The 57,671-nt window shown below is 33.4% G+C and carries 51 protein-coding genes and 2 pseudogenes (1 of these 53 running past the window's edge); 38 read left to right on the forward strand and 15 right to left on the reverse strand.

Annotated elements, in window-relative coordinates; translation table 11 throughout:
• Positions 1-83 precede the first annotated feature (83 nt).
• From BLW23_RS16995 to BLW23_RS17030, 7 genes and pseudogenes are all read left to right on the forward strand, one after another.
• Positions 84-524, forward strand: a pseudogene (locus BLW23_RS16995) (tyrosine-type recombinase/integrase); the annotation flags it as partial.
• Positions 521-1,402, forward strand: coding sequence for a tyrosine-type recombinase/integrase (locus tag BLW23_RS17000; RefSeq protein WP_093672122.1), 882 nt, complete (start codon positions 521-523; stop codon positions 1,400-1,402). The pseudogene BLW23_RS16995 and the gene BLW23_RS17000, both read left to right, overlap by 4 nt.
• A gap of 116 nt (positions 1,403-1,518) precedes the next feature.
• On the forward strand, positions 1,519-1,671 hold the full coding sequence (locus BLW23_RS17005) for an addiction module protein (protein ID WP_255362823.1): 153 nt from the start codon (positions 1,519-1,521) through the stop codon (positions 1,669-1,671).
• Positions 1,672-2,743: 1,072 nt separating this feature from the next.
• On the forward strand, positions 2,744-3,028 hold the full coding sequence (locus BLW23_RS17015; RefSeq protein WP_255362844.1) for an RHS repeat domain-containing protein: 285 nt from the start codon (positions 2,744-2,746) through the stop codon (positions 3,026-3,028).
• Positions 3,029-3,054: 26 nt separating this feature from the next.
• Positions 3,055-3,351, forward strand: coding sequence for a LysM peptidoglycan-binding domain-containing protein (locus BLW23_RS17020; RefSeq protein WP_093672126.1), 297 nt, complete (start codon positions 3,055-3,057; stop codon positions 3,349-3,351).
• A 249-nt stretch (positions 3,352-3,600) separates the two neighbouring features.
• Positions 3,601-3,864, forward strand: a complete 264-nt coding sequence (locus BLW23_RS17025) for a hypothetical protein (RefSeq protein ID WP_093672128.1) — start codon at positions 3,601-3,603, stop codon at positions 3,862-3,864.
• Between the two features lie 99 nt (positions 3,865-3,963).
• Entirely contained in the window at positions 3,964-4,236 is a 273-nt protein-coding gene (locus BLW23_RS17030) for a hypothetical protein (RefSeq protein WP_093672130.1), read from the forward strand.
• A 256-nt stretch (positions 4,237-4,492) separates the two neighbouring features.
• On the opposite strand, the gene BLW23_RS17035 is transcribed toward BLW23_RS17030, so the two are convergent.
• Positions 4,493-4,825 (reverse strand): helix-turn-helix domain-containing protein, encoded by a 333-nt coding sequence (locus BLW23_RS17035; protein ID WP_093672132.1) that lies wholly within the window; start codon positions 4,823-4,825, stop codon positions 4,493-4,495.
• Positions 4,826-4,961: 136 nt separating this feature from the next.
• Here BLW23_RS17035 and BLW23_RS23520 point away from each other — a divergent pair, with 136 nt between their 5' ends.
• The 8 genes from BLW23_RS23520 to BLW23_RS17070 all read left to right on the forward strand — a co-directional run bounded on the left by BLW23_RS23520 (position 4,962) and on the right by BLW23_RS17070 (position 11,374).
• Positions 4,962-5,876 carry a hypothetical protein gene (locus BLW23_RS23520; protein WP_218134063.1) on the forward strand — a complete coding sequence of 305 codons (915 nt, stop codon included), beginning with the start codon at positions 4,962-4,964 and terminating at the stop codon, positions 5,874-5,876.
• 113 nt (positions 5,877-5,989) lie between these two features.
• Complete coding sequence (locus tag BLW23_RS23525; RefSeq protein WP_218134064.1) at positions 5,990-6,517, forward strand: hypothetical protein; 528 nt, start codon at positions 5,990-5,992, stop codon at positions 6,515-6,517.
• Positions 6,518-6,681: 164 nt separating this feature from the next.
• On the forward strand, positions 6,682-7,683 hold the full coding sequence (locus tag BLW23_RS17045) for a tyrosine-type recombinase/integrase (RefSeq protein ID WP_093672134.1): 1,002 nt from the start codon (positions 6,682-6,684) through the stop codon (positions 7,681-7,683).
• The gene (locus tag BLW23_RS17050) at positions 7,604-8,485 is read left to right on the forward strand and encodes a tyrosine-type recombinase/integrase (protein ID WP_093672122.1); all 882 of its coding nucleotides are present in this window, start codon (positions 7,604-7,606) and stop codon (positions 8,483-8,485) included. The genes BLW23_RS17045 and BLW23_RS17050 overlap by 80 nt, the downstream gene beginning before the upstream one ends.
• Before the next feature lie 51 nt (positions 8,486-8,536).
• Entirely contained in the window at positions 8,537-8,755 is a 219-nt protein-coding gene (locus BLW23_RS17055) for an addiction module protein (RefSeq protein ID WP_093672136.1), read from the forward strand.
• Positions 8,756-9,061, forward strand: a complete 306-nt coding sequence (locus BLW23_RS17060) for a type II toxin-antitoxin system RelE/ParE family toxin (RefSeq protein ID WP_093672138.1) — start codon at positions 8,756-8,758, stop codon at positions 9,059-9,061.
• Positions 9,062-9,831: 770 nt separating this feature from the next.
• Positions 9,832-10,962: an RHS repeat-associated core domain-containing protein gene (locus BLW23_RS17065; protein ID WP_255362845.1), complete on the forward strand. Its 1,131-nt coding sequence runs from the start codon at positions 9,832-9,834 to the stop codon at positions 10,960-10,962.
• Positions 10,934-11,374 (forward strand): hypothetical protein, encoded by a 441-nt coding sequence (locus tag BLW23_RS17070; RefSeq protein ID WP_093672142.1) that lies wholly within the window; start codon positions 10,934-10,936, stop codon positions 11,372-11,374. Before BLW23_RS17065 ends, BLW23_RS17070 begins: the two co-directional genes overlap by 29 nt.
• 256 nt (positions 11,375-11,630) lie before the next feature.
• Here the strand turns inward: BLW23_RS17070 and BLW23_RS17075 are convergent, their stop codons facing one another.
• Positions 11,631-11,963: a helix-turn-helix domain-containing protein gene (locus BLW23_RS17075; protein ID WP_093672132.1), complete on the reverse strand. Its 333-nt coding sequence runs from the start codon at positions 11,961-11,963 to the stop codon at positions 11,631-11,633.
• A 141-nt stretch (positions 11,964-12,104) separates the two neighbouring features.
• On the opposite strand from BLW23_RS17075, the gene BLW23_RS17080 reads away from it, so the two are divergent.
• The 21 genes from BLW23_RS17080 to BLW23_RS17180 all read left to right on the forward strand — a co-directional run bounded on the left by BLW23_RS17080 (position 12,105) and on the right by BLW23_RS17180 (position 46,081).
• The gene (locus tag BLW23_RS17080) at positions 12,105-13,661 is read left to right on the forward strand and encodes a hypothetical protein (protein ID WP_093672144.1); all 1,557 of its coding nucleotides are present in this window, start codon (positions 12,105-12,107) and stop codon (positions 13,659-13,661) included.
• 164 nt (positions 13,662-13,825) lie between these two features.
• Positions 13,826-14,827 carry a tyrosine-type recombinase/integrase gene (locus BLW23_RS17085; protein ID WP_093672134.1) on the forward strand — a complete coding sequence of 334 codons (1,002 nt, stop codon included), beginning with the start codon at positions 13,826-13,828 and terminating at the stop codon, positions 14,825-14,827.
• Positions 14,748-15,629, forward strand: a complete 882-nt coding sequence (locus tag BLW23_RS17090; RefSeq protein ID WP_093672122.1) for a tyrosine-type recombinase/integrase — start codon at positions 14,748-14,750, stop codon at positions 15,627-15,629. The genes BLW23_RS17085 and BLW23_RS17090 overlap by 80 nt, the downstream gene beginning before the upstream one ends.
• Before the next feature lie 51 nt (positions 15,630-15,680).
• Positions 15,681-15,899 (forward strand): addiction module protein, encoded by a 219-nt coding sequence (locus tag BLW23_RS17095; protein WP_093672136.1) that lies wholly within the window; start codon positions 15,681-15,683, stop codon positions 15,897-15,899.
• Positions 15,900-16,205: a type II toxin-antitoxin system RelE/ParE family toxin gene (locus BLW23_RS17100; protein ID WP_093672138.1), complete on the forward strand. Its 306-nt coding sequence runs from the start codon at positions 15,900-15,902 to the stop codon at positions 16,203-16,205.
• A gap of 770 nt (positions 16,206-16,975) precedes the next feature.
• Entirely contained in the window at positions 16,976-18,100 is a 1,125-nt protein-coding gene (locus BLW23_RS17105) for an RHS repeat domain-containing protein (RefSeq protein WP_255362846.1), read from the forward strand.
• A 109-nt stretch (positions 18,101-18,209) separates the two neighbouring features.
• Entirely contained in the window at positions 18,210-18,632 is a 423-nt protein-coding gene (locus tag BLW23_RS17110; RefSeq protein ID WP_143032215.1) for a hypothetical protein, read from the forward strand.
• A gap of 36 nt (positions 18,633-18,668) precedes the next feature.
• Positions 18,669-19,757 carry a hypothetical protein gene (locus BLW23_RS17115; protein ID WP_093672150.1) on the forward strand — a complete coding sequence of 363 codons (1,089 nt, stop codon included), beginning with the start codon at positions 18,669-18,671 and terminating at the stop codon, positions 19,755-19,757.
• Position 19,758: 1 nt separating this feature from the next.
• On the forward strand, positions 19,759-20,316 hold the full coding sequence (locus tag BLW23_RS17120) for a hypothetical protein (protein ID WP_143032216.1): 558 nt from the start codon (positions 19,759-19,761) through the stop codon (positions 20,314-20,316).
• Between the two features lie 1,331 nt (positions 20,317-21,647).
• Complete coding sequence (locus tag BLW23_RS17125) at positions 21,648-24,827, forward strand: glycosidase (protein WP_093672154.1); 3,180 nt, start codon at positions 21,648-21,650, stop codon at positions 24,825-24,827.
• Positions 24,828-24,837: 10 nt separating this feature from the next.
• Positions 24,838-26,232 carry an Ig-like domain-containing protein gene (locus tag BLW23_RS17130; protein WP_255362824.1) on the forward strand — a complete coding sequence of 465 codons (1,395 nt, stop codon included), beginning with the start codon at positions 24,838-24,840 and terminating at the stop codon, positions 26,230-26,232.
• A 25-nt stretch (positions 26,233-26,257) separates the two neighbouring features.
• The gene (locus tag BLW23_RS17135) at positions 26,258-27,085 is read left to right on the forward strand and encodes a glycoside hydrolase family 16 protein (protein ID WP_093672158.1); all 828 of its coding nucleotides are present in this window, start codon (positions 26,258-26,260) and stop codon (positions 27,083-27,085) included.
• Between the two features lie 21 nt (positions 27,086-27,106).
• Positions 27,107-29,116, forward strand: a complete 2,010-nt coding sequence (locus BLW23_RS23065; RefSeq protein WP_143032217.1) for an immunoglobulin-like domain-containing protein — start codon at positions 27,107-27,109, stop codon at positions 29,114-29,116.
• 273 nt (positions 29,117-29,389) lie between these two features.
• Positions 29,390-32,830 (forward strand): hypothetical protein, encoded by a 3,441-nt coding sequence (locus tag BLW23_RS17145; protein ID WP_093672160.1) that lies wholly within the window; start codon positions 29,390-29,392, stop codon positions 32,828-32,830.
• 97 nt (positions 32,831-32,927) lie between these two features.
• Positions 32,928-34,211, forward strand: a complete 1,284-nt coding sequence (locus BLW23_RS17150) for a glycosyl hydrolase family 17 protein (RefSeq protein WP_093673167.1) — start codon at positions 32,928-32,930, stop codon at positions 34,209-34,211.
• A gap of 62 nt (positions 34,212-34,273) precedes the next feature.
• Positions 34,274-35,713: a glycoside hydrolase family 30 protein gene (locus tag BLW23_RS17155; protein WP_093672162.1), complete on the forward strand. Its 1,440-nt coding sequence runs from the start codon at positions 34,274-34,276 to the stop codon at positions 35,711-35,713.
• Between the two features lie 11 nt (positions 35,714-35,724).
• Complete coding sequence (locus BLW23_RS17160) at positions 35,725-38,055, forward strand: MFS transporter (RefSeq protein WP_093672164.1); 2,331 nt, start codon at positions 35,725-35,727, stop codon at positions 38,053-38,055.
• 18 nt (positions 38,056-38,073) lie between these two features.
• Positions 38,074-38,991 (forward strand): glycoside hydrolase family 17 protein, encoded by a 918-nt coding sequence (locus BLW23_RS17165; RefSeq protein WP_093672166.1) that lies wholly within the window; start codon positions 38,074-38,076, stop codon positions 38,989-38,991.
• A gap of 760 nt (positions 38,992-39,751) precedes the next feature.
• The gene (locus BLW23_RS17170; RefSeq protein ID WP_093672168.1) at positions 39,752-40,177 is read left to right on the forward strand and encodes a hypothetical protein; all 426 of its coding nucleotides are present in this window, start codon (positions 39,752-39,754) and stop codon (positions 40,175-40,177) included.
• A gap of 10 nt (positions 40,178-40,187) precedes the next feature.
• Positions 40,188-45,173 carry a DUF4132 domain-containing protein gene (locus tag BLW23_RS17175; RefSeq protein ID WP_093672170.1) on the forward strand — a complete coding sequence of 1,662 codons (4,986 nt, stop codon included), beginning with the start codon at positions 40,188-40,190 and terminating at the stop codon, positions 45,171-45,173.
• A gap of 56 nt (positions 45,174-45,229) precedes the next feature.
• Complete coding sequence (locus BLW23_RS17180; protein ID WP_093672172.1) at positions 45,230-46,081, forward strand: DUF4349 domain-containing protein; 852 nt, start codon at positions 45,230-45,232, stop codon at positions 46,079-46,081.
• A 184-nt stretch (positions 46,082-46,265) separates the two neighbouring features.
• On the opposite strand, the gene BLW23_RS17185 is transcribed toward BLW23_RS17180, so the two are convergent.
• Genes BLW23_RS17185 through BLW23_RS17195 form a run of 3 tightly spaced genes read right to left on the reverse strand, consistent with a single transcriptional unit; the run spans position 46,266 to position 48,271 of the window.
• Positions 46,266-46,700: a carboxymuconolactone decarboxylase family protein gene (locus tag BLW23_RS17185; protein WP_093672174.1), complete on the reverse strand. Its 435-nt coding sequence runs from the start codon at positions 46,698-46,700 to the stop codon at positions 46,266-46,268.
• Between the two features lie 53 nt (positions 46,701-46,753).
• A complete protein-coding gene (locus tag BLW23_RS17190) occupies positions 46,754-47,338 on the reverse strand; it encodes a Crp/Fnr family transcriptional regulator (protein WP_093672176.1) in 585 nt (194 codons plus the stop codon).
• Positions 47,339-47,353: 15 nt separating this feature from the next.
• On the reverse strand, positions 47,354-48,271 hold the full coding sequence (locus tag BLW23_RS17195) for a PhzF family phenazine biosynthesis protein (protein ID WP_093672178.1): 918 nt from the start codon (positions 48,269-48,271) through the stop codon (positions 47,354-47,356).
• A 72-nt stretch (positions 48,272-48,343) separates the two neighbouring features.
• Between BLW23_RS17195 and BLW23_RS17200 the strand changes: the two genes are divergently transcribed.
• Complete coding sequence (locus BLW23_RS17200; RefSeq protein ID WP_093672180.1) at positions 48,344-48,550, forward strand: hypothetical protein; 207 nt, start codon at positions 48,344-48,346, stop codon at positions 48,548-48,550.
• Positions 48,551-48,566: 16 nt separating this feature from the next.
• Positions 48,567-49,082, forward strand: a complete 516-nt coding sequence (locus BLW23_RS17205; RefSeq protein WP_093672182.1) for a hypothetical protein — start codon at positions 48,567-48,569, stop codon at positions 49,080-49,082.
• A 95-nt stretch (positions 49,083-49,177) separates the two neighbouring features.
• On the opposite strand, the gene BLW23_RS17210 is transcribed toward BLW23_RS17205, so the two are convergent.
• From BLW23_RS17210 to BLW23_RS17255, 10 genes and pseudogenes are all read right to left on the reverse strand, one after another.
• Positions 49,178-49,819: a peroxiredoxin gene (locus tag BLW23_RS17210; protein WP_093672184.1), complete on the reverse strand. Its 642-nt coding sequence runs from the start codon at positions 49,817-49,819 to the stop codon at positions 49,178-49,180.
• A 208-nt stretch (positions 49,820-50,027) separates the two neighbouring features.
• Positions 50,028-51,602, reverse strand: coding sequence for a serine hydrolase domain-containing protein (locus BLW23_RS17215; protein WP_093672186.1), 1,575 nt, complete (start codon positions 51,600-51,602; stop codon positions 50,028-50,030).
• Between the two features lie 135 nt (positions 51,603-51,737).
• Entirely contained in the window at positions 51,738-52,337 is a 600-nt protein-coding gene (locus BLW23_RS17220; protein WP_093672188.1) for a hypothetical protein, read from the reverse strand.
• Positions 52,338-52,482: 145 nt separating this feature from the next.
• Positions 52,483-53,196 carry a DUF3667 domain-containing protein gene (locus BLW23_RS17225; protein WP_093672190.1) on the reverse strand — a complete coding sequence of 238 codons (714 nt, stop codon included), beginning with the start codon at positions 53,194-53,196 and terminating at the stop codon, positions 52,483-52,485.
• A 172-nt stretch (positions 53,197-53,368) separates the two neighbouring features.
• Entirely contained in the window at positions 53,369-54,049 is a 681-nt protein-coding gene (locus BLW23_RS17230; RefSeq protein WP_093672192.1) for a HupE/UreJ family protein, read from the reverse strand.
• Entirely contained in the window at positions 54,049-55,086 is a 1,038-nt protein-coding gene (locus tag BLW23_RS17235) for a DUF4198 domain-containing protein (protein WP_093672194.1), read from the reverse strand. Before BLW23_RS17235 ends, BLW23_RS17230 begins: the two co-directional genes overlap by 1 nt.
• Before the next feature lie 382 nt (positions 55,087-55,468).
• Positions 55,469-55,882, reverse strand: coding sequence for a GlcG/HbpS family heme-binding protein (locus tag BLW23_RS17240; protein ID WP_093672196.1), 414 nt, complete (start codon positions 55,880-55,882; stop codon positions 55,469-55,471).
• A 117-nt stretch (positions 55,883-55,999) separates the two neighbouring features.
• Positions 56,000-56,838, reverse strand: a pseudogene (locus BLW23_RS17245) (helix-turn-helix domain-containing protein).
• 237 nt (positions 56,839-57,075) lie between these two features.
• The gene (locus BLW23_RS17250) at positions 57,076-57,498 is read right to left on the reverse strand and encodes a VOC family protein (protein ID WP_093672198.1); all 423 of its coding nucleotides are present in this window, start codon (positions 57,496-57,498) and stop codon (positions 57,076-57,078) included.
• A 66-nt stretch (positions 57,499-57,564) separates the two neighbouring features.
• A protein-coding gene (locus BLW23_RS17255; protein ID WP_093672200.1) for a helix-turn-helix transcriptional regulator crosses the window boundary here: on the reverse strand, positions 57,565-57,671 show its 3' portion. 613 nt of this gene lie beyond the right edge of the window; only the last 107 of its 720 coding nucleotides appear in the window; its start codon lies off the right edge, out of view; its stop codon occupies positions 57,565-57,567.

Here is a 57,671-nt window from a genome sequence, read left to right on the forward strand (position 1 = left end):
CTATTTGCAGCAACAAAATTTAGTAATCCAGATGCAAAAATACGGTATAGAGATAAAGCCATTTAGTATGTTGTTACAGTTGTGGACTCCGAGAAAATGAGTTGATACATTTAGATGTAAAAGACATTCTTTTTGACAAACAGCGATTATTTGTAAGTAAAGGAAAGAACTATAAAGAAAGGTTCGTTCCGCTTAACAGGCACAGCTTGGAAATATTGGAACACTATGTGTTTGATTGGCGAACAGCGTTTTACAAATACAAGGAAACAGAAGCGTTGTTTATCAATTACCGAGGAGGGAGACTACAGGGTATGAGCTTTGCCAATCGTTTAAAGGCTATTATAAAAGCTACAGAAAACCACGATTTACAAGAGCGTACTATTACACTTCACAGCTTACGCCATAGTATAGCTACGCATTTACTAGAACAAGGCGCAGACATTGAACAAATCAGTACTTTTTTAGGGCACACATCATTAGATCTACCCAAATTTATACTCATTTTTAGAATATACAGGCGATGAACACGTACAAGAATTACTTAGAAAGCAAAGGTTACAACAACAAAACTATCCTAACATACCAAAGAAGCGTTACTAGATTTACTAGATGGTGTACCACTTACGGAACAACCCCCGAAAGTATAGAGTATAAAACGTTTTTAAAATACATCGAACATTTACGAAAAGGGAATGTAAAAGCAAGAACCTTAAAAACCTATATAGGTAATCTTAAAATTTACTTTGATTATTTGGTGTCAGAACATTACAGGCTACAGAATATCATAAAAGACCTACATATAAAAGGCGTTAAAAAATCCGTCAAAAAGAACTTTTTAGAGTTCGAAGAATTAGAAGATATTTATTACAGTTATCCAATAAGTAAAGGAAACGAACTTGCAAGAAAGCGTAATAAAATTATTGTAGGCTTATTGGTGTATCAAGGCTTAAATACACGAGATTTACAATTATTGGAGGTAGAACACATACAACTTTATAAAGGCAAAATCACCATCCCAGGAACACGAAAAAGCAATACAAGAGAACTAGAATTAAAACCGTGGCAGTTAATGGAGTTTATGGAATATATTAACGCTGTTAGACCAGAGATTTTAGAGCAAACCGATAAAGAAACCGAACAATTATTATTGCCTATGGGAAAAAGCAGTAACCTACACGGTGTATTAGCTAAAATAACCAAAGAGTTAAAAGCAATCAATAACAGTTTTACGGATATCAAACAATTAAGAACTAGTGTTATTATAAGTTGGTTACAGCACTACAGTTTACGAAAAGTACAATACTTAGCAGGACACAAATACATCAGTTCCACCGAGCGCTATGTACAAGACGATTTAGAAAGTTTACACGAAACTATTAACACCTATCATCCTTTTAGCTAATATCATATGGAACAGAAATTGTATATTTGTATACGTAAAAACACGAATGTTATGGATTTATCGTCAAGAAAATACCACTTTATACAAGAGCTAATTAATGTTGATAAGAAAACATTATGGATGCTTTAGAACGTGTTTTAAAAAGAGAAAAAGAAGCACATCAGGAAATCTCCACCGCACATAAAAAAGAGTTAGACAATCGTTTAGAAAGCTATAAAAACAACCCATCGGATTTATTAGATTGGGATACTGTAAAAAACGATTGGTAAATGAGTTATACAATTAAATTACTGCCTGTTGTATATAAAGACTTGCAAAGGCAAAAAAATGGTATATAACAATCAGCGAGAAGATTTAGGAGAAGAATTTAAACTAGAAGTTAACAAAGAGTTCGTTTATATAAAGAATATCCAGAACACTACCAACAGAATACAAAGAATTACGTCAATCTTTAGTTACTCGTTTTCCCTATGCTATATTTTACTTAGTTGAAGAAGACAAGAAACGAATCATTATTTTTGGTGTATTGCACACTCGAAGAAATCCAGAAATAGCAAGGAAACGAATACTATAAATCCAATCATAACGCAGAGATCCCCACAACATAAAACCCAGTTTTTTGCCGAAAAAAGCAAAAACCCTCTGTCTTTTATGTTGTTCCGCACGCCACCGCCCTGTAATTTTTGGCTTCCCACCGCAAAAACAGCACTTTGTTTTTTTACATCATCCACCGCTGATTCCACGTACAAAATGCGTTAACACAACATTTTTGTAAGCTCCATTACCCCAAGTCAAAAAACAAATAGCTGTTGCCCTCGCGCCAAGTCAAAAATCACCCCAAGCTATATTTACATAATAGAAGTTATAATAGCACCACTTTTGGTTGCCTTCGGCGTGTTTTATTATAGCGGGTGTAGTTATAACTGCTATTATGCAAAATAGCCGCAAGGCAGCCGCGTTGGTCTCCTTATCAGTCGGACGTTAATTTTTACTTCGTAAGCCACCGCTTCGAATTTGCCTAAAAAAGACTTCACAAAAAGCCGCCAAGTGAAAAAGCTTGCCTTACTTCTTTGCTTGTTTTTTTATACAACTCGTGCCGTCAGGATGAAAAACAAGCCATTCCACAAAGGTTGAAAATCCACGCACCACCAGCCACTTTTTAAACCCTTTGCGGAACGTTAACAAGGTAACAACTTGAAGAAAAGTTGTTACCTTATACTACTTATGGAAAGGCTAAAAAACAGTATATTCGCAGGTAAGTAAACGTTCTTTAAAATATTTTTTAGTAGCTGAGAAAGGTAAGTATGCGCAAAAAAAAAGTAATTTTTTGTAGAAAAGCGCATAGACTACTATCCCTTTGGTATGCTCGTACCTAATAGACATGGACAAGCAGATTCTTATAGATATGGCTTCCAAGGACAAGAGAAAGACGACGAGATAAAAGGAGAAGGAAACTCGGTTAACTACAAATTCCGTATGCACGACCCTCGTGTGGGTAGATTCTTTGCAGTGGATCCTTTGATGTCTAAATACCCACATTATTCACCTTATAGTTTAGTGGTAATAAAGTTATTGCTTTTGGAGAGTTGGAAGGTTTGGAAGAGTTTTCAAGAACCACTTCTATAGATTGGGTTTATCGTGGTTATCGAGTGATGAAAGGAGATAATCTATCAAATATTGCAAAAACAACAGGAGTAGCATTACAAGATATTTTAAAATTTAATCCTTCGATAGAGAAGAGATTTAGTTATGAGGGTCAGTCTTTACATTTAAAGAATGTTGCAGGATTTACTACTTCGATGTCTGGACTGTATGATAATAATGATAGCAACTGGTTAGAGTCTTTTGTTATTGAGGCAGTAACTACCAATGGTAATGGAGTTGCTATACAAAGTCAGGCCAAATTTGTTCTAGAAGCTGAAATGTATGCTGCTGGTCTTAGTGCTTAAGGAGGGGTTGCCAGCTTTATCACGATACTTAAGTAGAAAGGGAAGAGCAAAAGTACCTTAAGAGAGTACCAGAACCTTATGTTGATGTTAAATATTCTACGTATCGAGGCACTGGGAATGTGTATGGTTCTTATGATGATTTTTTGAAGGAGAGAACTGGTAATACAATAGTTCTAGACGAATTGGGTACTTTTAAACGACATACTCCTTATACGATTGTAAAAAAATCCGAGAGAATAGAGTTAAACTTTGGTAGAGAAAAATAATGATATTATTTTTGGGCAACCTAGAGGTAAATTTGCCAATGGTAGTGATTTACCTAATTGGCAAGGCAATTACAGTTTAGGTACCAAGATTGGTGCAGTTTCTTTAGGGGTTGGTACGGGTACCTTTGTATTATATAATCAGTTAGAAAAAGCAAAGAAAGAAATGCAGACATACAAAAAGAAAGATAATACTAATGTGAAAGCAAAAAATAAAGTAAATGTTGTATCTCCTAGATCGTTTAAATAAAAGATTAAAAAAGAAGAAGAGTCTTAAAGAATTAGATAAGGTTTATAAGAATTCAAATAAAAAGAGGTATGAATAAGACAGTATCAGCTGGGTAGCGATATGATAAAAAGTCCCAATGGGTTTGCTGTTTTCGTTATCGTTGGGTTTAATAAGGAGCATCAAGAGAATATTAAAAAGATTGATGTTTTTAATGACTTGATACGTATTGATACAGATGTTGAAAAGTATTTGTATTTATGTGAAAACAACGTTGAGAAGCTACAACAGGTACTGGCTCTTTTTAAAAAAGAAATCTTTGAAGTAGAAGAGGGAGAAAATTACTCTTTTTCAATAAAATCGTTTCTGCCCCGCTCCCGCGCGAATGAGCGATAAAGAGTGAGGCTACCCTCGTTCCCGCGCGAATGATCGATAAAGAGTAAGGCTACCGCGAGAATCCTTTCTCGTGGCGGTTATGAGTAAGCAAACCCCTGATGGCGCTAGTATGTCAAAGTAACGGCTACCCCTTGATGGTGCTAGAATGTTTGAGTGATGTTCCCGCTAGTTTGTAACTAGTGGCGGGTTATGAGTAAGCAATAACAATAAATATAAAAGCTACCTTACATTAAATTGTGAGGTAGTTTTTTGTTTTTTAGGAGTAAGCTTTTTTAGCGTTAAAGTCACGTATTAGTGCATCCATAACATTAAAAAGTTGTTGTTTTTCTTGTGCAGGCATTTTAGTAATATTTTCAATACGTTTTAAAATGGCTTTATCTTTAAAAATAATATTGTTATTGCCAACAAGATAGTCTAAAGAAACATCTAGAGCTATTGCTATTTTGTTAGCAATTTCTACAGAAGGAGTAATTTCATCACGTTCATACCTTCCTATAACTGCGCCTGAAGTTCCTGCCATTTTACCTAAATCTTCACGAGATAGTTTATTTTCTTTCCTTAAAAGAGTAATAGTTGCTCCTAAATTCATAATCAAAAAGTGATAAAAAGCCTTTAAAAGTAGGTTTTTTACAAATATACGCTACTTAAAGGTTAAAAAAAAACAAATTAATTGTTGTAGAATATGATTTATTGATTAAGTTTGTAACTGATAAGTGATATAAGTTATGAACAAACTCAATACAAGTAAGGCAAACGACTATGTATATAAAACAAAGGAATTAGAACTCCATGTTTTAGGCGGATTACAGCTCAATAAATTAGAAAGTTTACGAGTAACCTTAAGTATTGAGAAATTGCAAAAAGGAAAGAGTGTATTAAATGTACTACGTCAGAGTGTAGATTTATACAACGATAACCAAGTAGAAAAGCTCGTACGTAAATGTGCAGAACGTTTAGAGATAGGTACAAGTATAATTAGAAAAGCGTTACAAGAAGTAACCAAGACATTAGAGAGTCACAGGTTTTTACTAAATGAAAAGCAAACGGAAAACCAGAAACCCTATACCAAACAACTTACAGCTACCGAAGAAAAAGCAGCCATTAAATTTTTACAATCAAAAAACCTACTAGAAAAAACGAACGAGTATATCGGTAAAAGTGGTGTTATTGGTGAGCATGTTAACCGCTTGTTGATGTATCTTATATTTACATCAAGAAAAACGAACAATCCATTGCATTGTATAAGCTTGGGGAGTAGTGGTGTAGGAAAAACCCATTTACAAAGTAAAGTAGCAGAACTGATACCAGAGGAGGACAAAATAGAAATCACGGTACTAAGTGCCAATGCTTTTTATTACTTCAATCGTACAGAACTACAACACAAATTAATCCTTATAGAAGACTTAGACGGTGCAGAATCTGTACTCTACCCACTACGAGAATTACAAAGTAAAAAGAGAATTACCAAAACCGTAGTGCACAAAGACCGCAAAGGCACTACCAAAACGATCCATTTAACCGTTGAAGGTCCTGTAAGTGTAGCAGTTGTACCACCCAAGAAAGTATTTACGAGGATAACAGCAACAGGAGCTTCCTGCTCTATATTGATGAAAGCGAAGAACAGGACAAACGCATTATGAATTATCAGCGCGCCGTGTCGGCAGGACAGGTAAATGATGGAGTTCAAATAGAAGCTAGAGAAATTTTACAAACGTGCAACGAGTATTACAACCGATAAAAGTCATCAATCCGTATGCCTTACACTTATCGCTGCCATCGTCAGTATTTAAACCAAGAAGAACCAACAGTCATTATTTTACAGTTTATAGAAGCGATTACCTTTTATAAACAGTGGCAACGAGAGAAGCAATATGATAAAGACACAGGCGAAGAATATATAGAAACAGAAATCGAGGATATTGAGGAAGCCAACGAACTCATAACAGAAGTATTATTACGAAAAAGCGATACGATCACAGGAGCTTGCAGAAATCATTTAGAAAACTTAAAAAAGTACCTTCAAGAAAACAAGCAAACTACGTTTACCAATACCGAAATAAGAAAGAGATTACGAGTAAAAGAAAGTACACTTCGTAACTATAACAAACAATTATTAGCAGAAGGTTATATACGTAGAATAAAGAAAGCTAAAACCAAAAGCTACTGTTTTGAAATCATTGACATAGACGAATATAAAAACCTTAAAGAGCAGATAGATAATGCGTTAAATGACTGTATCACACAAATAGAAGTCGCAACCTCGCAAGTAACTCGCAACTAATCTTTTGCGGATTTAATTAGCTATAAATTAGGTAATTAAGTGCAACTCGCAAGTAAACCCTAAAAAACACCCACAGAATAAAAATTAATGAGATAGTATTTTATAAAAATGCGTAATCGAATTAATCCCGAACTCGATTCGGGAACTAATACCAAAGGTAAATTATGAAACAACTCCATTTAGATACGCACAGTTATAAGGTTTTAGTACAAGACTTTAAACAATGGTTAGATGTTTTAGGTTATGCAGAGAGTACGGTGTATAATTTGCCGATTCATTTACGAGAGTTCTTTCATTACTTGGAAAATAAAAATATAAATAAGCTTAACCATATACAAACCAAACACATCACGGATTATTACAATTACTTAAAATCACGTACGAATCAACGACGAGGGGGAGGTATTAGTAACGGACATTTAAACAAACATCAACAAGCGTTGTTTAAGTTCAGAGAATACCTAAAAGCACATAACCATAAAGGGATTAACATTCATCTAAAACGAGAAACGGGTAACGCCAGAGATATGTTAAGTGTGCTAACACAAGCAGAAATAAAAGAGCTATTTGCAGCAACAAAATTTAGTAATCCAGATGCAAAAATACGGTATAGAGATAAAGCCATTTTAGTATGTTGTTACAGTTGTGGACTCCGAAGAAATGAGTTGATACATTTAGATGTAAAAGACATTCTTTTTGACAAACAGCGATTATTTGTAAGTAAAGGAAAGAACTATAAAGAAAGGTTCGTTCCGCTTAACAGGCACAGCTTGGAAATATTGGAACACTATGTGTTTGATTGGCGAACAGCGTTTTACAAATACAAGGAAACAGAAGCGTTGTTTATCAATTACCGAGGAGGGAGACTACAGGGTATGAGCTTTGCCAATCGTTTAAAGGCTATTATAAAAGCTACAGAAAACCACGATTTACAAGAGCGTACTATTACACTTCACAGCTTACGCCATAGTATAGCTACGCATTTACTAGAACAAGGCGCAGACATTGAACAAATCAGTACTTTTTTAGGGCACACATCATTAGAATCTACCCAAATTTATACTCATTTTTTAGAATATACAGGCGATGAACACGTACAAGAATTACTTAGAAAGCAAAGGTTACAACAACAAAACTATCCTAACATACCAAAGAAGCGTTACTAGATTTACTAGATGGTGTACCACTTACGGAACAACCCCCGAAAGTATAGAGTATAAAACGTTTTTAAAATACATCGAACATTTACGAAAAGGGAATGTAAAAGCAAGAACCTTAAAAACCTATATAGGTAATCTTAAAATTTACTTTGATTATTTGGTGTCAGAACATTACAGGCTACAGAATATCATAAAAGACCTACATATAAAAGGCGTTAAAAAATCCGTCAAAAAGAACTTTTTAGAGTTCGAAGAATTAGAAGATATTTATTACAGTTATCCAATAAGTAAAGGAAACGAACTTGCAAGAAAGCGTAATAAAATTATTGTAGGCTTATTGGTGTATCAAGGCTTAAATACACGAGATTTACAATTATTGGAGGTAGAACACATACAACTTTATAAAGGCAAAATCACCATCCCAGGAACACGAAAAAGCAATACAAGAGAACTAGAATTAAAACCGTGGCAGTTAATGGAGTTTATGGAATATATTAACGCTGTTAGACCAGAGATTTTAGAGCAAACCGATAAAGAAACCGAACAATTATTATTGCCTATGGGAAAAAGCAGTAACCTACACGGTGTATTAGCTAAAATAACCAAAGAGTTAAAAGCAATCAATAACAGTTTTACGGATATCAAACAATTAAGAACTAGTGTTATTATAAGTTGGTTACAGCACTACAGTTTACGAAAAGTACAATACTTAGCAGGACACAAATACATCAGTTCCACCGAGCGCTATGTACAAGACGATTTAGAAAGTTTACACGAAACTATTAACACCTATCATCCTTTTAGCTAATATCATATGGAACAGAAATTGTATATTTGTATACGTAAAAACACGAATGTTATGGATTTATCGTCAAGAAAATACCACTTTATACAAGAGCTAATTAATGTTGATAAAGAAAACATTATGGATGCTTTAGAACGTGTTTTAAAAAGAGAAAAAGAAGCACATCAGGAAATCTCCACCGCACATAAAAAAGAGTTAGACAATCGTTTAGAAAGCTATAAAAACAACCCATCGGATTTATTAGATTGGGATACTGTAAAAAACGATTGGTAAATGAGTTATACAATTAAATTACTGCCTGTTGTATATAAAGACTTGCAAAAGGCAAAAAAATGGTATAACAATCAGCGAGAAGATTTAGGAGAAGAATTTAAACTAGAAGTTAACAAAGAGTTCGTTTATATAAAAGAATATCCAGAACACTACCAACAGAAATACAAAGAATTACGTCAATCTTTAGTTACTCGTTTTCCCTATGCTATATTTTACTTAGTTGAAGAAGACAAGAAACGAATCATTATTTTTGGTGTATTGCACACTCGAAGAAATCCAGAAATAGCAAGGAAACGAATACTATAAATCCAATCATAACGCAGAGATCCCCACAACATAAAACCCAGTTTTTTGCCGAAAAAAGCAAAAACCCTCTGTCTTTTATGTTGTTCCGCACGCCACCGCCCTGTAATTTTTGGCTTCCCACCGCAAAAACAGCACTTTGTTTTTTTACATCATCCACCGCTGATTCCACGTACAAAAATGCGTTAACACAACATTTTTGTAAGCTCCATTACCCCAAGTCAAAAAACAAATAGCTGTTGCCCTCGCGCCAAGTCAAAAATCACCCCAAGCTATATTTACATAATAGAAGTTATAATAGCACCACTTTTGGTTGCCTTCGGCGTGTTTTATTATAGCGGGTGTAGTTATAACTGCTATTATGCAAAATAGCCGCAAGGCAGCCGCGTTGGTCTCCTTATCAGTCGGACGTTAATTTTTACTTCGTAAGCCACCGCTTCGAATTTGCCTAAAAAAGACTTCACAAAAAGCCGCCAAGTGAAAAAGCTTGCCTTACTTCTTTGCTTGTTTTTTTATACAACTCGTGCCGTCAGGATGAAAAACAAGCCATTCCACAAAGGGTTGAAAATCCACGCACCACCAGCCACTTTTTAAACCCTTTGCGGAACGTTAACAAGGTAACAACTTGAAGAAAAGTTGTTACCTTATACTACTTATGGAAAGGCTAAAAAACAGTATATTCGCAGGTAAGTAAACGTTCTTTAAAATATTTTTTAGTAGCTGAGAAAGGTAAGGTATGCGCAAAAAAAAAGTAATTTTTTGTAGAAAAGCGCATAGACTACTATCCCTTTGGTATGCTCGTACCTAATAGACATGGACAAGCAGATTCTTATAGATATGGCTTCCAAGGACAAGAGAAAGACGACGAGATAAAAGGAGAAGGAAACTCGGTTAACTACAAATTCCGTATGCACGACCCTCGTGTGGGTAGATTCTTTGCAGTGGATCCTTTGATGTCTAAATACCCACATTATTCACCTTATAGTTTTAGTGGTAATAAAGTTATTGCTTTTGGAGAGTTGGAAGGTTTGGAAGAGTTTTCAAGAACCACTTCTATAGATTGGGTTTATCGTGGTTATCGAGTGATGAAAGGAGATAATCTATCAAATATTGCAAAAACAACAGGAGTAGCATTACAAGATATTTTAAAATTTAATCCTTCGATAGAGAACGCAGATTTAGTCTATGAGGGTCAGTCTTTACATTTAAAGAATGTTGCAGGATTTACTACTTCGATGTCTGGACTGTATGATAATAATGATAGCAACTGGTTAGAGTCTTTTGTTATTGAGGCAGTAACTACCAATGGTAATGGAGTTGCTATACAAAGTCAGGCCAAATTTGTTCTAGAAGCTGAAATGTATGCTGCTGGTCTTAGTGCCTTAAGAGGAGGGTTGCCAGCTTTATCACGATACTTAAGTAGAAAGGGAAGAGCAAAAGTACCTGTAAGTTCAGGAGTACCAGAACCTTATGTTGATGTTAAATATTCTACGTATCGAGGCACTGGGAATGTGTATGGTTCTTATGATGATTTTTTGAAGGAGAGAACTGGTAATACAATAGTTCTAGACGAATTGGGTACTTTTAAACGACATACTCCTTATACGATTGTAAAAAAATCCGAGAGAATAGAGTTAAACTTTGGTAGAGAAAATAATGATATTATTTTTGGGCAACCTAGAGGTAAATTTGCCAATGGTAGTGATTTACCTAATTGGCAAGGCAATTACAGTTTAGGTACCAAGATTGGTGCAGTTTCTTTAGGGGTTGGTACGGGTACCTTTGTATTATATAATCAGTTAGAAAAAGCAAAGAAAGAAATGCAGACATACAAAAAGAAAGATAATACTAATGTGAAAGCAAAAAATAAAGTAAATGTTGTATCTCCTAGATCGTTTAAATAAAAGATTAAAAAAGAAGAAGAGTCTTAAAGAATTAGATAAGGTTTATAAGAATTCAAATATTCCGTTTCTTTTATCGATTTTTGGTAGAGATGAATATATCCAAATGGAGGTGCTAAGACAGTATCAGCTGGGTAGCGATATGATAAAAAGTCCCAATGGGTTTGCTGTTTTCGTTATCGTTGGGTTTAATAAGGAGCATCAAGAGAATATTAAAAAGATTGATGTTTTTAATGACTTGATACGTATTGATACAGATGTTGAAAAGTATTTGTATTTATGTGAAAACAACGTTGAGAAGCTACAACAGGTACTGGCTCTTTTTAAAAAAGAAATCTTTGAAGTAGAAGAGGGAGAAAATTACTCTTTTTCAATAAAATCGTTTCTGCCCCGCTCCCGCGCGAATGAGCGATAAAGAGTGAGGCTACCCTCGTTCCCGCGCGAATGATCGATAAAGAGTAAGGCTACCGCGAGAATCCTTTCTCGTGGCGGTTATGAGTAAGCAAACCCCTGATGGCGCTAGTATGTCAAAGTAACGGCTACCCCTTGATGGTGCTAGAATGTTTGAGTGATGTTCCCGCTAGTTTGTAACTAGTGGCGGGTTATGAGTAAGCAATAACAATAAATATAAAAGCTACCTTACATTAAATTGTGAGGTAGTTTTTTGTTTTTTAGGAGTAAGCTTTTTTAGCGTTAAAGTCACGTATTAGTGCATCCATAACATTAAAAAGTTGTTGTTTTTCTTGTGCAGGCATTTTAGTAATATTTTCAATACGTTTTAAAATGGCTTTATCTTTAAAAATAATATTGTTATTGCCAACAAGATAGTCTAAAGAAACATCTAGAGCTATTGCTATTTTGTTAGCAATTTCTACAGAAGGAGTAATTTCATCACGTTCATACCTTCCTATAACTGCGCCTGAAGTTCCTGCCATTTTACCTAAATCTTCACGAGATAGTTTATTTTCTTTCCTTAAAAGAGTAATAGTTGCTCCTAAATTCATAATCAAAAAGTGATAAAAAGCCTTTAAAAGTAGGTTTTTTACAAATATACGCTACTTAAAGGTTAAAAAACAAACAAATTAATTGTTGTAGAATATGATTTATTGATTAAGTTTGTAACTGATAAGTGATATTTATAAGTTATGAACAAACTCAATACAAGTAAGGCAAACGACTATGTATATAAAACAAAGGAATTAGAACTCCATGTTTTAGGCGGATTACAGCTCAATAAATTAGAAAGTTTACGAGTAACCTTAAGTATTGAGAAATTGCAAAAAGGAAAGAGTGTATTAAATGTACTACGTCAGAGTGTAGATTTATACAACGATAACCAAGTAGAAAAGCTCGTACGTAAATGTGCAGAACGTTTAGAGATAGGTACAAGTATAATTAGAAAAGCGTTACAAGAAGTAACCAAGACATTAGAGAGTCACAGGTTTTTACTAAATGAAAAGCAAACGGAAAACCAGAAACCCTATACCAAACAACTTACAGCTACCGAAGAAAAAGCAGCCATTAAATTTTTACAATCAAAAAACCTACTAGAAAAAACGAACGAGTATATCGGTAAAAGTGGTGTTATTGGTGAGCATGTTAACCGCTTGTTGATGTATCTTATATTTACATCAAGAAAAACGAACAATCCATTGCATTGTATAAGCTTGGGGAGTAGTGGTGTAGGAAAAACCCATTTACAAAGTAAAGTAGCAGAACTGATACCAGAGGAGGACAAAATAGAAATCACGGTACTAAGTGCCAATGCTTTTTATTACTTCAATCGTACAGAACTACAACACAAATTAATCCTTATAGAAGACTTAGACGGTGCAGAATCTGTACTCTACCCACTACGAGAATTACAAAGTAAAAAGAGAATTACCAAAACCGTAGTGCACAAAGACCGCAAAGGCACTACCAAAACGATCCATTTAACCGTTGAAGGTCCTGTAAGTGTAGCAGGTTGTACCACCCAAGAAAGTATTTACGAGGATAACAGCAACAGGAGCTTCCTGCTCTATATTGATGAAAGCGAAGAACAGGACAAACGCATTATGAATTATCAGCGCGCCGTGTCGGCAGGACAGGTAAATGATGGAGTTCAAATAGAAGCTAGAGAAATTTTACAAAACGTGCAACGAGTATTACAACCGATAAAAGTCATCAATCCGTATGCCTTACACTTATCGCTGCCATCGTCAGTATTTAAACCAAGAAGAACCAACAGTCATTATTTACAGTTTATAGAAGCGATTACCTTTTATAAACAGTGGCAACGAGAGAAGCAATATGATAAAGACACAGGCGAAGAATATATAGAAACAGAAATCGAGGATATTGAGGAAGCCAACGAACTCATAACAGAAGTATTATTACGAAAAAGCGATACGATCACAGGAGCTTGCAGAAATCATTTAGAAAACTTAAAAAAGTACCTTCAAGAAAACAAGCAAACTACGTTTACCAATACCGAAATAAGAAAGAGATTACGAGTAAAAGAAAGTACACTTCGTAACTATAACAAACAATTATTAGCAGAAGGTTATATACGTAGAATAAAGAAAGCTAAAACCAAAAGCTACTGTTTTGAAATCATTGACATAGACGAATATAAAAACCTTAAAGAGCAGATAGATAATGCGTTAAATGACTGTATCACACAAATAGAAGTCGCAACCTCGCAAGTAACTCGCAACTAATCTTTTGCGGATTTAATTAGCTATAAATTAGGTAATTAAGTGCAACTCGCAAGTAAACCCTAAAAAACACCCACAGAATAAAAATTAATGAGATAGTATTTTATAAAAATGCGTAATCGAATTAATCCCGAACTCGATTCGGGAACTAATACCAAAGGTAAATTATGAAACAACTCCATTTAGATACGCACAGTTATAAGGTTTTAGTACAAGACTTTAAACAATGGTTAGATGTTTTAGGTTATGCAGAGAGTACGGTGTATAATTTGCCGATTCATTTACGAGAGTTCTTTCATTACTTGGAAAATAAAAATATAAATAAGCTTAACCATATACAAACCAAACACATCACGGATTATTACAATTACTTAAAATCACGTACGAATCAACGACGAGGGGGAGGTATTAGTAACGGACATTTAAACAAACATCAACAAGCGTTGTTTAAGTTCAGAGAATACCTAAAAGCACATAACCATAAAGGGATTAACATTCATCTAAAACGAGAAACGGGTAACGCCAGAGATATGTTAAGTGTGCTAACACAAGCAGAAATAAAAGAGCTATTTGCAGCAACAAAATTTAGTAATCCAGATGCAAAAATACGGTATAGAGATAAAGCCATTTTAGTATGTTGTTACAGTTGTGGACTCCGAAGAAATGAGTTGATACATTTAGATGTAAAAGACATTCTTTTTGACAAACAGCGATTATTTGTAAGTAAAGGAAAGAACTATAAAGAAAGGTTCGTTCCGCTTAACAGGCACAGCTTGGAAATATTGGAACACTATGTGTTTGATTGGCGAACAGCGTTTTACAAATACAAGGAAACAGAAGCGTTGTTTATCAATTACCGAGGAGGGAGACTACAGGGTATGAGCTTTGCCAATCGTTTAAAGGCTATTATAAAAGCTACAGAAAACCACGATTTACAAGAGCGTACTATTACACTTCACAGCTTACGCCATAGTATAGCTACGCATTTACTAGAACAAGGCGCAGACATTGAACAAATCAGTACTTTTTTAGGGCACACATCATTAGAATCTACCCAAATTTATACTCATTTTTTAGAATATACAGGCGATGAACACGTACAAGAATTACTTAGAAAGCAAAGGTTACAACAACAAAACTATCCTAACATACCAAAGAAGCGTTACTAGATTTACTAGATGGTGTACCACTTACGGAACAACCCCCGAAAGTATAGAGTATAAAACGTTTTTAAAATACATCGAACATTTACGAAAAGGGAATGTAAAAGCAAGAACCTTAAAAACCTATATAGGTAATCTTAAAATTTACTTTGATTATTTGGTGTCAGAACATTACAGGCTACAGAATATCATAAAAGACCTACATATAAAAGGCGTTAAAAAATCCGTCAAAAAGAACTTTTTAGAGTTCGAAGAATTAGAAGATATTTATTACAGTTATCCAATAAGTAAAGGAAACGAACTTGCAAGAAAGCGTAATAAAATTATTGTAGGCTTATTGGTGTATCAAGGCTTAAATACACGAGATTTACAATTATTGGAGGTAGAACACATACAACTTTATAAAGGCAAAATCACCATCCCAGGAACACGAAAAAGCAATACAAGAGAACTAGAATTAAAACCGTGGCAGTTAATGGAGTTTATGGAATATATTAACGCTGTTAGACCAGAGATTTTAGAGCAAACCGATAAAGAAACCGAACAATTATTATTGCCTATGGGAAAAAGCAGTAACCTACACGGTGTATTAGCTAAAATAACCAAAGAGTTAAAAGCAATCAATAACAGTTTTACGGATATCAAACAATTAAGAACTAGTGTTATTATAAGTTGGTTACAGCACTACAGTTTACGAAAAGTACAATACTTAGCAGGACACAAATACATCAGTTCCACCGAGCGCTATGTACAAGACGATTTAGAAAGTTTACACGAAACTATTAACACCTATCATCCTTTTAGCTAATATCATATGGAACAGAAATTGTATATTTGTATACGTAAAAACACGAATGTTATGGATTTATCGTCAAGAAAATACCACTTTATACAAGAGCTAATTAATGTTGATAAAGAAAACATTATGGATGCTTTAGAACGTGTTTTAAAAAGAGAAAAAGAAGCACATCAGGAAATCTCCACCGCACATAAAAAAGAGTTAGACAATCGTTTAGAAAGCTATAAAAACAACCCATCGGATTTATTAGATTGGGATACTGTAAAAAACGATTGGTAAATGAGTTATACAATTAAATTACTGCCTGTTGTATATAAAGACTTGCAAAAGGCAAAAAAATGGTATAACAATCAGCGAGAAGATTTAGGAGAAGAATTTAAACTAGAAGTTAACAAAGAGTTCGTTTATATAAAAGAATATCCAGAACACTACCAACAGAAATACAAAGAATTACGTCAATCTTTAGTTACTCGTTTTCCCTATGCTATATTTTACTTAGTTGAAGAAGACAAGAAACGAATCATTATTTTTGGTGTATTGCACACTCGAAGAAATCCAGAAATAGCAAGGAAACGAATACTATAAATCCAATCATAACGCAGAGATCCCCACAACATAAAACCCAGTTTTTTGCCGAAAAAAGCAAAAACCCTCTGTCTTTTATGTTGTTCCGCACGCCACCGCCCTGTAATTTTTGGCTTCCCACCGCAAAAACAGCACTTTGTTTTTTTACATCATCCACCGCTGATTCCACGTACAAAAATGCGTTAACACAACATTTTTGTAAGCTCCATTACCCCAAGTCAAAAAACAAATAGCTGTTGCCCTCGCGCCAAGTCAAAAATCACCCCAAGCTATATTTACATAATAGAAGTTATAATAGCACCACTTTTGGTTGCCTTCGGCGTGTTTTATTATAGCGGGTGTAGTTATAACTGCTATTATGCAAAATAGCCGCAAGGCAGCCGCGTTGGTCTCCTTATCAGTCGGACGTTAATTTTTACTTCGTAAGCCACCGCTTCGAATTTGCCTAAAAAAGACTTCACAAAAAGCCGCCAAGTGAAAAAGCTTGCCTTACTTCTTTGCTTGTTTTTTTATACAACTCGTGCCGTCAGGATGAAAAACAAGCCATTCCACAAAGGGTTGAAAATCCACGCACCACCAGCCACTTTTTAAACCCTTTGCGGAACGTTAACAAGGTAACAACTTGAAGAAAAGTTGTTACCTTATACTACTTATGGAAAGGCTAAAAAACAGTATATTCGCAGGTAAGTAAACGTTCTTTAAAATATTTTTTAGTAGCTGAGAAAGGTAAGGTATGCGCAAAAAAAAAGTAATTTTTTGTAGAAAAGCGCATAGACTACTATCCCTTTGGTATGCTCGTACCTAATAGGCATGGACAAGCAGATTCTTATAGATATGGCTTCCAAGGACAAGAAAAAGATGATGAAGTTAAAGGAGAAGGAAACTCGATTAACTACAAATACAGAATGCATGACCCGAGAGTGGGTAGGTTCTTTGCGGTTGACCCGTTGGCTAGAAGATATGCTCATAATTCTCCATATTCTTTTAGTGAAAACAGAGTAATTGATGCTGTAGAATTAGAAGGGCAGGAAAAAATAATAGTCCATAGCCCGTGGTTTTCAGAATTAATCAAGAAAGGAAGGAATGGTTCAGTACCTTTAAGGCAGATGAGTGATGGAAGAGTACTTAGTGTAGTGCTATCGGCATTAGTATCTAAGTCAAATAATAGTTGGGGAAAGGATAGGTTTTTGGAACGAGGAGGAGATGGTGTGTATTCAGCTACTATGTCACTTGAACCTGTAGATCCTAATAAAATGGAGATTTACACAATTTCTCCTGGTACTGGAAAGGAAGTGTTTTTAACGAGTATTATTTTAAGTAATGATACTTTTGCTGAAGCTAGACTGAATTTAGATGATGATTTTTGGGGGAATTTAGATGACTTTTTAGCAAATAGAGGAGGGGGTTATGCTTTTAGTGATGGACCAAATAGTACAGTAGGAAACAGTTTTGGGACAACAAGAAGAGGTAAAGCATCGGCATGGATTGATGGAGGAGGTTTTTTTGAATTTGCTTCTTTCGTGGTTGGTAGGCAAGGTAATGCCAAGGGACTAGATGCATTATCAAGTTTGTTAGGAGATTTATTTGATTTAGAAAATATAAGGCAATTACAAGAAAAAGCAGAAGTAAAAGCTCAAACTCAAATAGAAATGCCTAATATGATCACAATGAAAATCACTAAAAAGAATTCAAAAATAGGGGAAAAAGTAAACCATTCTGGTAGTATAACTTTATATCCGATACCACAAGATACTACATTTAGAGATGAATCAGGTAGTCGATCAAAAGTTAGGTCAATACATAGAAAGAGGACAAGAGAAAAACAAGACTCTATTATAAATAGTGGAACTTCAAGTTCTGGAGGAGAAAAAGTGAAGTCCCCAAGATTTTTTTAATTGTATAAGATGTATGTATAGAAATTTGTTAATAAGTATTTTACTAATAGTTTTTTTCGTTAGTTGTGTTAAAAGAAAAAATGAGGTCGGTAAAGGTGAAAGTTTTGGTTTGAAAAAAGGGTATTACAAAGGAGATAATTACTTTTTAAATGTATCAATGAAAAGTGGTGATACTCTAAATTTTACTAATGAAGTGGAACGTGGAGAGGTGAAATTTTCTTATAGGCTAAATGATAGTATAAAAAGGGTTAATGAAGATGAAAGAGAAATAGCCCTTATTCTAGGAATAAAAAATCATAAAGAAAATCAAGGAGCTTTTTTAAAAGGTAGAAATTTTATTGATACAATCCTACCCATCCAAATGGATAAGGATACTTTTAAGTTCTCATTTAAATTTAAACCTCATTTTAAAGGTAAAGCGTATGTTTTTGGTTTTTTAACGGATTTTTATTATTTAAAATCATATCATAAAGACTCTACGAGAATGCTGTCTTGGGAATATTTTTTAGAAAAAGATGTTTATATCAAATAATTTATTCCCCTGGCGGGATGCTCTTACCTAATAGACATGGGCAAGCAGACAGTTACCGTTATGGCTTCCAAGGACAAGAAAAAGACGATGAAGTTAAAAGGGGAAGGGAATTCTATTAACTATAAGTTTAGAATGAATGACCCGAGAGTGGGAAGGTTCTTTGCGGTGGATCCTTTGTTTAAAGAATATCCATATAATAGTAGTTATGCCTTTAGTGAAAATAAGGTAATTGATGGAGTGGAATTGGAAGGTTTAGAATATAAAACAACCAAAGATAAAGAAGGTAATGTTACAGGTTATGAATGGGATGCAGATAATGCTTTTGATAAGGAAGGTAATTTAAAAGATGGGTACTATGAGGCTGCAGTCGTTTTTAAAGATAATGGTACTTGGAAGTCTGGTAGATGGAGAAAGAGCAAGCAAAGATACGAGTCTTTCAATATTGGTTCAGCTGAAGCAACCGTTTATTATTCTGTTCAAGAATCTCAAATAGTTAAAGACGAGAAAACTGGTAAGGAGTCTACAGAAATAATAACTGTTCCTAAACAGAAAGTATTTAAATCGACAACGATGCCATCAGATCCTGGTAGGTTTGCTACTATTGCACCTGGATTATATAAGGCGGTAAGACATAAGCACCAAGGGAAATACTGGGCTTTACAGATCAAAAATCTTGATGGTACTGGAAGAATCCCGATTTTAGGAGGAGTTAATCCTGCAACAGGTTTAGGGTATTCAACAGGTATTAATATTCATAAGGCAGGAAGAAGGAATTATACAGGTACACTTTGGGGTGGAATGACGCATAAATATATGGGATATAAAAAATATCTTAGTAAGACAGGAAGTTATGGAGGTGTTTCTCAAGCATGTCTATTAATAGATAAAAAAAGTTGGAAAATGTTTATGGATATATTTCCTTCTGGGACAGGGGATATTGGAGTGTATGTCCATAGGCCTAAATATACTTTGCCAGCATTAAAAGCACCTAGTTATAACCCAAATTTGCTAAAAGTTGATAAATGGAAAATAGGGATCAAACAAAAGGAGATGTCAAAAGTAAAAATCCCTTCTGTTGATTCTTCTCTTGAAGGATATAATAAATCACAAATTAAAGACAAGTAAAATGAAATTATTAGCGTTTGTCTATCTTTTATTGATGCTTTTTAGCTGTAAAAAGACAAAAACAGAAACTAGTTTTGAAACAAAAAAAAATATAAAAAATAAAACAGAACTAAGTGAATTTAAAAGTCAAAAGAAACCGAAGAAATTAGTCTTGTCGAAAGAATTGGATTCATTAGTGCTTATTGAACAGACAAATAGCTATGTCAGTGGATTATTAAATAATAGCTCAGAAGAATTGCCTTTTGAGGAAGATGATAATTTTAAAATTGTTTCAAAGAAAGTTTATAAATTAGATCATAGGCTTTTTGTATGTTGTATTAAAGGACTTTTTCTTCCTTCGGAAGCGGAATTTTGTTTTGTGTTTGTTTTGAATAATAATAAAGTTATTGAAAGAGAATTTTATACTTCAGAGGTTGACTTAATTATTGAACTTTTAGAGTATGAACTATTCGATGGTAGATTAATTATTAAGGGTAAATTTCATGAGTTTATCGGTGGAGATGAAAATACTCAAAATGATTTGGTAACTTTAATTGATACTCCGCTCCTTGACATTTAGCGACAGCGTAATGGCAAGATTTAAATTGAAGTTTAGTTAAGAAACGAGCATATGATTAGCCATTTATAATGGCAAAACCCCCGCTCCCGCGTGAATGAGCGATAAAGAGTGAGGCCCCTGATGGCGCACGAATGACAAAGTAACGGCTACCGCGAGAATCCTTTCTCGTGGAGGGTATGAGTAAGCAATAACAATAAATAAAAAGCTGCCTTGCATTAGATTTTGAGGTAGTTTTTTTATGTAATAGATTTAAGTTTTACCTGATGTTTTCATGTCTCCTTTGTCTTTTAAAAGTCAATTAGTATTGGGAACTTTGATTGATTATAGTACTGGTAGTGGTTGGAAAATCTCTGGAGCGTCTTTGGTTGGTTTTGGAGATAATGAGAAAGGAGCTAAGAATACCCCCGCTGGGTCATAGTATGTCAAAGTAACTGGCTAGTGCTAGTCTGTGACTAGTACCGAGCATGAGTGAGTAAATAGAAATTAAATTTTAAAAATAACAAGATAAAGCCACAGCAGAAATGTTGTGGTTTTGTTGTTTTTTAGGAGTATGCTTTTTTGACGTTGTAATCTCGTAAGAAAGCGTCGACAGTAAGTAATAAGATATCACGTTCTCTTTGTGGAAGTTGGTTAATATCATTTAACTTTTTAAGCATTACAGAATTTTGTAATACTTAGTCTGCCTCGCTCCCGCACGAATCCTTTCATGTGGTTTGGTAAGAATAATTCTAAGTAATTATACTATCCAAAAGTATTACCCCAGATGGCGCAATTATATCAAAGTAATGGCTAATGCTAGTCTGTGACGAGTAACGAGTATGAGTAAGCTATACAGAAGTTAAATTTTAGAATAATAAGATGAAGCCACAATAGAAATATCGTTATTTAATTTTTCAGAAGTTATATTTCAAATCAAATAGCAATGTTTCAAGTCCATATAAGTATGTTACCTGGCTAGAATCTCAATATTTTCTTCACCTCAATTTCGTTAGTTATATGTTAAAAGAATGCTATGTCGTGGTGTTTTTAATGTTAAAAAGCTGTGAAGTCACATAAAAACACCCCATTTAAAACCATACAAATACTGATTTTACCCAAACATTAACTATACAAAGGTGTTTTTATCATGTTTTGAGAGGATTTAAGTGTATTACTATACTGTCAATAAAGACGGGTCATTTTTATGGATTTACAGTTGTTTACTGGTGTTTTATTGCGTTGTATGTTTTTTGTGTAGGTTTTTTTTAAGGAATTGGTAGTTTCAGTATGTAAATTTACAACATCTTCGAAAACTAAGGGGAACAATATCAACGCTTTAAATACAATCTATTATGAATAAACACTTTCTAATACTTACATTTTTGTTTTTCTCAATGATTGCTTTCTCGCAAAACAAAGTAGTCGTTGAAAAAAGTAAAGATGGAATGCGATTAATGGTGGACGGAAAACCATTAATGATGAATGGTATGAATTGGGATTATGTTCCCATTGGTACTAATGTAGTTAATGCTAATTTTTACAACCAATCAGACGACATTGTGAAAGCTGGATTGGATGCTGAAATGGGCTTGCTAAAAAACATGAATGTAAATGTAATCCGTCAATATATAGGTGTACCTCAAAAATGGGTAAAATACATTTATGAAAAATATGGAATCTACACCTTGTTAAATCATCAATTTGGGCGATATGGATTAACTATCGATGGTGTTTGGACACCAGTTACTGATTATTCTGATGCACGGACACAAGAATTATTAGTGGGTGAAATGATGAAGTTAGTAAATGACTATCAAAACACTCCTGGTATTTTAATGTATATGATGGGGAACGAAAATAATTATGGTCTATTTTGGCAAGGAGCGGAAACAGAAGATTTTCCTGATGAAGAAGAAAAGAAGAAGGCTGTAGGAGAAAATAGAGGTCGACCAATGTATCGTTTAATGAACGAAGTGGCAAAGAAAATGAAAGCCATCGATTCGAATCACCCTGTAGCTATTTGTAATGGAGATGTATTGTTTATTGATATCATTGCAGAAGAATGTAAAGATGTTGATATCTATGGAGCTAACACGTACAGAGGAGAATCATTTGGAGACTTTTTTGATGTCGTAAGCAAAAAGACGGATATGGCATTAATGTTCACTGAATTTGGAGCAGATTCATACAATGCTTTGGAAGCCAAAGAAGATCAATATTGGCAAGCTCATTACAATTTAAGTAACTGGAAAGAAATTTATGAAAATGCTGCAGGTTTAGGAAAGGCAGGGAATTCTATTGGTGGATTCACATTTCAATTTAGTGATGGTTGGTGGAAGTTAGGTTTCGATGATAGAAAAGATGCTGATACTCATGAAACAGGAGCTTCTTGGAGTAATGGAGGGTATTACCACGATACTAAAAATGGTTCAAATAATATGAATGAAGAATGGTTTGGTATCTGTGCAAAAGGACCAACAAATTCTCGTGGTTTGTATACATTATATCCTCGTGCTGCCTATTACGCATTGAAAGATGCCCATATGGTAAATCCTTATGAGAGTAGTACGAATCTTGAATACATTGATAATTATTTTAAAAGTATCAATATCATGGATGCTGTTTTAAAGGCACGTGGTGATCAGGCTGCTTTGGGAGCTCAGCACGGAGGTAAAATAAAACTGAGTCAGTTAAGAGCAGAGTATACTACATTTTATACAGGAGGTTCTTTGTTAACAACGCCAGATACAGCGGATCCAGATAATATAGCGTATCCAAACCAATTAGGGTTTGATTATATGCATTCTTATTTTGTTGGTATTGAAGGAAAGCCATCTGATAATATGACGGCAAATGTTAACTTCAACATAATAGGGAAAGTCGCTGAGAATCCAATAGATGAAATATTTTATGAAAACAGAGCACGTCCTATAACCGATGTAAATACGGAAAATGGAAACGTTACTTTAGGTGATGTAAATAGGTTGAATGTTTATAATGCCGAATTTAAATGGAATGCAAAAGATTTTGATTTAAGAGGTTTCTATAGAACAGGACACTATCATTGGGGCTATGAAGGTGATTTCTTTGGATTATATCCTGAGGCGAATTACGGACCTAATCTTGATATTTACGGAGGTGAAACTTTTGGAGTTGAAATTGATGGTAAGAGACATTTAAAAGGATTAAAAGTAGCAGCGGGTCCTCAGTTATGGTGGGGCGCTAATCCAACTGTTCTTTTAAAATATAGAAAGCACTTAGCTGGTTTTGATGTTACTGGAATTTATCATAGAGATTTAAATACAAGTTTAGATTTTGACGATACAGGGCGAAGAGTACTAAATACAAATCAGGTTCGAAGTGGGGTTATTCCACCATGGCCAACTGAAAGAGCAACCTTAGTTGTTGAAAAGAAATTCGGTAGTGTTGGAGTTGCTCTAGGAGGAATCTGGGCAGGTAGTCCTTTAAATGGAAGTTCTTTCCAAGATGTAAGAGGAACACCAGGAAACTACACCGTTTATACTGATAAAATCAATTCAAATGATAACTGGGGAGGTAAAGCAAAAATTACTTTTCAGAAAGGAAAGTTTAATTGGTACGCGCAAGGAGCTATCATGGGCTTAGTGGCAAATGGCGGTGCAGATCAAACACAAACATTTACAGGATGGAAGTTAAAAGACAATGGTAGTGGAAATCAAACCAATTTCTTATCAGGTTTTACCTATACCGCTGGAGATTTCCAAGTAGCGCCTAACTTTTTATGGCAAAAACCTTTAATAGCGGCGATGCCAAATGATGTAGGAGGAACGGGACGATTAAGAAATGTAATTGACGATCCATTTGTTGTAAGAGCGAATAGAGAAACAACAGCAGGTGAAATTTTATTTACCTACGATCCTACGCCAGGTACTTGGATGTACCAATGGGATAATGATAGAGCAGAAGATGCTAAGTTTGCAATGAACTTAGGGTTTGTATACAAACATTTACCAACTACACAAGATGCACATATCGGATTTTTATCGAATCGTTCATTCTTTGCATTCCCGAATTCAACACCTGCGCAAGACTTGTGGGAAGTACATTCTCGTATTGTTTCAAAAGTGAATCCTGATTTAGGATTGATAGCCAATATTTATGCAGGAAATGGCCAGGCAAATGGTGATAATCAACGAACTATTGATCGTTTTGGAACCGATTTAAGGGTATTGTACAAGAAAATGAAGTTTATGGCATCGGTTAAAGTTGATGATTGGGGACCTTTCGATTACCACAGAGATTTTAACTTAACGTTTCCAATGCAATTAATGTTAGATGTGTCTACATCAATCAGCAAGCAAGATTGGTTTATACTTCCTAGTACGAAAATCGGAATACGTGGAACATGGAGATCTTTAGATCAATATTCACCGAGATATTCTCCGAATGAGGCATTACCATTTGCAACTGCACCAATTATTAGTCCAGTAGGATTTGGTAATGGTTCGGAATGGGAGATCAGAACATATATTCATATCAACTTAGGAAAATAAAAATAATAAGATGAAGACTAAAAAATATATATACGCTAAGATCACCTTATTTCTAGGGTTGATTTTAATGTCAACAGTAAGCTGTGAAAGAGGCCTTACTGAAGATGCGGAACTAGCGACATACCCGACAAATGGAAATATTTTCCTTGATAATTTTGAAGGAGGTTTAGATTATTTCCCATTCGGTGGATCGTTTGCAGAGGCTTTTTCTGTTGATAGCGATGTGAAATACCAAGGAACCGCTTCAATGCGTTATGATATTCCTTCATTTGGAGTAGGTTATGGTGGAGCAACGTTTCAGAGTTTAGGACCAAGAGATTTAACAGGATACGATGCGTTAACCTTTTGGGCAAAGGCTTCTCAAGGTGCAGACATCAACGAAATAGGTTTTGGAATTGATGGCGATACAAATAATAAATACCGTGTGGTAGTCGAAAATTTACAAGTATCAACAGTATGGACAAAATATATTATCCCTATTCCAGATGCTTCTAAATTAGATCAAGAAAGAGGGATGTTTTGGTATGCTGAAGGTGCAGAAGATGCGAATGATGAAGGAGGATACACCTTTTGGATTGACGAACTTAAGTTTGAAAAATTGGGAACTGTGGCACAACCAAGACCTGCTATAATGAATGGTGAAACAATAACAAGACAAACATTTAATGGAATTGTTACACAAATTTCAGGAACGCAAACATTTAATCTTGGATCAGGAGATGATATTACTTTTTCGGTAGCTCCATCTTATTTTACCTATAGCTCTTCTGATGACAGTGTCGCAACGGTTAATGAATTAGGCGAAGTTTCGGTTCATGGGGCTGGTCAAACTACAATTACGGCTACCTTAGGAAATGTGGCTGCACAAGGATCTTTAACACTTTCTTCTTTAGGAGATTTTGAATTACCAGCAGCACCTACGGTTCCAGCTAATCAGGTAATTTCTGTTTTTAGTGACGCTTACACGAATGTGCCAGTAGATTATTTTAATGGGTTTTGGGCTCCATTTCAAACTACGGAATCGGAAGATTTTGATATTAACGGAGATAAAATTTTAAACTATACGAATTTTAATTTCGTAGGAACCAGTTTTAGTAATCCTACTGTTGATGCTAGTGCAATGCAAAAAGTACATTTTGATATTTATATTCCTGGAGCTTTAGATGCTGGAGCACAGTTAAAAATAACGATAAGAGATTTTGGAGCCGATGGAGCCGATGGTGGAGGAGACGATACCAATCAAGATATCACAATTACTAGCTCACAGTTATCATCAGGAAATTGGGCGAGTCTCGATTTTGATTTAAATCTGGCGAATAAGAACAAACTTGGTCTAATTATTTATAGTAATGAAAGTACCAACTTAACAAATTTCTATGTAGATAATATTTATTTCTACAATTAAACTATCCATAGCTAAATCGAGAAATATGAATCGAAAACATAAAATAATAAAAAACAACATCTTCAATTACTCATTATTGATGCTTTTAATCATCTTTTTAGGATGTGACAATAGTGAAGAACAAACTGTAGCCACGTTTACAAACTTGGTTATGGGAGATGACTTTGATACGGATGGAATGCTAGATAGCTCTGTCTGGACATACGATATCGGTACAGGAACAAATGGTTGGGGTAATAATGAATTACAATATTATACCAATGATGCGAAGAACGTTACTGTACAAAATGGAGTGTTAATCATTTCTGCGGAACAAGAAGATTTTAACGGGTCTTCATATACTTCAGCAAGAATTAAAACACAAGGACTATTTGATCAAACCTATGGGCGATTTGAAGCACGAATCAAATTACCTTACGGACAAGGAATATGGCCAGCTTTTTGGTTATTAGGATCAAATATTGATACCGTTGGATGGCCTCAGTGTGGAGAGCTTGATGTGATGGAGTTCAGAGGGCAAGAGCCAACAGTAATTCATGGAAGTATGCATGGTCCTGGTTATTCTGGAGGAGAATCGGTAACAAAAAGTTATACGTTAGAAAATGACAGATTTGATACTGGATTTCATGTTTTTGGAATTGAGTGGGGACCAGACTATGTAAATTATTATGTAGATGATGTACTGTATAATCAAATTAAAAGAGAAGATGTTACTGGAGAATGGGTTTTTGATCAACCTTTCTTTATCATCATCAATTTAGCAGTTGGAGGAGATTTCTTAGGAGCTCCTAATGCCAGTACTGTTTTTCCACAACGTATGCTAGTTGATTACGTAAGAGTGTACAAACAATAACCAATTTTAAAAGACATTAACATGAAACAAATAATAAATAATATAAAGTTACTATCGATCTTTTTATTGATCATTTCTTTTTCTGCTTGTGAAGAAGAAGACGCTGTATTACCAACTGTAAAATCAGGATTTACTTATACAGTAAATCAAGAAATTGGTTTGGTTAAATTTATCAATACATCTGAAAACGCGGATAGATATGAATGGGATTTTGGTGATGGGAACACTTCTACTGAAATTAATCCATCAAAAACATATGAAACTGGAGAATATACAGTTACATTAAAAGCAACTCATTCTTCAGGTGCGTCTAATACTTTTGAGGATAAGGTGTACATAAATATTCCTGTTCCTGTAAGGTTACCTATTACATTTGATGACGCAAATGTAAAATATGATGAAGTTTCTTTATTCAACGGAACGGCGTTTGAGGTAGTTGATAATCCTGATGCTTCAGGAGCGAATGCAACAGCCTCAAAAGTTGGTAAATTAACAAATAGTGGAGCCAATTGGGAAGGTTTTTTCTATGACTTAGATGCAGCTGTGGATTTAACAACGGATAAAACGATAAAGATGACAGTGTGGGCTGATGCTTCAGTTCCTGTCTTATTAAAGTTAGAAGAAGGCACAGCAGCGGCTGTTGAAATGGCAGTTACTCATGGAGGTACTGGTTGGGAAGAACTAATCTTTACTTTTGACTCAGCGGCAAGTTATAACAGATTAACTGTTTTTGTTGATGGGCCTGGAACTTCGGCAGGTGCATTCTATTTTGACAATATTATGCAAACTGAAACAGTAGATGTTGTGGCACCGGTAATTACATTAAATGGTGATGCTTCAATGACTGTAGTTGAGGGAGGTACGTTTACCGATCCAGGAGCTACAGCAACAGATAATACGGATGGAGATATTTCAGCGAATATAACAGTAGCAGGTGATACAGTTGATACAAGCACTATAGGAACTTATACAATTACTTATAATGTAAGTGATGCAGCTGGAAATGCAGCAACCGAAGTAACTAGATCAGTAGAAGTAACTTCTGCACCAACGGCTCCAACAGAAGGAGCTCCTGTACCTCCAGCAAGAGATGCTGCCGATGTAGTGTCTTTATTTAGTGATGCTTATACAAATGTTGCCGGAACTGATTTTAATCCAAATTGGGGGCAAGCAACTGTTGTAACTCAAGAAGATATTGCAGGAAATAATACATTAAAATATGCTGGATTAAACTATCAAGGAATGCAAATAGGTAGTGCTCAGGATGTTTCTGCGATGACACATTTACATATTGATTATTGGACGATAAACTCAACAGCATTAAATACTTTTCTTATCAGTGGAGGTCCTTCTGAAACAGCTAAAGCAATGGCGGTACCAACTTCAGGATGGGCGAGTGTTGATATTCCATTAACAGATTTTACTGCTGTTAACTTGGCGGATGTTATACAAATGAAATTCGATGGTAATGGTGATATTTATTTAGACAATATTTATATGTACAAAGAATCTACTGGTGGTGGAGGTGGTTCAACTGGAGATGTAGTTTCTATATTCAATGATGATTATACTGATATCACAATCAATGCATGGGGACCAGATTGGGGAGGATCTTCGAGTAGAATCGTTGATGGAACGCTAAATGGTAGTCCTGCGAAAATAATTAAAGTTGAAGCAGGTCAAACATTTGCAGGTATTGATTTTTCATCGGCCGCATTTGATGCTACTAGTTATACAACTTTCCATATGCAATACAAGGTAGATCCTTTATTGGCAGGTCAAGTGGTTAATGTTAAGTTATCTAATCATGAAGGAGGCTCAGGAGAAACGAGTGCAATTCAATACACTAGCACACCAACAGGTACTGATGTAGTTACATTATCAATTCCTTTAAATGATTTTGTAAGTGCAAGTGCAAATGGCCTTTTATCAAGAAATGCGATAGCACAAATTGTAATTTCTGCAGCAAGAGCTGATAACAATCAGCCTGTGGATATATATTTAGATAATATTTATTTTAGTCAGCAATAAACTTATTTCAAATAACTATTGAATAAATAAATCTATAAGTTTTCAACTTAAAATATAAAAAGGTCAAGTATTTCTTGGCTTTTTTAAAACAAACTCTAATCGATGTATTAGAACTCTTAATAAAAAGAAAACATTTTCTTGAATTTTAATTTTTGGCAATGACCATAACAGAGTTTAAAGCATATTAATTATGAATATAATAATGTGTTTTAATAGAAAGGTATTGCTTTTTCGATAATAGAATCCAAGATAAATATTGATAAAAAATAAGAGATGATAAATTCTACTTTAAAGAAAGACGTAATGAAGAAAGTTTCTTTAGGAAAAACCGTTATTAATGGTGAAAAATTTTTCAAAATTTCAAATAGTGATGAAATGCGCTCATTTTTCATGAGCATAGTTAGTGCATCGAATCACTGGATGTTTATTTCTAGTAACGGAGGATTAACGGCAGGCCGGAAAAATGCAGAGTTTTCTTTGTTTCCATATTATACTGATGACAAAATAACAGAAAGTGCTGATATTACTGGTAGTAAATCAATTTTCCAAGTTCATAAACATGATAAATTTCATATTTGGGAACCATTTTCTGAACGATTTGAAGGTGAGTTTAAAATCTCTCGAAATCTTTACAAGAATGTATATGGAAATAAAATACTTTTTGAAGAGATCAATCATGACTTAGATTTAGTTTTCAGATACCAATGGAATTCAAGTGATATTTATGGATTTGTTCGTAAAAGTGAGTTGGTAAATACTTCTGAAGAAACAATTAATGTTGAAGTTTTAGATGGTGTTCAAAACCTTATTCCATATGGAGTAGGGAGTGATTTACAAAGAGCAAGTAGTAATTTGGTAGATGCCTATAAACGAAGTGAACTCGATAAAAAAACAGGTTTAGGTATTTATGCTTTGAGTTCAATTATTGTTGATAAAGCAGAGCCAAGTGAAGCACTAAAGGCCAATGTGGTTTGGTCGCTTGGGCTGAAAAATCCTAAATATTTACTTTCATCTTTACAATTGAAAAATTTCAGAGAAGGTAAAGCAGTGCATCAAGAAGAAGATGTAAAAGCAGAAAAGGGTGCTTATTTTGTAAATACAACTGTTGAACTTCATCCGAATACGGGTGAAAGTTGGATGATGATTGCAAATGTAAATCAAGATCATTGTAATGTAGTAGAGCTTTCAGAAAATATTTTAAAGGATAGAGATTTAGATGATAAAGTTTATAGTGATATAGCCAAGGGAACTAAACGATTAATTAGTTTAAATGCTTCCTCAGATGCTATTCAGTTAACAGGTGATCAATTAAGAGATACCCGTCATTTTTCAAATACCTTGTTTAATATAATGCGAGGAGGGATTTTTGATGATAATTATACTATTGAAAAGCTGGACTTTCAAAACTATATTCAAAAAGCAAATAGAAAAGTAGCTCGTAAGAATGAAGAAGTTATAGAAAAACTTACTGAAAAGTTTTCTTTAGTTGTTTTAAAAGAAATAGCTTCGGAAACAGAAGATATTAACTTTCGTCGTCTTTGTTTAGAATATATGCCATTAAAATTTAGTCGTAGACATGGAGATCCTAGTAGACCTTGGAATAAGTTCTCTATTAATACGAGAAATGAAGATGGTTCGAAAATATTGGATTATGAAGGAAACTGGCGTGATATTTTCCAAAACTGGGAAGCGTTAGTGCATTCGTATCCTGAGTTTATTGAAAGTATGATTCATAAGTTTTTAAATGCAACTACTTTCGATGGATACAATCCATACCGCGTAACAAAAGACGGTTTCGATTGGGAAACCATAGAACCAGATGACCCATGGAGTTATATAGGATACTGGGGAGATCATCAGATTATATATTTACTAAAGTTTTTGGAGTTTGTAGAGAATCATCAGCCAAAGAAATTAGAAAGTTTATTCACAAAAGACAATTTCGTTTATGCTAATGTTCCTTATAGAATAAAGTCATATGCTGATTTATTAAAAAATCCTAAAGATACAATTGATTTTGATGAGGATTCAGATGCTGAAATTAGAAGAGGGCGCGACGAATTAGGTGCAGACGGAGCGCTATTAAGAGATGAAAATCGTTTTATAGTTAAAGTAAACTTCGTCGAGAAAATATTGGCGACTACTTTGGCGAAGATGTCTAATTTTATTCCTGAAGGAGGAATATGGATGAATACGCAACGACCTGAATGGAATGATGCTAACAACGCTTTAGTTGGAAATGGAGTATCAATGGTGACCTTGTATTATATGCGTCGTTTTTTGAACTTTTTTAAAGGAGTTTTTGAAAATTCGAATACTGAAACAGTTGAGGTCTCAAAAGAGTTGGTAAGCTTTTTTGATAGTGTTTTTAATACGTTAAAATTATACCAAAGTTTATTGTCAGGACAATTTTCAAATGCACAGAGAAAAACTGTTTTAGATGGATTAGGTCAACCGGCGAGTGATTATAGATTGCACATTTACGATAATGCTTTTTCAGGAAGAAAAGAACACATACCATTAACTTCATTGAAAGAATTTATTGAGTTAAGTTTAGCATATCTAGAACACTCAATAAAAGCGAATAAGAGAGCAGATAATTTGTATCATGCGTATAACTTAATGACGGTAGAAAATCATAACGAAGTGTCTATTTCTTATTTAGATGAAATGTTAGAAGGCCAAGTAGCTTCGTTAAGTTCGGGATATTTAACTTCCGATGAAGCTTTGAAAGCATTGGATGCAATGAAAAGCAGCAAGCTTTTTAGACCGGATCAATACAGTTATTTATTATATCCGAATAAAGAATTACCAGGTTTTTTAAACCGTAATGATATACCTCAAAAGTCGATAGAAAATGCAGGCTTACTGAAAAGTATTGCTACAGAGGAAGTAGATAAGATAATAGAACAAGATATTCGTGGAGGATATCACTTTAATGGAAACTTTAAAAATGCCAATGATTTAGCAGAGGCTTTAAACAATCTTTCGGAAAAAGTTTCAGAAAGTGATAAAGATGAAATGCTGCAAATATTTGAAGAAATTTTTAATCATAAAGCTTTTACAGGTCGTTCAGGAACGTTCTATGGATATGAAGGATTAGGATCTATTTACTGGCACATGGTTTCAAAATTACAATTGGCCGTTCAAGAATGTTGTTTAAAAGCAATCAAGGAAGGAGAAAACGCGGAGGTAGTAGGTCGATTGTTAGAGCACTATTACGAAATCAATGAAGGAATAGGTGTTCATAAATCACCAACCTTATACGGAGCATTTCCTACTGATCCATATTCACATACTCCTGCTGGTAAAGGAGCACAGCAACCTGGAATGACGGGGCAAGTGAAAGAAGACGTACTAAGTCGTTTTGGTGAATTGGGGGTATTTGTAAAGGATGGTATGCTGTATTTTGATCCATGCTTACTTCGTAAAAATGAATTTTTATCTAAAGCAAAGCCTTTTAAATATGTTGGATTAAATAAAGAATTAAATGAGATCCATTTGGGAGAGAGGATGTTGGCTTTTACCTATTGCCAAGTACCAATTATTTACAGAATTTCGAATGAATCGAAATTAGAAGTCGTCGATAAAGGAGGAAACGTATCGGTTGTACAAGGACTAAGATTGGATTCAGAAATCAGTAAAAAGGTATTCAATAGAACAGGAGAGATCATTCAAATAACTGTTGATATAGAAATTGGTCATCTAAAATAAAAAAATGAAATCAACATGTTTATAGTGGTCGTTAAAAAGAACAATGCCATTGTAAACATGTGGGTTTTATAGGATGCAAACAACAAAAAACAAACACATGAAAAAACAGGTACATCTATATCTACTTATTTTACTACTAACTGTTTCGTGTGCTCAGAAACCAAACAAAGTTGATAAGTATTCATCAAACAAGAAAATAGTGACAGCTAAAGACATATTAGGAAATCCGAATTACTTAGCCATATCATACGGTGGTTATAGAAAAGAGTCAAGAGATATTCAACCTACAATTGAGGAATTAAAAGAGGATTTAAAAATTCTTCATGCCATGAATATTAAATTATTAAGAACTTATAATGTTCAATTACTTCATGCGGCAAATGTAGCGAAGGCTATTAGTGAATTGAAGAAAGAAGACTCGTCATTCGAAATGTACATCATGTTAGGAGCTTGGATCGACTGTAAAAACGCATGGACCGATTTTCCTGTTGATCACAATATAGAAAGTGAACAAAATGAAGGTGAAATTGAACGTGCAGTTGCAATAGCTAATCAGTACCCGGATATAGTTAAAATAATTGCTGTTGGGAATGAGGCCATGGTAAAATGGGCAACAAGTTATTACGTGCAACCTGATGTAATTTTAAAATGGGTAAATCATTTACAAGATTTAAAAAAAGAAGGAAAACTAGATAAGGATTTATGGGTTACGAGTTCCGATAACTTCGCCTCATGGGGAGGTGGTAGCAATGAATATCATACCAACGATCTGAATAAGTTAATAGCTTCAGTTGATTTTATATCAATGCATACATACCCAATGCATGACACACATTACAATCCACGTTTTTGGGGAGTGGCTCATAAAGAAGATAGCTTATCAAGCATTGAAAAAATAGAAGAAACAATGCTACGTTCTAGACGCTATGCTGAGTCTCAATATCATGGAGTTGAGCGTTATATGAAAAGTATTGGTGTAGAAAAACCAATTCATATTGGAGAAACGGGCTGGGCAAGTTACTCAAATGGGCACTATGGGAATAACGGGTCAAAAGCAACTGATGAATACAAAGAGGCTTTGTTTTATAAGCATATGAGAGATTGGACTGAAAAGGAAGGGATGTCATGTTTCTATTTTGAAGCATTTGATGAAATATGGAAAGATCAACAGAACCCAGGAGGGTCTGAGAATCATTTCGGATTATTTACTATTGATGGTAAAGCAAAATATGCGCTTTGGGATTTAGTAGATAAAGGAGTATTTGAGGGATTAACAAGAGGGGGGAGCCCAATAGTGAAAACCTATAAAGGAAGTAAAGAAGCATTGCTAATTGATGTATCAATGCCTCCAATTAAGAAAGAACTGGTGATAGCGCCATAAAGAAATAAATTTTGGGGAAACTAACGAAACTAATTGCTTTGTTGTTTTTGTCTATTTTACTAATGAAATGTTCTAAACAAAACAGCTTAAATATTGAGGTTTACGAAACTTCAGCAAGTGGTAATAAGTTAACCTTACTTACCAATTTTACGAATAGTGAAACTGCTACCAAGATAGTGATTGATGCGACAACAAAGTATCAAACCATTACTGGATTTGGAGGTGCTTTTACCGAATCTTCGGCCTATTTATTAAATAGATTAGGGGAGGAAAATAGAAAAAAGGTTATTGATGCTTATTTCAGTAGAGATGGGGCTAATTACTCTTTAACAAGAACTCATATGAACTCATGTGATTTCTCATTGACTCAATATTCCTATACACCAACTCCAGATAAAGAACTTAAAGATTTTTCTGTAAAAGAAGACAAAGATGATTTAATCCCTATGATAAAGGATGCATTGGCAACATCTGAAGATGGATTTAAAATTTTTGCTTCGCCTTGGACAGCTTCTCCTTGGATGAAGGATAATAATAAATGGGTTGGAGGAAAACTATTGCCTGAATATTATGATACTTGGGCCTTATTCTTTTCGAAGTATTTAAAAGCGTATGAAGCGGAAGGAATTAATATTTGGGGATTCACAGTTGAAAATGAACCTCATGGTAACGGAAACAACTGGGAAAGTATGCATTATACGCCTGAAGAAATGACGGATTTTGTGCAACATCACTTAGGGCCGAAGTTAGAAGCTGATGGTTATGGAGATAAGATAATCTTGGGATATGATCAAAACCGTGATGGTTTGCAAGAATGGGTAGATGTTATGTACAAGGACGAAGAGACTTCTAAATATTTTGACGGAACAGCAATACATTGGTATGATAGTACTTATGAAGTATATCCCGAAGCATTACAATATGCGCATCATAAAGCACCAAATAAATATCTAATAGAAACAGAAGGTTGTATAGACTCTGAAGTACCAGCGTGGCAAAATGATGCTTGGTATTGGAGTAAAGAAGCTACTGATTGGGGATATGATTGGAGGGAAGAAAGTAAAAAGTATTTACATCCAAAATATGCTCCAGTATACAGATATGCAAGAGATATTATTGGTTGTTTAAATAATTGGGTAGATGGTTGGGTAGATTGGAATATGGTATTAAACCGTCAAGGAGGTCCGAATTGGTTTAAAAACTGGTGTGCAGCGCCAGTAATTGTTGATGAAATTGAAGATAAAGTATACTTTACTCCCCTGTATTATACGATGGCTCATTTTAGTAAATATATGCGCCCTGGAGCAACAGTAGTAAAAGCAGAATCGTTGGATAAAGACGTGATGATTACTGCAGTAAAGAATCCAGATGGAACTGTTGCAGTTGTATTGTTTAATCCAACTGAAGGCAAAAAGGAATTTTCTTTAGAATTAGGTGAAAACACTAAAGCTATTTCTATACAGGCGAAAGCCATACAAACTATAATTATTTCAACTAATTAAAACAATTAACTATGTCGTCAGCTACAACGAAAGTCCCTTTAAGTGAGAAAATAGCCTTTGGAGTAGGGATGTTTGCAAATCAAATGTTTCCTGCAATATTGGGTATTTTTATGGTGGTTTTGGTACAAGATTTAAAATTTTCAGGACTCATGTGGGGAATGATCTACCTTTTCCCAAGATTGTTTGACGCTATTTCTGATCCTATAATGGGATTTGTTTCAGACAATACCAAATCGAAATGGGGAAGAAGAAAAAAATATGTTCTCATTGGAGGCGTTTTAATGGGAGTTGCCTATATTTTCATGTGGCAGTTATTTAAAGAAAATTCAGTACAATATAATTTTTGGTATTTCTTTTTATGGTCTATCGTTTTTTACTTAGGACTAACATTTTTTAGTGTTCCCTATGTTGCTATGGGCTATGAAATGAGTGACGATTTTCATGAACGAACCAGTATAATGGCAATCGCTCAGTGGATTGGTCAATGGGCTTGGGTTATTGCCCCTTGGTTTTGGGTAATTATGTATGACCCCGATTGGTTTCCTTCAGCAGATGTAGCTGTAAGAGAACTGGCAATATGGGTGGCAATTCCTTGTGCAATTTGTGCTATTGTTCCCGCTATTTTTATTCGAAGTAAATCTAGTTTAAATGAAGATTATGAGCCTTTGAGTTTCGGAAATATTAAAGGAAGTTTAGACAAGATATTTGGAAGCTTTGTGGAAGCTTTTAGAATCAAAGAATTTAGGAAGTTATGTATTTCTACCTTCTTTATTTATAATGCATTTATGGCGGTTTCATCATTGACACTTTTTGTAATTGTATACAAGTTATTCAATGGAGATACGGAAGCTTCAGGTATTTGGGTGTCTTTGTTTGGGTGTTTAGGTGCATTGGGGACTACTTTTTTTGTGATTCCGATTGTTGCGTGGCTTTCAAAAAAAATGGGTAAGAAAAAAGCATTTATGGTCTCTCAAGCTATTTCAATTGTAGGATACGCGATGCTGTATTTTTTATTCATCCCCGGAAAACCTTGGATGTACATTATAGCATTACCATTTTTCTCATTTGGAATAGGAAGTTTATTTACAATTATGATGTCCATGACTGCTGATGTTATTGATATTGATGAACTAAACTCAGGAAAAAGAAGAGAAGGTATTTTTGGTGCAATTTATTGGTGGATGGTAAAAGTAGGTTTTGCTATAGCTGGAGCTTTAGGTGGTGTTATTATTTGGGCTGTTGGTTTTGAAGCAGGAGTTCCTACTACGGAACAGCCAGAAGCTATAGATGGATTACATGCATTTTTTTGTTTTTTTCCTGTAATCGGTACCATTGCAGCTATGTGGGTAATGAAAGATTATGATGTGAGTGAAGAGCGTTCGAACGAAATTAGAGCAGAGCTAAATCGTCGTAAAAAACCGCAAGGTTCAGGATATCAATCAGACATGCTTTCAGAATTATTGTCTTCAGATTTACAAATAGACAACAGTATGGATTTTGATTTTACTTCAAAATCAGATACAGAAATAAAACAATTATTCGATACAGTTTTCAATAGAAAACTTCATGGATTATGTTTTAGCCCTTATGCGGAAGGTCAGTATATTGGAGATCAATTATCAGAAGAGCAAATACAGCATCGTATGGATATTGTAGCTCCATATACCGAATGGATACGATCATTTTCATGTACCGATGGAAATGAATTGATTCCGAAGGTAGCAAGGAGTAGACGATTGAAAACAATGGTAGGAGCTTGGATAGGAAAAGATAAAAAACAAAATGATATTGAAATCAACAACTTAATCAACCTGGCAAGAGAAGGTCATGTAGATGTGGCTGTTGTAGGTAATGAGGTGTTACTGCGTGAAGATTTATCAGAAGAAGAATTAGTAGCATACATAAACCAAGTAAAAAAGGCAATACCAGACGTACCTGTAGGTTATGTTGATGCATATTATCAATTTGTACAGCGACCAAGTTTGGTAGAAGTAAGCGACGTTATTTTAGTTAACTGTTATCCTTTCTGGGAAGGAAGTAGTATTGAAGATACTTCCAGTTATTTAAAGAAAATGTATGCCGTAACTGAGAAGGTAGCCAAGGGAAAACCAGTAATTATTTCGGAAACAGGTTGGCCTAACCAAGGAGAAAGTTTTGAAGGTGCACAACCTTCAGAAATCAATGCCATGAAATATTTTATTAATGCAATTAATTGGTCGCAGCACAAAAATATACCGATGTTTTATTTCTCATCATTTGATGAGTCATGGAAAGTGCATCAAGAAGGAGATGTTGGATCCAGATGGGGAATTTGGGACAAAAATGAACAATTAAAATACTAAACTTAAACTATACTTAAAATGTCATATAGAGCTGGGAAAATACAGTCATTATCAAAAAGTTCAATATCACTTGAAGGGAAATCTCAGGAAGATTTAAAAGAGATATTTAATGATTTATTGATAGGGGGAATGCATGGAGTGTGTTCTAGTTTCTATGAAGAGGGACAAAAACCTGGAGATCAATTGGAAGAAGAGCAAATCAGAAGAAGGTTAACGATTTTAAAACCTTATACAAAATGGATACGTTCTTTTTCATGTACCGAAGGAAATGAACTAATACCAAAAATAGCCAAAGAAATGGGGATTAAAACCATGGTTGGTGCTTGGTTAGGTGATGATCCTGAAATTAATGAAAAGGAAATTAAAGGCCTTATACAATTGGCCAATAAAGGTTATGTAGACATAGCTGCAGTAGGTAACGAAGTCATGTACCGAGAGGATTTGACGGAAGAAGAGTTACTAGGTTTTATGCAAAGAGTAAAGAAAGCATTACCAGAGGATATTCCAATGGGATATGTTGATGCTTATTACGAGTTTACACAAAGACCAAAAATAACGGACGCATGTGATGTTATTTTGACTAATTGTTACCCATATTGGGAAGGCTGTGATATTGATTATTCATTGATGTATATGAAACAAATGTATTATCAAGCAAGAGATGCTGGGAAAGGAAAACCAGTTATTATTACCGAAACAGGTTGGCCTAGCCAAGGAGAAGGACTGCGAGGAGCAATGCCTTCTCACGAAAATGCTATGAAATATTTTATCAACACGCAAAGTTGGGCTAGTGAAGAAGATATTCCAGTATTTTACTTCTCATCATTTGATGAGTCTTGGAAGCAAGGAGCTGAAGGAGTTGTAGGAGCTTATTGGGGAATCTGGGATAAGAACGAAGAACTAAAATTTCAATCAGTCTTAACTGCTTCTAGTTAAGGGTAATTGTTTCTTTTTAAATTGAGATAAACCACGTTGCAATGTATTTTGCAATGTGGTTTTTGGGTTTTTAGCAGAAAAACAATGATTATGTTATTTGACGTATATAAAACGGGAACTAATGTTCGTCTATTACGAGTATCGAGCAAGAGTAAGGAATATAGCAGAAATTAAATTATTAAAGATAAAGCTACAGCAGCCATGTTGTGGTTTTGTTGTTTTAAGAATATGTATGTCTAGTTTTACGTCTCCAATTATGGCTCCCGCACGAATCCCCCGCTGGGTTATAGTGTGTCAGCGTCACGGCTAGTGCTTGTCTGTGATGAGTACCGAGCAAGAGTAAGCTATACAGAAATTAATTTTTTAAAATAATAAATACAGAGCCATAGCAGAGATGTTGTGGTTTTGTTGTTTTATAAGATATCCTAAATCGTATAAAGTGTTGATTATATGGTTGACGTTGCTGGAAATAAAAATGATAACGCGAATACTAAATGAATTCTAGCGAATATTAAATAAATGGTGAAAGCTTTGAGATTAAATTATATACTTGTTAAGAGAAGACTAGGTAACTTCATTGTATATTGTTAGACTAAAATATAAGATGAAGTGATTTAGACTTTTTTGATTGAAGCGAGAAATAGTTTTTTTGGTTACATAGCAGTGTTATGAAACAATAAAAAATCGGAAAAGGGTGAAAATAATAATTTAATAGCCAATAAGAGGAAATCTAAATAACTTCACTAAGAAAGAGAATAAAATGAACATTCAAATACAGGTAAAGCAATTAGGGAAAAGAAAACCAATTATTGAAAATAAAATGCTCGATGTTCCTGATTTATATTCTGGGACTTCCCTACAAATATTTTTAGAAACGATAGTGAAACAACAAGTAATGGCTTTTAATTCTAGAGTTGAAAATCCTGAAGTCATCAATTTTTTACTACCAAAGGAACTTGAAACTATGGTGTTGGAAGGTAAGGTAGGTTTTAAAGATACCTACAATTTTGAGGTAGCGAAAGTAAAGGAAGCACAGGAAGTTGCTCTGTTGGCATTTAAAGATGGTCTCTATAAAGTTTTTCTAGATAATAACGAATTAGAAGACCTAGAAGATATAATTGAATTTACAGAAGAAAATACATTTACTTTTATTCGTTTAACGTTTTTGGCAGGCGGATACTATTAAAAAGAACAAGATGACTAACGACCAAATAACTCATTATTTAGAAAGCAAAAAGATTGTACAAGAAACCAATTGGCAAAATGAGCGTGTTGATAGGGTAAACCTGCAACGAAAATCTTTATCTGCTGAAAATAATAACCTTTTACTCATTCTGCTGGATTTATCAAGTGAACTTTCAGAATACAAAGACTGGAATGAACGATCGAAAAAACGTTGGGATGTTTTAAAAAAATCTAAGTTAAATGAAGAAAATCCTTGGGATGGAAAAAGCAAGGAAATGCTTACAGTAATGTTCGGGGAACATGCAAATTATATAGCTCACGGATGGTTAAAGATTACAGAGGGAATGTATCAGTCTGGATATGCTAGAAGATCGTTTAGACTACCAAAGGAAAAAGGAAAGTACTTTCATAATCAAATTAATTGGATATATAATTTATGGGGAGAATGGAAGTATAATCTAACTCTTGAGGAGTATGCGAAATATGGAAATCATATTGGAGATCATAATTTCTCGTATCTGTATGCCGCAGCTATAGACTATGATCATCCTACTTTATTGAAGTCGTTATTGGATATTTTACAAGGTGATGCTGAGGTAGGAACGGTTTCTCGAAGTATAATTAAAGGATTGTTACTGTCAAATAAAAAAGAAGCTTGGGAGGCTGTGAAAAACCTGTTATTGGCAGCTCAACGACAAGAAGGATTACGTCAGGTAATTTTGGAGTGTCTTGATGAAACAAGCACAGGAGCCTTAATTTATTTACTCGAAGTGGTTCTTGAAGAAGATTTACTAAGATTCAGTTCAGTGGTCAGAAGTTTAGATGTTTGGACAGGAATGAATTGGGAAAGCGAACGGAAATCAGCTATAAAAACAGCTTTGAATTTCGGATTACAATATTTAAAAGAACCAGCTACTATTGAAGAGGGAGTCCTTTCTAAAAATAATGTTCAAGTATATATGGCATTATGGGCACAAGGAGTGTTTGATGTGAAAAAGTGCTACCCATTCTTAACAGAACTTGTAGAAAAAGGAACGCAGGAAAAAAGAAATATAGCGCTGTATTTTGCTAGTCAAACTGATTTATCGGAAGCAAATACAGAATTAGTAACATCGTTACGAAATTCAGGTTCTTTATGGGATATGTATTGGGTTGGTCAATTAATCCATATTGATGATTTTAAAGAAGCGCATGAGTTGTATGAAAGTTTGTATTCAAAATTACCGGAAAAAGAAAAAACACTTTCTAATAAAGGTTTTGAATGGATAATAGCGAAGGTGGGTAAAAATTCGATCACCAGCCAATGGATTGGTAATGCTGAAAGGAATGAAGAAAATTTAAGGTTAATTTTTCCTTTTACATCAGAATTTGATTTAGAAGGAAGAGAGCATTTTGCGCGTTCCGTATTTGGAGAGTTTTACCAATACAGTTATCAAAATAAAAAAATAGAAGCTGTCCCTTCTTATTTTCAAAAAGAAATGGCTTTGACGTTTATTGAGGATCGAAGTTCAATAATACAACGAGCCTCAGCAAAGGTACTGGAAAAAGCTACTATCCACGATCCTGAGATTCCGGTGTTAGAAGAAATTCTTAGAAAGAAAAGTGCCGCATTACGTAAAGGAGTTTTAGGCATTTTGATAAAACTTGAAGATGATAAGGTGTTGAAAACAATTCAATCATTAGCAGCTTCAAAAGTTAAAAATAAACGATTGGCAGCACTCGATTTGATGAAGCAGCTGCATCAGCAAAACAGAGTGCTTGATAAAGTTGCAGAAGAAGCAAAGAATTATAAAGAGTTATATGCAACCACTCCTGATGAAGAACTTATATTAAAAGATTTATTACAAGAAAAAACAAATTATTCAGCAGAAAATGGTTGGGGCTTATACAATCCGAAGGAACTGTTAGCAATAACATTACCTGAAATAAATACAACTCATAATTTTCATCAACGAATATTTACCACAAAAAGAGGACTTTTTTCTCGTAAAAAATCAAATAGTGGATTCAGTATGCCAGTTGATAAGGTTTTAGAAAGGTTAGAGGAATTAGATGCTTTAATAGAGAAACATAAAGATGTTGAATTTGAAGCTATTAATTATGCAGGTAATAAAGAAACCTATTTGGTAGGAAATACACTTTTACACACAAAAACAAGAAGGAAAGGAAATAATGAGAAGGAATATTCAGATGAGGAATGGTATCATCTATTTCCTTTGGCACAAGTTTGGAAAGATTGGTTTGATAATTCAAATTTAGATGCTCTTGATCTCTGTTATTTAAGTCATTATGCAGGATATAATAGAATTGATAAAAAAAGTAACCCAAAATGGGTGATTGATATCTCTGAAAAATACAGTTACCAGATGATAACAAAGTATGATTATGAGAATAAACCTAAGTTCAAATATCAATTTCAAATGGAATATATATTTGAAACGTTACAGGTTTTACACAAACAGAATGATTCTTCTTATTGGTTAGAGGGTGCTATTGCTATTTGTAATGAATACCCAGAAAAGGAATTGAATAAAGGCATTGTTACAAGGAATAATTATAGTACTTCCAGGTTTACGTCTCTTTTTACCGATTTACCTTTCTTTTCTAATTATTATACGAGCATAAAAGCCAATGATTTATCCGATAAAGATTTAATGAGATTGTATCAACTAGAACTTTGGATCGGAAGTAAAGTATACAGGCAGCAAAGAAATAACTCGTATCGATTTTGCGAATATTTTAATCGTTTACAGCTTCCTGAAGCAGATAAGATGTATTATTTGGTAAATGCTGATATGCTGGGACAATTAACCGATTCTAAGAAATACAAACACAATCATCATGATTGGAGGTTGTTATCGCCAAAATTAAATGAAAGTGGTTATATTGAAAAAGTAGTTGATAGAATTTTGGAAATAGAACTAACAAGAGGAGAATCTGATACAGAGGTTAGTTTTTTGGCGAGAGTTATCAAAGAAATTAAAGGAACTGATTATCTTGTACAATGTATTGAGGCACTTGGCAAGGATACGTTAGAAACTGGCTATTCCTACGGAAGTATGTCGAAAAAAAGTATGATGAGTCAGTTATTATCGAATACTGTTCCTGCATCTGATGATACTCAAGAAAAATTCAATGAAAAAATTCAAAAGACTAAATTAACAGAAAAGCGTTTGATAGAAGTGGCAATGTATGCTCCGCAATGGCAGAAATTTGTTCAAAGTTATCTAAAATGGGAAGGATTAGAAAGTGCTATTTGGTGGCTTCATGCACATTCAAGTCAATATTTAACAGCACAAAAGGAGACAGAAATAGCGAGATATTCTTCAATCCCTATAGAAGAGTTTAATCAAGGGGCTGTAGATGTTCACTGGTTTAATTCTATTTATAAAGTACTTGGAAAACCTCGTTGGAAACTAGTATATAATGCTGCAAAATATATTTCATATGGAAATGGACATACACTAGCAAAATTATATGCGGATGTCATTTTAAAGGAGGTGAAAATTACTGAAGTAACCAAAAGAGTAAAAGAAAAAAGAAATCAAAATTATTTACGTGTTTACGGTTTGGTTCCTTTAAGTAAAACCGTTCCGCAAAAGGATGTGTTGAAACGTTATAATTATTTACAACAGTTTTTAAAAGAAAGTAAGCAATTTGGTTCTCAACGACAGGAAAGTGAAAAGTTAGCGGTGCAAATAGCAATGGATAATTTGGCGAGAAATGCTGGATATACCGATCCAATTCGATTAACCTGGTCAATGGAAAGTTTACAAGCACAACAATTGTTATCCAATGCACAGGAGTTAGTGTTTGATGAAGTTAAAATTTGGTTAGAAGTTGATGACGAAGGGAAATCAAATATCTTAGTTACTAAAAAAGGGAAAAAGTTAAAGAGTATTCCAGCGAAACTTCGCAAAGATAAAGAGGTATTAAAACTAAAAGAATTCAATAAAAAACTAATAGAGCAATACCGTCGAACAAGAAAATCTTTGGAATTGGCTATGGTATATCAGGATGAATTTACATTAGAGGAAATTGAAGGACTGTCAAATCACCCTGTTGTGAAACCAATGCTGGAAAAACTGGTATTAAAATCTAGTACTGGAAACTTAGGAATATGGAAAAATAAGGTGTTGAATGGTGTTGACGAGAATGTATATGAAGAAAGTCCAAAGCAATTGTTTTATATCGCTCATTGTACTGATTTATATAAAAGTAAAAAATGGACTGCTTGGCAACGTTATTTCTTTCAAAATGAATGGAAACAACCTTTTAAACAAGTATACAGAGAATTATATGCACTAACACCAGATGAAGAAAGAGAAGGTGTAATTAGTAAACGATATGCAGGCCATCAGGTGCAACCTAAAAAAACATTAGCCTTGTTAAAGGGTAGAGGATGGACAGTAGATTATGATAACGGATTGCAAAAGGTAATTCACAAACATCATATTATTGTTGAGCTGAATGCCATGGCAGATTGGTTTTCTCCGGCAGATGTAGAGAATCCTACTTTAGAAACCATTCGTTTTTATCATAAAAAAGAATATAAATCAATTCCATTATCTAAAGTCCCAGAACATGTTTTTAGTGAAGTAATGCGAGATGTTGATTTGGTGGTTTCTGTTGCACATGCAGGAGGAGTCGATCCTGAAGCAAGTTTGTCTACAGTAGTATTACGAAAAGTTATCGCCGAAGAAAGTGCTAAGCTGTTTAAGTTGAAGAATGTTGCCTTCAAAGAAAGACATGTTTTAATTGAAGGAACTCATGCAAACTACAGTCTTCATTTAGGAAGTGGAGTAGTGCATGTGCAACCAGGAGGTTATATAAGTATCATTCCTGTGCATTCTCAGCATAGGGGAAGGATATTCTTACCTTTTGTTGACGAAGATCCGAAAACGGCAGAAATCGTTTCTAAAATGCTATTACTAGCAGAAGATGATAAATTGAAAGATCCAACAATTTTAAGACAATTAATAGGAACATTGGTTTAAAGGTTGGGTATACTAGAGAATAATAGGCTAGTTGGCCTAAATTAAAATGGAAGTAAATGAAAAAACAATTAAAAAAAACAATAGCATATTTTATCGTAGGCTTTTTAGTGTTGTTTGTATTTCGAATGATTTATGGATATACTGTAGTTACGAACAATGGAAACGTAAGAAGTGATTTTTTTAATAATATTTCAAGTGTTAAAAAAAATTATGCTTCTGAAAAGTATCGAGTAAAATCACAGAGTTCCTCTCAAATAATGAAGGTCGATCAGAAATATGAAAAAATAGCTGAAATATCATCTAAAACAACTGACTTTGTAAAAGACGAAAAACAAGTACGATTGAAAATACGTGATTTTAGTGCTATTATTCAGTTTGAGCAAAAAAGAGGAAATAGTGGGAATAGAAGGTTGAATATGTTGGTGGGAGTTTTTCCTGAAAAGTTTGATACTTTATATAGAGATCTAATGAATATAGGGAAAGTTCAGATAAAAAAGATCACTAAAAAAGATAAAACAAATGAGTACAAACAATTAAATGCTAAAAAAGCATCGCTTGAAAAAATTAGACAATCCTTAATTGATTTAAAGAGTAAAGGTGGAAAAATTGCCGAATATATGAGCCTAGAAAATAGGATTCTCGAAATAGAACAGCAGCTTCAGGATTTGGGAGTAAGTTTAGGAGATTTTGATGATGAAAACGAATTTTGTACAATACAATTTTCTTTAATGGAAAGTAAAACAAAAGAAATTAGCCTTATTCATAGAGTTAAGGTTAGTTTAGAATGGACTATTAAGTTTTATTTTACCATGATAATTACATTGCTAATGATTACGTTTTTGGGTTATTTATTGTTACTAATAGTTGACAAGTTGAAAATAATGGAAAAAATAGTTAAGAACAATTAGTAGGTCATTAAATAAAGTTGAAATTGAAGAGATTGTTCTTACGAAGACGATGAGTTAACTCATTGCAAAAATGCTAGAAAACAATTTCAAAAAGAATGACTGTTAAAAGTAAATGGTATAAGAGCTTAAAATAGGTTTTCAAGTTATAAAGACCTCCTGTTCTTTAGGAGGTCCTTTATTTCTTTTAGAAAGGCATATTGGTACTAACAGCAATTCTATTCCATGAATTGATGGTTGTAATAGCTATAATTATTTGACAAGTATAACTTTCTCCAAACAATGAAATGGCTTCCTTATAAGTATTACTACTTAGCCCATTTTCATGAATTAAGGTAATATCTTCAGTCATTTGTAAAATTACTTTTTCTTCTTTAGTGAAGGTTTCTCCATCTTTCCAAGCACTTAATAAAAAAATACGTTCTTTTGTTTCTCCAATATGTAAAGCTTCTTTGGTATGCATATTCAAACAAAACGAACATTTGTTAATCTGAGAAGCCCTAAGTTTAATTAATTCCTTGTGTATTTTAGATAAATCACTTCCTTTTAGATAATTTTCTAAAGCAAACATTCCTTGGAAAGCATTAGGCTGTATCGATTCTATTTGTATTCTTTGTTCCATCTATATAAAATTTTAATTTGAAACAAAGCTAGAGCTTAGGGGGCAAGAAGTTCTTAAGCTAGTTTAAGAACGTTCTTTTTTCGTATTTCGCTCACATATTCAGGTGTTAATCCTAAAAAAGAAGCAATCAAATATTGTGGAACTCTTTGAGCAAAATCTGGAAACTCTTTAACAAAATGAATATACATTTGCTCTTTTGAATAATCATACAGGTATCTAAATTTGTTTAAAGAAGCACCATAAGAAATTTGATAAATAATTCTGAAATATTTTTCCAAACGAGGAAAGCTTTCCAAAAGTTTATCATGGTTGTTAGTAGTTAAACTAAGCACTTTTGTGGTTTCTACGGCTTGAATATAAAAATCTGTTTGTGATTGCTGGTGAAATGCTAGAAAATCAGAAATCCACCAATTTTCAATTGCAAATTTTATGGTTCTCTTAACTCCATTTTCTCCAATAAAATACATGTGTACACATCCTTCTAAAATAAAATGAATCGTATCGCACTTCGTTCCCCCTTCAATGAGTATTTCTTTTTTCTTCAAATGTTGTTCTTTAAAAAAAGGAAGAATAAGGTTAAATTCTTCCTGCGAAATGGTTGTGAATTGAGTTATATGTTTATAAAACTGTTTAGACATTTGTAATAGCGGTTATTAAATATTCCATTTTCCAGAACCAACAGAAACTACTTGTCCACCAACTTTAATAGTATAATTTCCATTGTTAAGTTTTCCATCTAATTTCAAATAGGAAGGCCTATTCATTTGAAAACCTTGTTCGGTAGTTACATCAATCGCCGAATTAATATTTTTCAATAAATAGGCTAAGAAGCAACCATTGGCACTACCGGTGGCGGCATCTTCGATGTATTGTCCATTTTCTATTAGAAGCATTCTAGTGTGATAATCATTACTTTGATCTACTGTTTCCTCTGTAAAAAAGAAAAAAGAAGTACTTAACCCCGTAACACTATTACTTTTATGTTTTTCGTGTTGAATTAAGAAATTAATGACACTTTTCGCTTCTAAACTTATTCTATTAATACTATCAATGTTTTTTATGGGAATAATTATATAAGGAAGACCAGTAGTTATTTCTTCAATAGGAAGAGAAGTATTAAAGAAGGAATAATCAATACCAAGTTGTTCCGAAATGTCTTCATAAGAATAACTAGAAACAAATTCAAGATTTGCCTGCGTCATCGTAAAAAAACTACGGTCTATATTTTGTAAATCACTTAGAATAATATCAATATCGGCATGTTTTAAACTTAATGTTAATTTTTCTTTAGGAGAAGGAATTAGGTGTTTTGAAATAACATATGCCGTTCCTAAAGAAGGGTGTCCGGCAAAAGGGACTTCGTATTCTGGTGTAAAAATACGAACATCAAATCTTTCATTATCATTGTTTTTTTTGATGAATGTAATTTCTGCAAATCCCAATTCTCTGGCAATTTGAAGCATATCTTCATCAGTAGCTAAATTATCGTAATCAATAAAAACGGCAAGTTGATTTCCGCCATATTTTGTGGCTGTAAAAACGTCTACAAGATAATAGGCAAGTTCTTTCATTTGGTGATTTTTATCAAAGATACCTAGAAAACTAAAAAGGAGTAGTTTTGTGTATTAAGAATATTGCTAAAGATGACTAAAAAACTAAATGAAGAGTATTTTGAAACTAAAAAGAAACGTAAAGGAAATTATAGAAGAAAAAAGTTAACAGTAAAAAGAATAGTACTCAACTTGATAATGACGATTGTCTTTATTGTTATTTACAATGTTTTTTTAAAGAAATGTTCTGGGAAAATTGAAGAAAATAAAAGAAATGATATTTTGAATGTGAAATATTAATATTAAAAAGAAGCCTATGATATTAGAAAATACTTTTAAAAAGTTATCAGAAAAAGAAAATGCTACATTCCAGATGCAAAAGGGATATGTGGATTTAGGGGATGGAGCAAGAAGCCCTGATATATACTTTTATTTATTAGTGAATTACTTAGATAGAGTAATTGTTATAAAAAATAGAATTGGAGTTTCTGAAGTCGGAAGAATATCTTGTGACATATTCGCCGAACGCGATTCTTTATGTTTTGAATTGAATACAAGAGATCATTTTACATCTCTTTTCTTGGGTAAAAAAAATCGTTTCAGAATGAAAACAAGGAATCAAAACTTAAAATTGTTTTTTAAACATAGTTCAAGTTGGAAAATTTTAAAGGGAATAGCAGATAAAACTGCTTTTATTCCTTCCATATATGGAGAGAATATTAATGGAAGATTTATACTAACATGCGAGTACAATATGGAGTTTAAAAACAAAGAAAAAGTATTAGAACCTTTATTGAACTTATATAAAGAGTTCATTAATCAGTTTGGTTGATTATACATTAAAAATTAACTTTCTTGAGGTTTTATGTATGATAAATAAGATATAAAAACAAACCTCTAAACTTAAATTTAGAGGTTTTATACATTTTAGTTTAAATCCGGCTGAGGTGTTAGTCTCAAATAAGGTTTTACTTCTGTATGACCTTTTGGAAATAAACTTGGTATTTCGTCATTTCCAACGGCTGGAGAAATAACACAATCGTCACCGTTATTCCAGTTAGCGGGTGTCGCCACCTTATGATAAGCCGTTAATTGCAGTGAATCTATAACACGTAACAATTCATCGAAATTTCTACCAGTGGAAGCTGGATATGTAATAATAAGTTTTACTTTTTTATCTGATCCGATAACAAATACAGATCTTACTGTAAGTTTATTATTTGCGTTTGGGTGAATCATATCATAAAGAGTAGACACCTTTTTGTCTTCGTCGGCAATGATTGGAAAGTTCACCGTTGTATTTTGAGTTTCATTGATGTCATGTATCCAACCATTATGGGATTCTAATCCATCAACGCTCAACGCTACAACTTTTACATTTCTCTTATTAAACTCTTCTTTATATTTGGCGACAGTACCTAATTCGGTCGTGCAAACGGGTGTATAGTCCGCGGGATGTGAAAATAATATTCCCCAGCTATCCCCAAGCCATTCATGGAAATTGATATCACCTTCGGTTGATTTTGCTGTAAAGTTTGGAGCTTCATCTCCTAATCTAATTGTACTCATTTTGGTGTTTTCTTAAATTGTGGTTAACAATGTTTTTATAATGTTTGGTGTATTTTGAAAACAGTAGTAGAAATTTAAATCCACAAATTTTCTCATTTTCACCTATTATAAAAATAATAAAAGCGTTTTTGATATTTAATCAAAAACGCTTTTATTTTGGAAATCCTTTATTCATTATAGTAAGAAGGATTTTTCGGTAGAGAAACTACTATTTCTTGTTCGACCTATACGATACTGTCATTTTCTGAATCATGGGGTTACTTTCTGGTGTCAATGTGAAAAACACGTTAATACCACCATGTTCACATTTTATGTTAAAACTTCCTCGTAATTGATTTCTTGAATAAATTTCACCAATCTCTTTAATACTTCCTGCTTTATCTATAATTCCTTGAATTTCTTTCAATCGTCTATCTTTTGATATATCAAGGAAGAAATTCTTAGCGAAAACATCCCTGTTTAAATCGATTTTTCCATCCGAGAACAAACTGGCAATTTCTTTCTTTTTTGATTTTAAAATATTTGAACTTGGTAATTTTCTTGGTTGTAATTTTAACCTTTCAAAAAGAATTTTTTCTATTTTATCATAAGGAATAGGTTTGGTATATGTTAAATTACCGAAAGCCATAATTCCAATTCCATATTGAGGATAAAAAACATAGTTACTTGCAAATCCAGGAAGGGCTCCTCCATGAGAAATTTTTACAATACGCTTACAATCTATTGAAATACCTAAACCATAACCATAGCCAATCATGCTGACACAAGATTCATTATTCCAGTCTTTGTTCCATGAATTTAAAAAATTATATTGAGGTGTATGCATTTCTCTAAGAGTACTACGCTTTACAGGACCGTTGTCTTTTTCATTTCGTGCTGGCCATGCGTTTAAGTGAAAACTCACATATTTACTAAAATCTTCAATAGACGTTATCAATCCTCCCATTGCTCCGTATGTTCCATCATGTAATAATAACTCTTTTTTCCACTTTTTATCTTCCCATCGATATCCACTGGCTAATTGTTCTTTAGGAATATCACTGTATTCCCAATACGTATTTTTCATACCTAAAGGGTTTAAAATATTTGTAGTGATGTATTTTTGATATGGAACGCCAGATACTTTACTAATTATGTATCCCAATAAAGCATAACCAGTATTACTGTATTCATATTGATAGGAAGAAATTTTTGATAGCGATAACCCGTTGGATACAATTTTTAAAAAAGATTTGGTAGATAAGTCAAGTTGTCGATCTCCCCAGGGGTTATCTTCAGGAAAACCGGCGGTCATAGTTAATAAATTTTCAATATCGATAATTGGAGAATCTTCGGTTAAGTATTTTAAACTTTTGATTTCAGGAACATATTTAAGAACAGGATCATTTAATGATAGTTTTCCTTCATCTCTTAGTTTTAGAATTGCCATAGCAGTAAAACTTTTCGTCATAGAAGCAATTCTAAAGGATGTATAGTTGGTAACAGGTATGTTGTTTTCTAACTGAGAGACACCTGTTGATGATGCGAGGACTAATGAATTATCTACGACAATCCCATAGGCAATTCCAGGGATTTTTTTATTGAATGAGTGTTCCGAAAATATTTCTTGTAATTCTGGAGCAATACTTTTTAATTTTTCTATTCTACTGTCATGAATAAATTGAGGTTCTTTGTAAGTATCAGAAATTAGTTTTTTACTAGGTTCTTTTTTCGAAGAGTGTTTTTTATCACAAGAAATTGTAAAGAAGCAAATTGTTAATACTAAAATTAAGCCGTTTTTCATTTGTTTATTAATATTTTAATGAAAGACTCAATTTTTTTAGAGTTGTAGCATTTGTGAAGGAGATTTCAAAAATTACTTCATTTTGCTAAATGAATAGTAGTTTCGATAAGAGTGTAACTATTTAACTTCTAGGTGCTATTTTATTTCCTTTATTAATTGTTCAATCGCATTTAATATAGATTTTTCATAGTTGCGAAGGTCATAAGCCATTAATTCAATAGCGCTAAATATATCGACTACTTTTGTTGAAGAATCAAGATTAATCATTTTAGTTAGTACCGTATTTCCAAATTTAGAATACATATCTTGATGCTTATATATTTTTGAAATTTTTTGGATAAGTTTAAGGTCATATTCTCTTATTATCCCACTAATTTTGGCGGCTTCAAAAGCTGTGTCCTCAAGGTTTGCTATTTTAATTCCGTTCCAGCCTTTTAACTTGGTATGTTTAAACGATTTATTTCCCATATAAGGAGCAAAAAAATCTTTTGTGCCTAATGTTTCACCAATGCTATCAATTTCCACTTTAATTGATAAATGGTATTTGAAGGATTCTTGAAGACTTTTTTTGTTACTTTCTAATTCTTGAATTATATATTTGATTGATTTCTCTTTTTCTTTTTTGGTTTTCTTTTCATTTTGTATTTCACTAGTATAAACACCAAGATATACACCAAAAGCAACGATTAAAAACTCTATAAAATATTTTAATATTCTCTTCGTGTTTTTTTTCATGTATGTCAATTTTGAAATTAAAAGTAAAGCTTAAATCTCCGTTTGTAATGGATTTAAAGTTACTGTTTTTTTATGAGTATTGAATTCGTCGTTTTTGAACCTATAAAGAATTTTGATTTATGGAAATACTATGATTTAGATGCTATTAAAAATCGAATTGAACCTTTAATACACCAAGGATAATAATTAATACAATCCATTGAAGTATGAACAAAATTAACGCTGCAAAGGTTATTAATAAGGACTCGAATACATTGTTTTTTTGTTTGAAAATTTTAAAGATTAACAATGAAATAACTCCAAAAACTACTGGGTCAAAAAACAATGGTATTTTAAAAAGTAAATAACTAACTATTCCAATAGCGGTGGCTTGACCAATAATGAATGAACTAATGGCTAAATATTCGGGGAAATTGTGTTTGCGAAACAATAGTTTTAATGTTGCCCCTAAAGGAATTATTGAAAATATCCAGAAATACTTGATATATGCTCTTAATAAATATCCAATTTCATAGGCTATTTTTCTTATTCCTGATTTTGGTGAGGAAATAATATCAGTAGGGTCTTTTGGTATCCTAACTATTGTAATTATAATTAAGTACAACGAGATGGTTAAAATAAGGTAAGAAATTGGGTTCAAAATACCTTTTCTTTTTCCTTTAATATACTCTAAAACAGTTTTTTTAGGAGCTAGAAATAGGGACTTTAAGTTAAAAAGAAATCCTCTATCCATGTTGACGAAAGTGGAAAACGTACTTTCAACTATTGAAGAAATTGTAATTCTCATTACACCATTTCTTTGACCACAATTTGGACAGAAATTTTCATCATGTTCAGTATTACATGAAACACATTTCATTTATTTTAATTTAAGATTAAAGCTGTAGTTTGATAGTTTGGTGTAACTGTTTGTTTCGGATAAAGATAATACTTTTCATAAAAGAAGATCAATTAAAAAATCCCTGTAAACTTTATGAAAGATAGTTTACAGGGATAAGTAATTAAATATTTAAATATTTAAATTATTTATATTAATGACCATTAAAGTATCCGTATAATTGATAAATAAATAGCCATATTCCTGCGAGTACTAAGTACCAGTTTACTGCTTTATAGAATGCTGGGAATTCCTTGTGTTTCTGTGAGAATGTAATAATAAATACAATAGGAATTAAAGCAAGAACTTGTCCTATCTCTACACCAACGTTGAAACATAAAATTTTGGCTAAAAAAAGCTCTGCTCCAATATCAAAAGACTGTAATCGGGTGGAAAGTCCAAAGCCATGTATCAATCCAAAAAGGCCTACCATAAGTAATAAATTTGGAGATTTGATATTTAACTTTTTGAATCCACTTAGGTTTTCAAACCCTTTATATAAAACACTAAGAGCAATAACTGCATCGACTAAATGTTCATTCGCGGTGATTCCAGTATATGTAGCACCAATTAATGTAACACAATGCCCAAAAGTAAAAACAGTAATAAATTTTAAAATGTCTTTAAAACCATTTAAGTAAAATATAACCCCAGCTAAGAAAAGTAGGTGGTCATAGCCTGTTAGCATGTGTGTCGCACCTACCTGAACATAGGCCCATAAGCCTCCATTATGCAAAATTTCCTGATCGGCACTGGTAACATCATGCGCAAATGTCATAAAAGGAACGAAGACTAGTAGAAGAGATAAAGCTAGTTTTAAATTTACTTTTCTCATTAATCTTTTTTTCTGAAGATTAAAAACAAAACTCCTACTACTAATAAACTACCAACGATAAATAACCAAGTAGGAATACTTTCTTCATGGTGGTGATCATGCGTGTGCGTTGTAGCATCATGTTTATGGTTTACTTCAAACGTAAGTGTAGACCATTTAGATTTGTGTGTTAATTCATCACTATCGGGCGTGTTAACCATGTAAATAGTTCTGAGGTAATAAATACCATCTTCTGGAAGATTAACGAATACTATTCCCTGATTATTTGTTCGTAACTGTTGGCCATTAGTATGAGTGTGAGTTTCTTTTGATTCAGATTTATGAGGATGATGGTGGTCATTTTTGTCATGAGTATGGTCATCATGTGAGTGCCCATGAGTACTATTTACATAGTCAGCATATACCAATTGGTTTGGTAGAGCTTTCCCATCAACCAATAGTTTTACAGCAAGAGTGTCACCGCTGTATTTTTCATAAGGATTTGTTTGTGGAACAAATTCAATAGGATAGCCTAGTATTGTTTTCCAATCATCTGTTTTGATGTCACCGACTTGATAAATTGCTTTCACATGTTTTTGATAGCTTTCTACGGCGTCTTTATCTAATAAATTGTTTTTAGTACGATGCTCTAAAATGTCTAAAACTCCGTCATGTTTTAAATAGTCGTTAAACTCATCAGCAGAAAGGCCAATACTTCTAGTTTTAGTAGATATACCTGCAACATAGGTTCCAGCTTTTCCAGTATTGAAATATACTTTTGTTAGTGTACTATCTTCATCTTTCCATTGATCTGGTTTAATGGCTACTTTTTTACCTTGAGAAATAAAAAAAGCATCAAGAATACGGTCTCGTGCGATCGTATTTTCGCTATTTTCAAAAGTTCCATTATATAGACTTAAAGTAGCTTGCTGATTTGGCTGTAAGAAATAAGTTTCCATTTTTATATACAAGTCATGGCTGTAAAATACTGCGATAACTAATAGTAAATAAAAGGGGTTGTAAAATCGGGTTTTTAATTTTTTTGAAAGAGCTTTCATACTTTAGTATTGATTGTTCGTTTTATCCTTTACGACTGGTGTCTTATCTGGGGGTAAAGATAGTCGTAAACCATCATACAAATCAAGATAAAGAGGTATATAAGTACGTTAGTTTTAGCTTGTTTTTATAGGTGTTATGTATGGTGTTTATACTTAATTATTTAAATAAAACCTGAAGATAGAAATCATAGTAATATTTGATGTTTCGAAGTTAAATAGCTTCAATAAACTAAAATTTCAATAGTATTATTTGTTTAAAAGTAGTTATACGATAGAAAAAGAAAAATCGAGTATCGAAGTAAATTAGGGAGAGGTGTTTCTTTTAAAGAAAAAGGAGGACAAACTAAAACTTAATTGCCCTCTTTTAGTTCTTATTCCGTTGTTATAAAATTGTCAATGCCAATGCCAATGCGCCTGCTTCTGCTACGGTATGATCATTTTCAACAGAACTTCCACTTACTCCAATAGCTCCAATAATTTTACCTTCAGGATTTTTAATTGGTACACCTCCTGGAAATGTAATTAGTCCGGTATTTGAATGTTCAATATTAAATAACGGTTGACCTGGTTGAGACAATTCTCCAATAATTCCAGTATTCATATCAAAATAACGAGCTGTTTTTGCTTTTTTAATTGAAATATCTAAGGAACCTAGCCAAGCACCGTCCATGCGTCCAAATGCAACTAAATTTGCACCTGAATCTACAATTGCAATATTCATTTTAGTATCAATTGCTATGGATTTTTGTTTTGCTGCTGCGATTGCTTTTTCCGCTTGTTCTAATGTTATATTCATAACTTCCTATTTTGTAGTGTTCGTGATTTGATACAAAAGTATGAGGAGATTACTCTTGTTGAGTTACGAAAATAGTTCAATGACTTATGAAAAAAGGTCAAATTTTCAGAAAGAGTTTTAATTAGAGGTCTGATTTGGACTAAAACCAAATTTCTTTTTAAAGGCGGTGCTAAAGTTGGAAAGGTTGTTATAACCAAAATCGAAATAGATGTCTGATGGCTTTAAATTTCCTTGTTCTAGTGTTTTTTTTGCTTTTTGAAGTCGTTTATCCTGAAGCCATTTTCCAGGTGATACCCCATATTCTTTTATGAAGTGACGTTTAAAAGTAGACAAACTCATATTGCACAAAAATGCGATTTCTTCCAATTTTAAGTTAGAATGAATTTTACTTTCTATAATTTTTTTAAAAGTCGAAGTTTTTTTAACTATTAAAGAGTGTAGATATAGTTCAAACTTTTTTCCATATTTCTGGAGAAGATAAAGCATTAATTCTTCAAACTTAACTGAAAATAAGTTTTCAGCAAAAACCTGAGGTGCTTCACTAATTGTAGATAATGAATTTAGGTATGAAGTGATATATGAGTCATTTTTAATTATAAAATAAGGAATTTCTTCTTCTACTATTTTATGGTGTTTCGTATGTTTTTCTAGAAACTCGTTTAGTTTTTTTCTGAAAAGAAGAAGAGTTTACAGTAATAAATTTCATCAGTATCAAGTAACTCCGTCCATAGCCAATTCCCTTTTTTTAATAACAAAGATTGATCTTTGTTTACAGCAACGGTGGTTCCCGCAAAGTGTACTTGCTTTTTTCCTACTTGTAAAAAGCTAAACATATTCATACTTAAATTCACCTTACTTTTTACGACGTCATCGGTCATTTTAAAATCATAAACGAACAAATCACAATTTTCTCGATTATTCTTAATATAAAGTTCAGGAATGTTTTCTATCGGCATTTTTTTAGCTTGTATATAATGTGTCCAACATATTAGTAACAGTGGATACGCATTGGAATGCTTAGTTTTGTTTAGGATAAATATACAATTTATAAAATACAACGACAGTTAATAATTACCAGATCTAGTCTTCAATTATCATTTAATTTTTGAACTAATAAACCATAAATAAAGTTAAAAGAAGAGGCTAATTATCTTTAAAAGAGATAGTTAGTCACAGTTCAATTTGGTTACAAATTAATAGCCACTTTTCTCTGCGTTGGAGTAATTAAGATACCAATGTATTCCGTACTTATCTATAATGCAAGCTAGATTTGAATCAATTGTCGTTTGGAAAAAATCGTGAGTAACTTTACCGCCAACTTTTAGTTTGTTAAAAACTTCTGTATGTTCATTTTTATTGGTGAAATTTACAGTCATTCCAATACCGTTACCATAAGTAACAGTTTCTTTTTCAAATCCGTCGGAAATGTAGAAATGAAGATTTTCAGCTTTAAACTCGGCATGTGCTATTTTGTTTTTGTAATTTTCAGAAACAGTATAATTTGTCTCCGAAAATCGTTGTAAAAAGATGGTGTTGCCATTAAAACAATGTTCATAAAAATCTAGAGCTGCTTCAGTATTTCCTTTTATTGTTAAATAAGCTATAAGTGTTTTCACGTTGATCTATTTTAGGGAACAAAATTAAAACTCAATTCTACTAAAAAATTGAACGCAGTTGCTATTTTATAATTTCGAAGGTAAAACTCCAAATGAATTTTTATATGTTCTTGTAAAATGAGCTTGATCTGCAAAGTTCCCTGAGTAGGCAGATTGCGTTAAGTTTTGGTTTT

It is taken from the genome of Tenacibaculum sp. MAR_2009_124 (assembly GCF_900105455.1).
In the GTDB taxonomy this organism is placed as follows: domain Bacteria; phylum Bacteroidota; class Bacteroidia; order Flavobacteriales; family Flavobacteriaceae; genus Polaribacter.

Bases quoted from the DNA above. Each gene is read 5' to 3' on its own strand.
- BLW23_RS17125 (WP_093672154.1), top strand. From the start codon at position 21,648: ATGAATAAACACTTTCTAATACTTACATTTTTGTTTTTCTCAATGATT.
- BLW23_RS23065 (WP_143032217.1), top strand. From the start codon at position 27,107: ATGAAACAAATAATAAATAATATAAAGTTACTATCGATCTTTTTATTG.
- BLW23_RS17060 (WP_093672138.1), top strand. From the start codon at position 8,756: ATGAGTTATACAATTAAATTACTGCCTGTTGTATATAAAGACTTGCAA.
- BLW23_RS17190 (WP_093672176.1), bottom strand. From the start codon at position 47,338: ATGTCTAAACAGTTTTATAAACATATAACTCAATTCACAACCATTTCG.
- BLW23_RS17220 (WP_093672188.1), bottom strand. From the start codon at position 52,337: ATGAAAAAAAACACGAAGAGAATATTAAAATATTTTATAGAGTTTTTA.
- BLW23_RS17230 (WP_093672192.1), bottom strand. From the start codon at position 54,049: ATGAGAAAAGTAAATTTAAAACTAGCTTTATCTCTTCTACTAGTCTTC.
- BLW23_RS17045 (WP_093672134.1), top strand. From the start codon at position 6,682: ATGAAACAACTCCATTTAGATACGCACAGTTATAAGGTTTTAGTACAA.
- BLW23_RS17180 (WP_093672172.1), top strand. From the start codon at position 45,230: ATGAAAAAACAATTAAAAAAAACAATAGCATATTTTATCGTAGGCTTT.
- BLW23_RS17000 (WP_093672122.1), top strand. From the start codon at position 521: ATGAACACGTACAAGAATTACTTAGAAAGCAAAGGTTACAACAACAAA.
- BLW23_RS17030 (WP_093672130.1), top strand. From the start codon at position 3,964: ATGATAAAAAGTCCCAATGGGTTTGCTGTTTTCGTTATCGTTGGGTTT.
- BLW23_RS17055 (WP_093672136.1), top strand. From the start codon at position 8,537: ATGGATTTATCGTCAAGAAAATACCACTTTATACAAGAGCTAATTAAT.
- BLW23_RS17095 (WP_093672136.1), top strand. From the start codon at position 15,681: ATGGATTTATCGTCAAGAAAATACCACTTTATACAAGAGCTAATTAAT.
- BLW23_RS17175 (WP_093672170.1), top strand. From the start codon at position 40,188: ATGACTAACGACCAAATAACTCATTATTTAGAAAGCAAAAAGATTGTA.
- BLW23_RS17035 (WP_093672132.1), bottom strand. From the start codon at position 4,825: ATGAATTTAGGAGCAACTATTACTCTTTTAAGGAAAGAAAATAAACTA.
- BLW23_RS17080 (WP_093672144.1), top strand. From the start codon at position 12,105: ATGAACAAACTCAATACAAGTAAGGCAAACGACTATGTATATAAAACA.
- BLW23_RS17135 (WP_093672158.1), top strand. From the start codon at position 26,258: ATGAATCGAAAACATAAAATAATAAAAAACAACATCTTCAATTACTCA.
- BLW23_RS17150 (WP_093673167.1), top strand. From the start codon at position 32,928: ATGAAAAAACAGGTACATCTATATCTACTTATTTTACTACTAACTGTT.
- BLW23_RS17195 (WP_093672178.1), bottom strand. From the start codon at position 48,271: ATGAAAGAACTTGCCTATTATCTTGTAGACGTTTTTACAGCCACAAAA.
- BLW23_RS17050 (WP_093672122.1), top strand. From the start codon at position 7,604: ATGAACACGTACAAGAATTACTTAGAAAGCAAAGGTTACAACAACAAA.
- BLW23_RS17020 (WP_093672126.1), top strand. From the start codon at position 3,055: ATGAAAGGAGATAATCTATCAAATATTGCAAAAACAACAGGAGTAGCA.
- BLW23_RS17240 (WP_093672196.1), bottom strand. From the start codon at position 55,882: ATGAATATAACATTAGAACAAGCGGAAAAAGCAATCGCAGCAGCAAAA.
- BLW23_RS17120 (WP_143032216.1), top strand. From the start codon at position 19,759: ATGAAATTATTAGCGTTTGTCTATCTTTTATTGATGCTTTTTAGCTGT.
- BLW23_RS17085 (WP_093672134.1), top strand. From the start codon at position 13,826: ATGAAACAACTCCATTTAGATACGCACAGTTATAAGGTTTTAGTACAA.
- BLW23_RS17215 (WP_093672186.1), bottom strand. From the start codon at position 51,602: ATGAAAAACGGCTTAATTTTAGTATTAACAATTTGCTTCTTTACAATT.
- BLW23_RS23525 (WP_218134064.1), top strand. From the start codon at position 5,990: ATGCCTTACACTTATCGCTGCCATCGTCAGTATTTAAACCAAGAAGAA.
- BLW23_RS17070 (WP_093672142.1), top strand. From the start codon at position 10,934: ATGTTGTATCTCCTAGATCGTTTAAATAAAAGATTAAAAAAGAAGAAG.
- BLW23_RS17185 (WP_093672174.1), bottom strand. From the start codon at position 46,700: ATGGAACAAAGAATACAAATAGAATCGATACAGCCTAATGCTTTCCAA.
- BLW23_RS17235 (WP_093672194.1), bottom strand. From the start codon at position 55,086: ATGAAAGCTCTTTCAAAAAAATTAAAAACCCGATTTTACAACCCCTTT.
- BLW23_RS17170 (WP_093672168.1), top strand. From the start codon at position 39,752: ATGAACATTCAAATACAGGTAAAGCAATTAGGGAAAAGAAAACCAATT.
- BLW23_RS17090 (WP_093672122.1), top strand. From the start codon at position 14,748: ATGAACACGTACAAGAATTACTTAGAAAGCAAAGGTTACAACAACAAA.
- BLW23_RS17160 (WP_093672164.1), top strand. From the start codon at position 35,725: ATGTCGTCAGCTACAACGAAAGTCCCTTTAAGTGAGAAAATAGCCTTT.
- BLW23_RS17005 (WP_255362823.1), top strand. From the start codon at position 1,519: ATGGATGCTTTAGAACGTGTTTTAAAAAGAGAAAAAGAAGCACATCAG.
- BLW23_RS17155 (WP_093672162.1), top strand. From the start codon at position 34,274: ATGAAATGTTCTAAACAAAACAGCTTAAATATTGAGGTTTACGAAACT.
- BLW23_RS17165 (WP_093672166.1), top strand. From the start codon at position 38,074: ATGTCATATAGAGCTGGGAAAATACAGTCATTATCAAAAAGTTCAATA.
- BLW23_RS23520 (WP_218134063.1), top strand. From the start codon at position 4,962: ATGAACAAACTCAATACAAGTAAGGCAAACGACTATGTATATAAAACA.
- BLW23_RS17130 (WP_255362824.1), top strand. From the start codon at position 24,838: ATGAAGACTAAAAAATATATATACGCTAAGATCACCTTATTTCTAGGG.
- BLW23_RS17100 (WP_093672138.1), top strand. From the start codon at position 15,900: ATGAGTTATACAATTAAATTACTGCCTGTTGTATATAAAGACTTGCAA.
- BLW23_RS17115 (WP_093672150.1), top strand. From the start codon at position 18,669: ATGGGCAAGCAGACAGTTACCGTTATGGCTTCCAAGGACAAGAAAAAG.
- BLW23_RS17200 (WP_093672180.1), top strand. From the start codon at position 48,344: ATGACTAAAAAACTAAATGAAGAGTATTTTGAAACTAAAAAGAAACGT.
- BLW23_RS17210 (WP_093672184.1), bottom strand. From the start codon at position 49,819: ATGAGTACAATTAGATTAGGAGATGAAGCTCCAAACTTTACAGCAAAA.
- BLW23_RS17225 (WP_093672190.1), bottom strand. From the start codon at position 53,196: ATGAAATGTGTTTCATGTAATACTGAACATGATGAAAATTTCTGTCCA.
- BLW23_RS17075 (WP_093672132.1), bottom strand. From the start codon at position 11,963: ATGAATTTAGGAGCAACTATTACTCTTTTAAGGAAAGAAAATAAACTA.
- BLW23_RS17145 (WP_093672160.1), top strand. From the start codon at position 29,390: ATGATAAATTCTACTTTAAAGAAAGACGTAATGAAGAAAGTTTCTTTA.
- BLW23_RS17205 (WP_093672182.1), top strand. From the start codon at position 48,567: ATGATATTAGAAAATACTTTTAAAAAGTTATCAGAAAAAGAAAATGCT.